Genomic DNA, 56,626 nt, shown 5'->3' on the forward strand with positions numbered 1-56,626 from the left:
CCCGCCCGGGTGCTGCTCGGCCGCCCCCGGCCCCACCATTCGAAGCTTCGCACCCGCTGGTTCGGCCCACCGGGTGGGGGGGGCGGGGGGGCGACCCCCCCCCCCCCCCGCCCGTGAAGATCTGGGCTAGCGGAGGAAGGGGTCCACCGCGACGGCCAGGAAGAGCAGCGAGACGTAGGTGATGGACCAGTGGAACAGCCGCATCTCCTTGAGCTTGGCGCCGCTCACGCCGGCCCTGGCCCGGTTCTGCAGCCCGTGGGCCTCCCAGAGCCAGAAGCCGCCCGCCAGCAGCGCCACCGACAGGTAGAACCAGCCGGTGTAGCCCAGCGGGGTGAGCAGCAGCGAGACGCCGACCATCACCCAGCTGTAGATGACGATCTGCCGGGCGACCACCTGGTTGGAGGCGATGACCGGGAGCATCGGGACGCCGACCCGGGCGTAGTCGTCCTTCACCTTCATGGAGAGCGGCCAGTAGTGCGGCGGCGTCCAGAAGAAGATGACGGCGAAGAGGATGACGGCGGCCCAGGAGAGGGAGTTCGTCACGGAGGACCAGCCGATGAGCACCGGCAGGCAGCCGGCGATGCCGCCCCAGATGATGTTCTGCGAGGTGCGGCGCTTCAGCAGCATCGTGTAGACGACGACGTAGAAGAGCAGCGCCCCGAGAGCGAGCGCGGCCGACAGCCAGTTGACGAGCAGTCCGAACCAGAGCGTCGAGATCACCGCGAGGGCGATACCGAAGGCGAGGCACTCGCGCGGGCTGACCATGCCGGTGACCAGCGGACGCTGCGACGTGCGGTCCATCAGCGCGTCGATGTCGCGGTCGATGTACATGTTCAGCGCGTTGGCGCCGCCCGCGGAGAGGTACCCGCCGATGGTGGTGGTGAGCACGAGCCACAGGTCGGGTACGCCCTGGGCGGCGAGGAACATCACCGGAACGGTGGTGATGAGCAGCAGCTCGATGATCCGTGGCTTGGTAAGCGCCACGAATGCCTTGACACGGGCCCCGTACGGGCGATGGCCCCTTGGGCTGGGAGTCAAGGCGACCCCTGCGGGTCGGGACTCGACGGCCGTCACGCACACCCCTGACAGAGAAATCCCAGCAAGCTCCGGGCCGAGCGGCCCTGGTGAAGACTTGCGCGAACTCGACCACTCTAGACGTTGGGGATACACCGCCCTTCGCGGGGGTGGGGTCGTGTTGGGGGTGACTCTGCGATGTACGGAGTCCGTCCGCCGGGAGGCGAAGTCCACAGGCCGCCCGCACCCTGGAAAGTGCTCGGGAAGTGTGCCCCGCGGCGGGGGTAGGCTCGGCAACGCCCGGTGCGGTAACAGTCACCGGTTTACAAACAGTGGAGAGGAGCCCTGACTCAGGGTGAGCAACAAGCCGACCACCACAGACCTCCAGTGGACCGATGTGGACCAGCGAGCCGTGGACACCGCCCGCGTCCTTGCCGCGGACGCCGTACAGAAAGTCGGAAACGGCCACCCGGGTACGGCCATGAGCCTGGCTCCCGCCGCGTACACCCTGTTCCAGAAAGTCATGCGGCACGACCCCGCGGACGCGGAGTGGACCGGCCGCGACCGGTTCGTCCTCTCGGCGGGCCACTCCAGCCTGACCCTGTACATCCAGCTCTACCTCGCCGGTTACGGCCTGGAGCTGGACGACCTGAAGGCGTTCCGGACCTGGGGCTCCAAGACCCCGGGGCACCCGGAGTACGGGCACACCACCGGTGTCGAGACGACGACCGGCCCGCTGGGCCAGGGTGTCGCCAACGCGGTGGGCATGGCCATGGCCGCCCGCTACGAGCGCGGCCTGTTCGACCCCGAGGCGGCCCCCGGCACCTCGCCCTTCGACCACACGGTCTGGGTCATCGCCGGTGACGGCTGCCTCCAGGAGGGCATCTCGGCCGAGGCGTCCTCGCTGGCCGGCCACCAGAAGCTGGGCAACCTGGTCCTGCTCTGGGACGACAACCACATCTCCATCGAGGGCGACACGGAGACCGCGGTCTCCGAGGACACCCTGAAGCGGTACGAGGCGTACGGCTGGCACGTCCAGCGCGTCGAGCAGGCGCCCAACGGCGACCTGGACCCGGCGGGTCTGTACGCGGCGCTGCAGGCGGCCAAGGCCGAGACCGAGCGTCCCTCGTTCATCGCGGCTCGCTCGATCATCGCCTGGCCTGCGCCGAACGCCCAGAACACCGAGGCGGCCCACGGCTCGGCGCTCGGCGACGACGAGATCGCGGCGACCAAGCGGGTCCTCGGCTTCGACCCGGAGCAGACCTTCGAGGTCGCAGGCGAGGTCATCGGCCACACCCGTGAGGCCCTGGACCGTGGCCGCGAGGCCCGTACCGAGTGGGACAAGGCGTTCGCCGCGTGGCGCACCGCCAACCCGGAGCGCGCCGCGGACTTCGACCGGATCGCCGCGGGCGAGCTGCCGGCGGGCTGGGAGGAGAAGCTCCCGGTCTTCGAGGCCGGCAAGTCCCTGGCCACCCGTGCCGCCTCCGGCAAGGTGCTCCAGGCGCTGGGCGATGTCGTGCCCGAGCTGTGGGGCGGCTCCGCCGACCTCGCCGGCTCGAACAACACCACGATCGACAAGACGTCGTCGTTCCTGCCGGTGGGCAACCCGCTGCCGGAGGCCGACCCGTACGGCCGCACGATCCACTTCGGGATCCGCGAGCACGCGATGGCCGCCGCGATGAACGGCATCGCGCTGCACGGCAACACCCGCATCTACGGCGGCACCTTCCTGGTGTTCTCCGACTACATGCGCAACGCGGTGCGGCTCTCCGCGCTGATGCACCTGCCGGTGACGTACGTGTGGACGCACGACTCGATCGGCCTCGGCGAGGACGGCCCGACCCACCAGCCGGTGGAGCACCTGGCCGCACTGCGCGCCATCCCGGGCCTGAACATCGTGCGCCCGGCCGACGCCAACGAGACGGCCATCGCCTGGCGCGAGATCCTGCGCCGCTACACCAAGGTGTTCGGCGAGGGCGCCCCGCACGGTCTGGCGCTGACCCGCCAGGGCGTGCCGACGTACGAGGCGAACGAGGACGCGGCCAAGGGCGGTTACGTCCTGTTCGAGGCCGACGGTGGCGAGCCGCAGGTGCTGCTCATCGCGACCGGCTCCGAGGTCCACGTCGCCGTCGAGGCGCGCGAGCAGCTCCAGGCGGCCGGTGTGCCGACCCGGGTCGTCTCGATGCCGTCCGTCGAGTGGTTCGAGGAGCAGGATCAGGGTTACAAGGAGAGCGTGCTCCCGCCGTCGGTCAAGGCGCGGGTCGCCGTCGAGGCGGGCATCGGCCTGACCTGGTACCGGTACGTCGGGGACGCCGGCCGGATCGTCTCGCTGGAGCACTTCGGTGCCTCGGCCGACGCGAAGGTCCTCTTCCGCGAGTTCGGCTTCACCGCCGAGAACGTGGCCGCCGCCGCGCGGGAATCCCTCGAAGCCGCAGCGCGCTGACGCCGTATATACGACACAGATATACGACTAGTAGGAGATGCAACCCATGACAGACGCACTCAAGCGCCTCTCCGACGAGGGCGTGGCGATCTGGCTCGACGACCTGTCGCGCAAGCGGATCACGTCCGGCAACCTGGCCGAGCTGATCGACCAGAGCCATGTCGTCGGCGTCACCACCAACCCGTCGATCTTCCAGAAGGCGATCTCCTCGGGCGACGGTTACGAGCAGCAGCTCACCGACCTCGCCGCCCGCAAGGTCACCGTCGAGGAAGCCCTCCGCATGATCACGACGGCGGACGTCCGCGACGCCGCCGACATCCTCCGTCCGGTCTTCGACGCGACCGGCGGCCAGGACGGCCGGGTCTCCATCGAGGTGGACCCGCGCCTGGCGCACAACACCCTGGCCACCGTCGCCGAGGCCAAGCAGCTCGCCTGGCTGGTCGACCGGCCGAACACGCTCATCAAGATCCCGGCGACCAAGGCCGGTCTCCCGGCGATCACCGAGACCATCGGCCGGGGCATCAGCGTCAACGTGACGCTGATCTTCTCGCTGGAGCGGTACCGCGCGGTCATGGACGCCTACCTGGCGGGCCTGGAGAAGGCGAAGGCCGCGGGCCTGGACCTCTCCAAGATCCACTCGGTGGCGTCCTTCTTCGTGTCCCGCGTGGACACCGAGATCGACAAGCGTCTGGACGCCATCGGCTCCGACGAGGCGAAGGCCGCCAAGGGCAAGTCCGCCCTGGCCAACGCGCGCCTGGCCTACGAGGCGTACGAGGAGGTCTTCTCCTCCGACCGCTGGGCCCCGCTGGACAAGGCGCAGGCCAACAAGCAGCGTCCGCTGTGGGCCTCGACCGGCGTCAAGGACCCGTCGCTGAAGGACACCCTGTACGTCGACGACCTGGTGGCGCCGAACACGGTGAACACCATGCCGGAGGCGACCCTGGAGGCCGTGGCCGACCACGGCGAGATCACCGGCAACACCGTCGCCGGCGGATACGACCAGGCCCGCGCCGACCTCGACGCGATCAAGAAGCTCGGCATCTCGTACGACGACGTCGTGCAGGTGCTGGAGGACGAGGGCGTCGAGAAGTTCGAGGCGTCCTGGAACGACCTGCTCAAGTCGACCGAGGCGGAGCTCTCGCGCCTCGCCCCCTCGGAGGGCTGACCACTTTGTCTGCTGTTCCCGGAGCCAACCCGCTCCGTGACGCACAGGACCGACGGCTCCCGCGTATCGCGGGGCCGTCGGGCCTGGTCATCTTTGGCGTCACGGGCGATTTGTCCCGTAAAAAGCTGATGCCTGCCGTCTACGACCTGGCCAACCGCGGCCTGCTGCCACCGGGCTTCTCGCTCATCGGCTTCGCGCGCCGCGACTGGGAGGACGAGGACTTCGCGCAGGTCGTCCATGACGCCGTCAAGGAGCACGCCCGTACGCCGTTCCGCGAGGAGGTCTGGCAGCAGCTCATCCAGGGGATGCGCTTCGTCCAGGGCAACTTCGACGACGACGAGGCGTTCGAGACGCTGAAGTCCACCATCCAGGAGCTCGACAAGGCACAGGGGACGGGCGGCAACTTCGCCTTCTACCTCTCCGTGCCGCCGAAGTTCTTCCCCAAGGTCGTCCAGCAGCTCAAGAAGCACGGCCTGGCCGACCAGAAGGAGGGCTCCTGGCGGCGTGCCGTCATCGAGAAGCCGTTCGGCCACGACCTGGCCAGCGCGCAGGAGCTCAACCAGCTCGTGCACGACGTCTTCCCGCCCAACGAGGTCTTCCGGATCGACCACTACCTGGGGAAGGAGACGGTCCAGAACATCCTGGCGCTGCGGTTCGCCAACACGATGTGGGAGCCGATCTGGAACCGGTCCTACGTCGACCACGTACAGATCACGATGGCCGAGGACATCGGCATCGGCGGCCGGGCCGGCTACTACGACGGCATCGGCGCCGCCCGTGACGTCATCCAGAACCACCTGCTCCAGCTCCTGGCGCTGACCGCGATGGAGGAGCCCGGCTCCTTCCACCCGAAGGCCCTGGTCGCCGAGAAGCTCAAGGTGCTCACCGCCGTCGAGCTGCCCGAGGACCTCGGTCTGCACACCGTGCGCGCGCAGTACGAGCACGCCTGGCAGGGCGGTCAGGAGGTCCTCGGCTACTGCGAGGAGGAGGGCATCGACCCCAAGTCGACGACCGACACCTTCGCGGCGATCAAGCTGACGATCAACAACCGCCGCTGGGCGGGGGTGCCGTTCTACCTCCGTACCGGAAAGCGGCTCGGCCGCCGGGTCACGGAGATCGCGGTCGTCTTCAAGCGCGCGCCCTACCTGCCGTTCGAGTCCGGCGCCACGGAGGAGCTCGGCGGCAACGCCCTGGTCATCCGGGTCCAGCCGGACGAGGGCGTCACCGTGCGCTTCGGGTCCAAGGTGCCCGGCACCTCGATGGAGGTCCGGGACGTCACGATGGACTTCGCGTACGGGGAGTCCTTCACGGAGTCCAGCCCGGAGGCGTATGAGCGGCTCCTGCTGGACGTCCTGCTCGGCGACGCCAACCTGTTCCCGCGCCACCAGGAGGTCGAGCTCTCCTGGACCATCCTCGACCCGATCGAGGAGTACTGGGACAAGCACGGCAAGCCCGCGAAGTACGCGGCCGGCACCTGGGGGCCGGCCGAGGCCGACGAGATGCTCGCACGTGACGGACGGAGCTGGAGGCGGCCATGAAGATCGATCTCACGGAAACCACATCCAGCAAGATCAACCAGGCGCTGGTCTCGGCCCGCCGGGCGATCGGCACCCCGGCCATCGGCATGGTGCTCACGCTGGTCATCGTCACCGACGAGGAGAACGCGTACGACGCGCTCAAGTCGGCCGGTGACGCCTCCCGCGAGCACCCCTCGCGGATCATCGCGGTGATCAAGCGGGTCAGCCGCTCGCCGCGCGCCCGCCGGGACGCCCGCCTCGACGCCGAGGTCCGGGTCGGCTCCGACGCCGGGACCGGCGAGACCGTCGTCCTGCGCCTCCACGGCGAACTGGCCAACCACGCCCAGTCGGTGGTCCTCCCGCTGCTGCTCCCCGACGCCCCGGTCGTGGTGTGGTGGCCCGAGGACGCGCCCGCCGACGCGGCGAAGGACCCGCTGGGCGCGCTCGCCCAGCGCCGGATCACCGACGGCTACTCCGCCGAGCGCCCGCTCGACGAGCTGGCGGTGCGGGCGGCGACCTACAGCCCCGGCGACACCGACCTGTCGTGGACCCGGATCACGCCGTGGCGCTCGATGCTGGCCGCGGCGCTGGACCAGCAGCCCGCGCAGGTCATCGGCGTCACCGTCGAGGGCGAGAGCGACAACCCGAGCTGCGAGCTGCTCGCGATGTGGCTCGCGGACCGGCTCGCCGTCCCGGTGGAGCGCACGTACTCCGGCGGCCCCGGGCTGACCGCCGTCCGGATGGAGACGAAGAACGGCGTCATCGTCCTCGACCGGGCCGACGGCTCCCTGGCCACGCTCTCCATGCAGGGCCAGCCGGACCGCGCGGTGGCGCTCAAGCGCCGCGACACCGCCGAGCTGCTGGCGGAGGAGCTGCGCCGGCTGGACCCGGACAACACCTACGAGTCCGCGGTGAAGTTCGGGGTGGAGAAGCTCCACACGGGCGGCGAGGCCAAGGCCGCTCCGGTCGAGGAAAAGGCGGCCGAGGCCAAGGACGGCGGGGCCGAGCAGAAGGCTCCCGCCGCGAAGAAGGCCCCGGCGAAGAAGGCGGCCGCCAAGTGACGCCTCCTCAGCTCGTCGTGCACCGCGACAAGGAGCTGATGGCCCAGGCCGCGGCGGCCCGGCTGATCACGAGGATCGTGGACGCCCAGGCCTCCCGGGGCCACGCCTCGGTGGTGCTGACCGGCGGGCGCAACGGCAACGGCCTGCTGGCCGCACTCGCCGCCGCGCCCGCCCGGGACGCCGTCGACTGGGCGCGCCTGGACCTGTGGTGGGGCGACGAGCGGTTCCTGCCCGAGGGCGACCCCGAGCGGAACATCACGCAGGCCCGCAAGGCGCTGCTCGACGCGGTACCGCTGGACCCGGCCCGGGTGCACGCGATGCCCGCCTCCGACGGTCCGTACGGCAAGGACGTGGACGAGGCGGCGGCGGCGTACGCGGCCGAACTCGCCGCGGCGGCGGGGCCGGAGGACCACGGTCCGGTGCCCTCCTTCGACGTGCTGATGCTGGGCGTCGGCCCGGACACGCATGTCGCCTCGCTCTTCCCGGAGCTGCCCGCGGTACGGGAGACCGAGCGCACCGTCGTCGGTGTGCACGGGGCCCCCAAGCCGCCGCCGGTCCGCGTCTCGCTCACGCTCCCCGCCATCCGCGCGGCGCGTGAGGTGTGGCTGCTGGCGGCGGGCGAGGACAAGGCGGAGGCGGCGGCCATCGCGCTGTCGGGCGCCGGGGAGATCCAGGCACCGGCGGCGGGAGCGTACGGGCGCAGCCGGACGCTCTGGCTGCTGGACGCGGCGGCGGCCTCGCAGTTGCCGCGCGCGCTGTATCCACCGGCGTCCGCCTGACGGTACGTATGACCAGGCCCGGCCCGCTCTTTCTTCGAGCGGGCCGGGCCTGTGGCATGAAAGGCTCGCGCCCATGGTGCATATCGGAACCGTGGTGATGGGCGCGAGCGACGTCCGACGGGCCGCCGCCTTCTGGAAGGCGGCGCTCACGTACACCGAGCGCGAGTCGGGGACGGACGACTGGGTGGTGCTGGTCCCGGTCGAAGGGCCCGGCGTCGGCGTGGCGCTGGGGCGCTCCGCCTCCCCCGTCCAGGAGGTCCCCCGGGTCCACCTCGACCTCTACTCGGACGAGCAGGAGGCCGAGGTGGAGCGGCTGATGGGGCTGGGCGCCGAGCGGGTCGCGTGGGAGCTCTACCCGCCGGACCCGGACTTCGTGGTCCTCGCCGACCCCGAGGGCAACCGCTTCTGCGTCATCGACACCACGCACGGCGGCTGAGGGCTCCGCAGGTCAGAGGATGACCTGCTCCGTGCCCTGCTCCAGCTTGGTGATCGCGGCCCGGCAGGCGGCGGTGAAGCGGTCGAAGACCGCGGTCGTGGAGCCGGCCCGGCCCGCCCGGGTGTTGTTCGTGAACATGGCGGCGCGCAGTTCCGTGGTGAGCTCCAACTGACCGCCCTGGGACAGCATGGTGCGGTTGACGGGGTTGGTGGGGTTGACGCCGGCCAGGTCGGGCGTCTCGTTCCCGTCCCGCCAGGCGATGCCCACCTTGTCGAACTCGGCCTTGAGCAGGGTCTTGAAGCGGGTGTTGAGCCCGCCGACCACCACGGCCTGCGGAACGGTGCCCGCCTGTGCCGACGTACAGCCGTGCAGGCTCAGGACGTTGAGGCTGCCGGCCGCCATGGAGATCGCCACGTGGTCGTCGCAGTTCTTGGCGGTGACGTGCAGGTCGCGGTTGCCGGAGGAGCGCAGCCCCTCGAACATCCAGTAGTCGTGCACCCCGTGGCCGTCCTGGAGCGGGGCGAGCGTGGCCGGGTGGTAGCCGGCGATGGAGAGGCAGAGCTCGGAGGTGCCGGTCTCGATGCCGCCGCCGTGCAGGGCCATGACGGTGGTCCGGTTGTACGGGTATCTCTGCGGCGTCGAGTGGTCGGCGTACTCGTGTCTCTTGTAGCGGCGGGCGAACTCGACGCCCTCCTGTCCGGCGAGCTTCTTGTAGAGGTCGGTGTTGGAGGTGTAGATGTCCAGGTCGTCCGTGGCGTGGGCCGGGGTCGCGGTGAGCGAGCCGAGCAGCGGGCCGCTGACGGCGGCGGTGGCCAGGGCGGTGAGGACCGTACGACGGTGGGTGAAGGTCATGATCACTATCGTCGCCCACGTGGGGGCGGGTGCCCAGCGCCGGGGTGGTGCTGTCTGTCACGGACCGGGGCGCACGTCCCTCTCAAGGAACGGCTCCAGCAGCCCGGGAACGGCCTCGGCGGCGAAGGCGAGGCCCTCGGCCGCATCGGTGTCGTACGCCGCGTACGCGCCCCCTCCGGCGGCCGTCGTGGCCGTGATCGTGAGCAGCCCCGCCCGCCGCTGGAAGTACGACTGCTTGACGGTCCAGCCGATCACCCCGGCCCGCTCCAGGGCGGCGGTGGAGCGGCGGAGCGTTCCGGAGCGGGTGACCAGGTAGCGGCCGGAGAGCGCGTGGCCGAGGTTCCGGTACGCGTCCAGCGCCAGCGCCACCGCGAGCGGCAGGAACACCGCCGCGCAGCCGAGCGCGATCCACAGGAGTACGGGGGTGAGGAGCGCCCCGAGGACGGTGAGCAGCAGGACCGGGGCGAGGGCGGCGGCGAGCGACCAGCGCAGCCGGCGGCCCCGGGCGGCGCGCGGGTGGGGGGTGAGCGGGGCACCGGTCGGGGTGGCCTCCTCGCGCAGTATCGCGGCGGCGACGGAGTCGGCCCGTGGGCGCGGCACCGCCGGGAGGACCGTGTTGTGGTCGGCGTTCTTCGACTCGTTGTCCTGGGCGAGCCCGGTGGTGATGGCGTCCAGCCGGGCGGCGCCGACCAGCCGTACGCCGAGGGGTTCGACCAGGTCCACTCCGCGCAGCCGGGCCTCCTCGACGGAGATGGACCGGGAGGTGAACAGTCCGCGCCGGACCCGGATGGTGCCGCCGGGCTCACGCTCCAGGCGGTAGTTCCACCACATCTCGATCCAGAGGCCGAGCGCCCCGACGACACCCGCGACCAGGGCGGCGAGGACCAGGGCGACGATCATCCAGAGCAGCGGGGTGTCCCGGAACCGGTCGCCGACCCACGCGATGACCTCGCCCTGCGCCCCGACCCAGTCGCTGACCTGCATGACGGCCCCGACGGCCGCACCGCCGAGCATGGGGGCGACGAAGGAGACCGGTGCGTACCGGATCCAGCGCGGGTCCAGGACCGCCAGCTCGCCGTCGCGGTGGGCCGCCCCGGGCTGCGGGAGGGTCGCGCGTTCCAGCAGGAGGCGGCGGAGCCGTTCGCCCTCGGCGCGGGTGACCGGGTCCAGCTCCAGGGTGGAGTCGCCGCCGTGCTCGCCGGTACCGATCCTGACGGTGACCAGGCCGAGGAGGCGCAGCAGCAGGTTGGCGGTGAGGTCGACGGTGCGGATGCGCTCCCGGGCCAGGGAGCGGCGCTTGACGAGGAGGAGGCCGGTGTGGAGGTCGACACGCTCCTCGCCGATCCGGTAGCGGGTGCGGTGCCAGCGGACCCGGTCGGCGCCCGCCGCGACGCCGATGATCAGGAGGCCGGCGCCGAGGACGGCGAGCACCCCGCCGGGGAGCCCGAGCCAGTTGGAGAGGCCGAGCGCGGCGGGCAGGGCCGCGCCCGCGACGACGCCCGCCACGACGAGGGCGGTGACCAGGACCGTACGGGGGTCGAGGCGGCGCCAGCCGTCGTAGGGAGGGCGCTGCGTGCTCATGTGGCGTCGCCGGGGGTGTCACGGGTGATGCGGGTGAGGCGCTCGGCCAGTTCGGCGGCGATCTCGTGGTCCAGGCCCTCGATCCGTACCGCGCCCTTGGAGGAGGCGGTGGTGACCGTGACGGTGGCGAGCCGGAAGAGCTGTTCCAGCGGGCCGCGCACGGTGTCCACGGTCTGGATGCGGGACATCGGCGCGATCCGCCACTCCTGCCGGAAAAACCCGGTGCGTACGTACACCGCGTCCTCGGTGACCTCCCAGCGGTGGGTGCGGAACCACCAGAGCGGGAGGAGGACGGCGGCCCCGCCGCCCGCCGCGGTGAGGACCGCGGCGGGCAGCAGGAGCCAGAAGCGGGCGGGCTCGATGAGCGCGCCGAGCACGACGAGCGGCACGACGGGGACGGCGGTCATCAGCAGCCACTGGACCCGCCACCAGGCCACGACCCGCTCGTTCAGCGTGTTGCGCGGCGGCCGCAGTCGTATCTCCGCCGTTCCCTCCCCCGCCGCCGGCATGGGCTCAGCGCCCCCGCAACGTGCGGTAGGCGGTGACCAGGGCGGCGGTGGAGCTGTCGAGCTCCCCGGTGGAGGCCTCCCCGGTCAGGACGGGCTCGATCTTCTTGGCGAGGACCTTGCCGAGCTCGACGCCCCACTGGTCGAAGGAGTCGATGTTCCAGATGGCGCCCTGGACGAAGACCTTGTGCTCGTAGAGCGCGATGAGCTGGCCGAGGACCGAGGGGGTCAGCTTGTCGGCGAGGATCGTCGTCGTCGGGTGGTTGCCCCGGAACGTCTTGTGCGGGACCAGCTCCTCCGGCACGCCCTCCGCACGGACCTCGTCGGGCGTCTTGCCGAAGGCGAGCGCCTGGGTCTGGGCGAAGAAGTTGGCCATCAGCAGGTCGTGCTGGGCGATCAGGCCGGGCAGCAGGTCGTGGACCGGGGCGGCGAAGCCGATGAAGTCCGCCGGGATCAGCTTCGTACCCTGGTGGATCAACTGGTAGTACGCGTGCTGCCCGTTGGTGCCGGGGGTGCCCCAGACGACCGGTCCGGTCTGCCAGTCGACGCGGTCGCCCTCGCGGTCGACGGACTTGCCGTTGGACTCCATGTCGAGCTGCTGGAGGTAGGCGGTGAACCTGGAGAGGTAGTGGCTGTACGGCAGCACCGCGTGCGACTGGGCGTCGAAGAAGTTGCCGTACCAGACGCCGAGGAGGCCGAGCAGGAGCGGGGCGTTCTCCTCGGCGGGGGCGGTGCGGAAGTGCTCGTCGACCAAGTGGAAGCCGTCCAGCATCTCGCGGAACCGGTCCGGGCCGATGGCGATCATCAGCGAGAGGCCGATCGCGGAGTCGTAGGAGTAGCGGCCGCCGACCCAGTCCCAGAACTCGAACATGTTGGCCGTGTCGATGCCGAACTCCTCGACCTTCTCCGCGTTGGTCGACAGCGCCACGAAGTGCTTGGCGACGGCGTCCTGACCGGCGCGCAGCTCGGTGAGGAGCCAGTCGCGGGCGGAGGTGGCGTTGGTGATCGTCTCGATGGTGGTGAACGTCTTCGAGGCGACGATGAACAGCGTCTCGGCGGGGTCCAGGTCGCGGACGGCCTCGTGGAGGTCGGCGCCGTCGACGTTGGAGACGAACCGGACGGTGAGGGAGCGGTCCGTGAAGGAGCGCAGCACCTCGTACGCCATGGCGGGGCCGAGGTCCGAGCCGCCGATGCCGATGTTGACGATGTTCTTGATGGGCTTGCCGGTGTGGCCGGTCCACTCGGCCGCCCGGACCTTGTCGGCGAAGGCGGCCATCTTGTCCAGGACGGCGTGCACGGCGGGCACGACGTTCTCGCCGTCGACCTCGATCACCGCTCCGCGCGGGGCGCGCAGCGCGGTGTGCAGGACGGCCCGGTCCTCGGTGGTGTTGATCTTCTCGCCGCGGAACATCGCGTCCCGCAGCTCCGCGACCCCGGTGGCGGCGGCGAGCTCGCGCAGCAGGCGCAGCGTCTCGTCGGTGACCAGGTGCTTGGAGTAGTCGAGGTGGAGGTCGCCGACCCGGAGGGTGTAGGCGGTGCCCCGGTCCGGCTGCCGCGCGAACAGTTCGCGCAACTGGGCCGCGCCGAACTCCTCACGGTGCTTGGCGAGAGCCGTCCACTCGGGGGTCTGGTTGAGCTTGGTTCGGCTTGCTGCGTTCATCCCGGATATCAGCCCACTTCTTCTTGTACGTCAGCATCCCCGCTGCCCCTCCAACCTAATTGATCGAGGAGGCGGGTGGCGCGGACGCGGGCCACGGCACGGTAAAGCGGTCCGGCCGGACACCCGAGGGGTGTCCGGCCGGTGAACGACTGGGTTGGTCCGTGAAGCGGTACGGGCCGGGGAGTGGCTAGATCTCGCCGCGGAGCTTGGCCAGCGCCTCGGCGAGGATCGCCTCGCCGTCCTCGTCGCTGCGCCGCTCGCGTACGTACGCGAGGTGCGTCTTGTACGGCTCGGTGCGGGGCGGGTCCGGGGGGCTGTCCTTGTCCTGGCCGGCCGGGAAGCCGCAGCGCGGGCAGTCCCAGGTGTCCGGCACCTGCGCGTCATGGGCGAAGCTCGGCTGCGTCTCGTGCCCGTTCGAGCACCAGAAGGAGATGCGGAGGCGCGGCGCGGACTCGCCCCGCTCGGCCTCCCCCATCGGCCCCGCTCCGACCCGGCTTCCCCGGATCGCGTTGCCACTTGCCACGGTCGTAACTCCCTGCCTGATGGTGCTCGACGAAGCCTCAGTCTACGTAAGGCCCAACGCGCGTCCAGTGAAAGGAGTTACACCCTCACCGGGAATCGCGGACGACGGGTCAGTCGCCCAGCTTGACCAGCAGACCGAGGACGACGACGCAGGCGAACCAGATCAGACCCACCACGACGGTGATGCGGTCGAGGTTACGCTCGGCGACGGAGGAGCCACCGACGGAGGACTGCATCCCGCCACCGAACATGTCGGAGAGGCCGCCGCCCTTGCCCTTGTGCATGAGCACCAGCAGCATCAGCAGCAGGCTGAAGACGATCAGAGCGATCTGGAACGCCATAACCACGGCTGGTCCCTACTTTCAGAATTCTCGACTACTGCCTGTACGTACAGCGGGGGCCGGAGGGTGACAACCCCCTCGGCCCCCGCAAGGGTACGACGGATCCGCGCTACCGCATACTCACTGGTCGCGGAAGCGGACGATCTTGACGAACTCGTCGGCGTCGAGCGCGGCGCCGCCGATCAGGGCGCCGTCGACGTCGGGCTGCGCCATGATGGCGGCCACGTTGCCGGACTTCACCGAGCCGCCGTACTGGATGCGGACGGCGTCGGCCAGCTCCGGCGAGTACAGCTCGGCCAGCCGACGGCGGATCGCACCGCAGACCTCCTGGGCGTCCTCGGGGGTGGCGACCTCGCCGGTCCCGATGGCCCAGACCGGCTCGTAGGCGATGACGATGGTCTCGGCCTGCTCGGCCGGGATGTCCTTCAGGGCGCCGTCGAGCTGCGCGAGGGTGTAGGAGACCTGGTCTCCGGCCTTGCGGATGTCCAGGCCCTCGCCGACGCAGAGGATCGGGGTCAGCCCGTGCTTGTAGGCGGCCTTCACCTTGGCGTTGCAGATCTCGTCGCTCTCGCCGTGGTACTGGCGGCGCTCGCTGTGGCCGACGGCCACGTAGGTGCAGCGCAGCTTGGCGAGCATGGCGCCGGAGATCTCACCGGTGTACGCACCGGAGTCGTGCGCCGAGATGTCCTGGGCGCCGTACTTGATCTTCAGCTTGTCGCCGTCCACCAGGGTCTGCACGGAGCGCAGGTCGGTGAAGGGCGGCAGGACGGCGACCTCGACGGCGTCGTAGTCCTTGTCGGCCAGGGCGAAGGAGAGCTTCTGGACGTGCGCGATGGCCTCGAGGTGGTTGAGGTTCATCTTCCAGTTGCCCGCCATCAGCGGGGTGCGGGTGGTCATTGAGGTTCAGTCCTCCAGTGCGGCGAGGCCGGGAAGCGTCTTGCCCTCGAGGTATTCGAGGCTGGCGCCGCCACCGGTCGAAATATGTCCGAAAGCATTCTCGTCGAATCCCAGGATGCGAACGGCCGCGGCGGAGTCGCCACCGCCGACGACGCTGAAGGCCGGGGAGTCGACGAGCGCCTGGGCGACCGCGCGGGTGCCGTCGGCGAAGTCGGGGTGCTCGAAGACGCCCATCGGGCCGTTCCAGAAGACGGTGGCCGCGTCGGCGAGCTTCGACGCGTAGAGCTTGTTGGTCTCCGGCCCGTTGTCCAGACCCATCTGACCGGCCGGGATGGCGTCGGCGGCGACGGTGGTGGCGCCGGCCGGGGCCTTGGTCTTCAGGTCGGGGAAGGCGGGGGCGACGACGACGTCGACCGGGAGGACGAACTCCACGCCCTTCTCCTCCGCGCGCCGCAGGTACTCCCGCACGGCGGGGATCTGGTCCTCCTGGAGCAGCGAGCTGCCGACCTCGTGGCCCTGGGCCTTGAGGAAGGTGTACGCCATGCCGCCGCCGATCAGGATGCGGTCGGCCCGCTCCAGCAGGTGGTCGATGACGCCGAGCTTGTCGGAGACCTTGGCCCCGCCGAGGACGACGGCGTACGGGCGCTTGACGTCGGTGGTGAGCTTCTTCAGCACGCCGACCTCGGTGGCGATGAGGTAGCCCGCGTAGTGCGGCAGCCGCGCCGGGAGGTCGTAGACCGAGGCGTGCTTGCGGTGTACGGCCCCGAAGCCGTCGCCCACGTACACGTCGGCGAGTTCGGCGAGCTGGTCGGCGAAGGCGCCGCGCTCGGCTTCGTCCTTGGAGGTCTCACCGGCGTTGAAGCGAAGGTTCTCGACGACGGCGACCTGGCCGTCGGTGAGCCCGGCGACGACTGAGCGGGCGGAGTCGCCGACGGTGTCGGTCGCGAAGGCGACGTCGGCACCGAGGAGTTCACCGAGGCGCGCGGCGGCGGGCGCCAGCGAGAACGCCGGGTCCGGGGCGCCCTTGGGGCGGCCGAGGTGCGAGGCGACGACGACGCGCGCGCCGGCTTCGGCGAGCTTGGAGACCGTCGGCAGGACGGCGCGGATCCGGCCGTCGTCGGTGATGGTGGTGCCGTCCAGCGGCACGTTGAGGTCGGCGCGGACGAATACCCGCCTGCCGGCGACCCCTTCGGTGAGAAGTTCGTCGATCGTCTTCATCTGTTCCGTTTACTCCTTGGGAGGACCGATGAGCATGCTAAGGGGCTCGGCCGGCGCGTCGTTGCGTCGGTCGAGCCCCTTGTTCACATCGATATGCCTGCCGACCCGAGGGTCAGAGCTGCTCGCCGACGAAGACCGTGAGGTCGACGAGGCGGTTGGAGTAGCCCCACTCGTTGTCGTACCAGCCGAGGATCTTCACCGTGTTCCCCTCCTGGACCATGGTCAGGGAGGAGTCGAAGGTGCAGGACGACGGGTCGCCGACGATGTCCGAGGAGACGATCGGGTCCTCGGTGTACGTCAGGAAGCCCTTGAGGTCGCCGTCGTCGGAGGCCTTCTTGAACGCGGCGTTGACCTCGTCCTTGGTGACCTCGCGGTCCAGGGTGACGACGAGGTCGGTGGCGGAGCCGGTCGGGACCGGGACGCGCATCGCGATGCCGTCGAGCTTGCCCTTGAGCTGCGGGAGGACCAGGGCGGTGGCCTTGGCGGCGCCGGTCGTCGTCGGGATGATGTTCTCGGCGGCGGCGCGGGCGCGGCGCAGGTCCGAGTGCGGGAAGTCCAGGATGCGCTGGTCGTTGGTGTACGCGTGGACCGTCGTCATCAGGCCCTTGACGATGCCGAAGTTCTCGTCGAGAACCTTGGCCATCGGCGCCACACAGTTGGTGGTGCAGGAGGCGTTGGAGATGACGTGGTGGTTGGCCGCGTCGTACTTGTCCTGGTTGACGCCCATCACGATGGTGATGTCCTCGTCCTTGGCCGGAGCCGAGATGAGGACCTTCTTGGCGCCACCGGCGATGTGCTTCTCCGCGTCGGCCTTCTTGGTGAAGATGCCGGTCGACTCGATGACGATGTCGACGCCCAGCTCACCCCAGGGGATGTCGGCCGGGTTGCGCTCGGAGAGCACCTTGATGGTGTGGCCGTCGACGGTGATGGTGTCGGCGGTGTGGCTGACCTCTGCCTTGAGACGACCCAGGATGGTGTCGTACTTCAGCAGGTGGGCCGTGGTCGCAGTGTCACCCAGGTCGTTGACAGCCACGATCTCGATGTCCGCACCCTGCTCCAGCAGCGCGCGGAAGTAGTTACGACCGATGCGGCCAAAGCCGTTGATGCCTACGCGGATCGTCACGAACCGATCTCCTCGTATAGGTACGCCGGTTTTCGACGCCGGCGAGTTGTATAGGGATGTCCCCGACCGCCTCCGACCCTACCCCTCCAAGGGCTCGGGGGTGACATCGAGAGGGGCTGTACGCGCCACCGGAATACGCCGGGAGGCCCGTACTCCCCAGTAGGGTCACGGGCCGCCGTTCACGCTTCGGGACCTTGGTCCCGGTGCGGCCAGGGAGGTTGGTCCTGGTGCGGCCTGGGGCGTTGGTACCGGGCCGCCGCTCGGGACGTCGGTCCCGGGCGCCGCTCGGCTCAGCCGACCAGGCCGTCCGCCAGCTCCTCGCTGAGCGTGGCCTCCGTCCCCGGGATGCCGAGGTCCTGGGCGCGCTTGTCGGCCATGGCCAGCAGGCGGCGGATCCGGCCGGCGACCGCGTCCTTCGTCAGCGGGGGTTCGGCGAGCGCTCCCAGCTCCTCCAGCGAGGCCTGCTTGTGCTCCATGCGGAGCCGTCCGGCCGCCGCGAGGTGCTCGGGGACCTCCTCGCCGAGGATCTCCAGCGCGCGCCCCACCCGGGCCCCGGCGGCGACCGCCGCGCGGGCCGAGCGGCGGAGGTTCGCGTCGTCGAAGTTGGCGAGCCGGTTGGCCGTGGCGCGGACCTCGCGCCGCATCCGGCGCTCCTCCCAGGCCAGCACCGACTCATGGGCGCCGAGCCGGGTGAGCAGGGCGCCGATGGCGTCACCGTCGCGGACGACGACCCGGTCCACGCCGCGGACCTCGCGGGCCTTGGCGGCGATGGAGAGCCGGCGGGCCGCGCCGACCAGGGCGAGGGCCGCCTCCGGGCCGGGGCAGGTGACCTCCAGCGAGGAGGAGCGGCCGGGCTCGGTGAGCGAGCCGTGGGCCAGGAACGCCCCGCGCCAGGCGGCCTCGGCGTCGCAGGTGGCCCCCGAGACCACCTGCGGCGGCAGACCGCGGATGGGGCGGCCACGGCCGTCCACCAGGCCGGTCTGGCGGGCCAACTGGTCGCCGCCCGCCACCACCCGAACGACGTAGCGCGAGCCGCGCCGCAGTCCGCCGGGTGCCATCACGATCAGCTCCGAGCTGTGCCCGAAGATCTCGAGGATGTCGCGCTTGAGCCGGCGCGCCGCCATCGCGGTGTCCAGCTCCGCCTCGATCACAATGCGGCCGCTCACCAGGTGCAGCCCGCCCGCGAACCGAAGAATCGCCGAGACCTCTGCTTTCCTGCAGCAGGTCCGGGTGACGGGAAGCCGAGAGATTTCGTCCTTCACCGCTGGCGTCATCGCCATGGGCCGATCCTTCCATGCATCCGAAAAATACGGTCGTACGCGGCGGCCAACAGCTCCTGATCATGGACCGGAACGCCGTCGGGCGATGCCACCGGCGCCAGCTCGACCGCCGCCCCGAGCCGCTGGGCGGCGTCGTCGAGCGATGCGCGGTCGGGCACGGCTGCCTCGTCGGCCAGCACCACGTCCAAGGCGAGTTTAGGGGCGTGTCGTCCCAAAACCTCCAAATGACGCTGCGGTGAGAACCCCTCGGTTTCACCGGGCTGTGGTGCGAGATTCAACGACAGGACCTTGCGGGCCTTCGTGGTGACCAGGGCGTCGAGCAGTTCCGGCACGAGCAGGTGCGGGATCACCGAGGAGAACCAGGAGCCGGGGCCGAGCACCACCCAGTCCGCGTCGAGGACCGCCTCGACGGCTTCCGGGACGGCCGGCGGGTCGGGCGGGACGACGTGCACGGACTGCACCTCGCCCGGGGTGAGCGCGACGGTGGCCTGGCCGCGCACGGTGACGATCGCGTCGGGCAGCTCCGGGTCGTGGCCCTTGACCAGCGCCTGGAGCTCCAGCGGCACGGCGGACATGGGCAGCACCCGGCCCTGTGCGCCGAGCAGCCTGCCGACCAGGTCGAGGGCCTGGACGTGGTCGCCGAGCTGCTCCCAGAGGGCCACGATCAGCAGATTGCCGACCGCGTGACCATGCAGGTCGCCCTTGGACTCGAAGCGGTGCTGGACGACCCGGGACCAGGTGCGGCCCCAGTCGTCGTCGCCGCAGAGCGCGGCGAGCGCCTTGCGCAGGTCCCCGGGCGGCAGGACGCCCAGCTCCTCGCGCAGCCGGCCGCTGGAGCCGCCGTCGTCGGCGACGGTGACCACGGCCGTGAGGTCGCCGGTGATCCGGCGCAGCGCCGTCAGGGACGCCGAGAGGCCCATGCCGCCGCCGAGGGCGACGACCTTGGGCTGTCCACCGCGTTTGCGGCCGGAGAGCGCCGAGGTGGCGCGGCTCAGCCGCCGCATCCGCAGATTGCGACCGGTCACTCGCGCCCCATGTCCCGGTGGACGAGGACGGTCTCGATACCTTCGGCGGCGAGGCGGGCGGAGAGCTTCTCCGACATGGCGACGGAGCGGTGCTTGCCGCCCGTGCAGCCCACGGCGATGGTCACGTACCGCTTGCCCTCGCGGCGGTAGCCGGCGGCGATGAGCTGGAGCAGCTCCGTGTACTGGTTGAGGAACTCCTTGGCCCCGGGCTGGTCGAAGACGTAACCGGAGACCTCCTCGTTGAGGCCGGTGAAGGGGCGCAGCTCCGGGACCCAGTGCGGGTTGGGCAGGAAGCGGCAGTCCACGACGAGGTCGGCGTCGACGGGCAGGCCGTACTTGTAGCCGAAGGACATCACCGTGGCGCGCAGCTCCGGCTCGGACTCGCCCGCGAACTGGGCGTCCATCTTGGCCCGCAGCTCGTGCACGTTGAGGCTGGAGGTGTCGATGACCAGGTCGGCGTCGCCGCGCAGCTCGCGCAGCAGGTCGCGCTCGGCGGCGATGCCGTCGACGATGCGGCCGTCGCCCTGGAGGGGGTGCGGGCGGCGGACGGACTCGAAGCGGCGGACCAGGGCGTCGTCGGAGGACTCCAGGAAGACGATCCGCCGGGTGACGTGCTTGGCCTCCAGGTCGGCGAGGGATTCGCGGAGGTTGTCGAAGAAGCGCCGGCCGCGCACGTCGACGACGACGGCGATGCGCGCCACGTTGCCCTGGGAGCGGGCGCCGAGTTCCACCATGGTGGGGATCAGCGCGGGCGGCAGGTTGTCGACGACGAACCAGCCGAGGTCCTCCAGACACTTGGCGGCGGTGCTGCGTCCGGCGCCGGACATGCCGGAGATGATCACCAGCTCGGGGATGGCCGGCGCCACTGCCTCGCCCGTCTCGTTCGTGGTGTTCGTACTCACGTCTGCTCCGTCTGCTCGGTCTGTGCGTGGGTGCTGCTGGTCGTCGGGGCGCGCGCCGACGCCGTGGTGGGCGTCCCGGCCGGTGTGCTCGGTCATGACGTGCCCCCGTCGTCCTCTTCCATGATCTCTCCTGTGGCCGTGTTCACGGCAGGGGCCGCGGGGGCCGCCGCGGCGAGGGCGACGGCCACCGATTCGGCCGTCCTGCGCCCTATCCCGGGGACCTCGCAGATCTCCTCGATTGTCGCCTGCCGGAGCTTCTTCACGGAGCCGAAATGCTTGATCAGGGCCTGCTTGCGGGTCTCGCCGAGCCCGGCCACGTCGTCCAGGGGGCTCGTACGGATGCGCTTGGCCCGCTTGGCGCGCTGGTAGGTGATGGCGAAGCGGTGGGCCTCGTCCCGGACGCGCTGGAGGAGGTAGAGGCCCTCGCTGGAGCGGGGCAGGACGACGGGGTCGTCGTCATCGGGGAGCCAGACCTCCTCCAGCCGCTTGGCCAGGCCGCAGACGGCGATGTCGTCGATGCCCAGCTCGTCCAGGGCGCGCTGGGCGGCGGCGACCTGGGGCTGTCCGCCGTCGACGACGACGAGCTGCGGCGGGTAGGCGAACCGCTTGGGGCGGCCGTCGTCCTCGCGGGGCTCGATCTCGTCGGCCGGGGAGGCGGGGGTGAAGGCGGGGGCCGGGACGGGGCCGGTGGGAGCGGGGCCGGTGGGGGCGGGGCCGGTGGGGGCGGCGGCCTCCTGCGCGGGGTGCGGGGCCTCGCCGGAGACCGAGGGCGCCTGGTCCCACTCCCCCGTGCGCTCCTTCTCCTGGAGGTAGCGCTTGAAGCGGCGGCCGATCACCTCGTGCATGGAGCGGACGTCGTCCTGGCCCTCGAAGCCCTTGATCTGGAAGCGGCGGTACTCGCTCTTGCGGGCGAGGCCGTCCTCGAAGACCACCATGGAGGCCACCACGTCGTCCCCCTGGAGGTGGGAGATGTCGTAGCACTCGATGCGCAGCGGGGCCGTGTCCAGACCGAGCGCCTCGGCGATCTCCTCCAGGGCCCGGGAGCGGGTGGTGAGGTCGGAGGCGCGCTTGGTCTTGTGCAGGCCGAGCGCCTGCTGGGCGTTGCGCTGGACCGTCGCCATGAGGTCCTTCTTGTCACCGCGCTGCGGGATGCGCAGGCTGACCTGGGAGCCCCGGCGCTCGGCGAGCCACTGGGAGACAGCCTCGGTGTCCTCGGGCAGGGCCGGGACCAGGACCTCCTTGGGGACGGCGTCGCCGCGCTCCTCCCCGTACAACTGCTGGAGCGCGTGTTCGACGAGGCCGGAGGTGTCGACCGCCTCGACCTTGTCGGTGACCCAGCCGCGCTGGCCGCGGACCCGGCCGCCGCGCACGTGGAAGATCTGGAGGGCGGCCTCCAGCTCGTCCTCGGCGACGGCGATCAGGTCGGCGTCGGTGGCGTCCGCGAGGACGACGGCGCTCTTCTCCATGGCCCGCTTGAGGGCCCCGGCGTCGTCCCGGAGGCGGGCGGCGCGCTCGTACTCCATCTCCTCGGCCGCCTGCGCCATGTCCTTCTCCAGGCGGCGGATGTAGGTGCCCGTGCGCCCGGCCATGAAGTCGCAGAAGTCCTCGGCCAGCTCGCGGTGCTCCTCGGGGGTGACCCGGCCGACGCAGGGGGCCGAGCACTTGTCGATGTACCCGAGGAGGCAGGGGCGGCCGGTGCGGGCGGCGTTCTTGAAGACGCCGGCGGAGCAGGTGCGGACGGGGAAGACGCGGAGCATCAGGTCGACGGTCTCGCGGATCGCCCAGGCGTGCCCGTACGGACCGAAGTAGCGCACGCCCTTCTTCTTGGCGCCGCGCATCACCTGGACGCGGGGGAACTCCTCGTTCAGCGTGACGGCGAGGTAGGGATAGCTCTTGTCGTCCCGGTACTTGACGTTGAACCGGGGGTCGAACTCCTTGATCCAGGTGTACTCCAGCTGGAGCGCCTCGACCTCGGTGGAGACGACCGTCCACTCCACGGAGGCGGCGGTCGTGACCATCGAGCGCGTACGCGGGTGGAGATGGGCCAGGTCCTGGAAGTAGTTGGCCACGCGCTGGCGGAGGTTCTTGGCCTTCCCGACGTAGATCACCCGGCGGTGCTCGTCGCGGAACTTGTAGACCCCCGGGGAGTCGGGGATCTGCCCCGGGCTGGGGCGGTAGCTGGAGGGGTCTGCCATGGTTCACACCCTACTTGCGGGGTGTGACAGGACGTCGTCGTGCAGGTGACCGGTGCGCTCCGGGCCGCCGGGGGTCCCGGCGGCCCGGAGCGCAGCTTCATGAACGGCCGTTCCGGGGCGTGCGTGCCCCGGAACGCTCCGCTCAGGCGTCCGGCGCGGGGTTGTGCCGGGTGCGGATCCGGTGGCGTACGGCGGTGGCGCCGCCGAGGGCCAGGGCGAGCAGGGCGCCGGCTCCGGCCATCGTGGAGACGGTGGTCAGGGCGGTGTCCGGGGTGCCGGGGCCGGTGCCGGTGGAGACGCCCGTGCCCGCCGCGTCGGCGAGCACGGGGCCGGGTGCGGGGGCCGGGCCTTCGGGGGCGGGGGCCTGGGCTCCGGTGTCCGCCGCCGCCCCGGGGCCGTAGCCTCCCGCCTTGCCGGACTTCGCGTAGCCGGAGCCGGGCAGCTTGTCGGCGTACGCCTCCTTCACCCGGGCCCGGTACGCGTTCAGGCTGGTGCCCTTCGCGCCCACGGCCGCCGTCGCGTCCTCGTCCAGCGGGAGCACGCGGGAGGCGTCGTGGACGTACCAGGCGTCGATCTGCGGTTCGCGGAAGACCGTGCCGCCGGGGAGCGCGCGGGCCCCCCGCGCGGTGTAGCGGGCCTCGTCGTCGCCGGTGGCGATGTTCACCACCTGCCACGCTCCGCTCGCACCGGCCCCGGGGACGGTCCACAGGGAGGCCTTCTGGCCGTCGGAGGAGACCGCGGTGGCGGCGAGGTAGTCCAGGGTGCTCGGCGCGGCCCCCCGCTTCCCGGCGACGAAGGCGGCCGAGAGCGTGCGTACGGGGACGGTCTTCGCCTCGATGCGCGGGGCGGCCGCCGTACGCGCCACCGCTCCCTCCCGGGCGAAGAACCGGGACAGGGTGTCCAGGGTGGCCGGTGCGGAGGCGGCCTCGTGGGCGGCTTCCAGGGTGGCGGCGGTCAGCTTGGGCGGGGTGGGCGCCTCGTCGGCGGTGGCCAGGGGTGCGACGGTGAGCAGGGCGGTGGCGGCGAGTGCGGTGGTGACGGCGAGGCGCCGGGTGGTCGCGGTCATGTCCTCACGCCCCGATCCGGTAGAGCGAGTGGGTCCAGGAGAACTGGTTGTTGTTCACGTACCAGGAGTGCGACGCCCAGTTGTAACGGTCGCTGGAGGGCCACGGGTCGCCCCAGTAGACCCAGCTGTTGGCGTCGTCGTAGCCGTAGATGACGTGCATGTGGCCACCGCCGGACGACCACTGGATGCGGGTCTCGATGGGCCGCTGGGCGGCGATCTCGGCCTGGACGGTCGGGTAGCGCAGCCAGCCGGTGACGTAGCTGCCGGGCCGGACGCCGGTCCAGGACAGGCCGGTCTGGACGTTGCCGAGGGTGGCCTGCGAGTTGGGGCACTCGGTGTTCTGGGAGCGGTTGAAGGAGGCGTTGCAGAACTGGTTCTGGGAGTAGCTGCGGCCGAACCAGGCGGCGATGGTGTTGCCGCCGGCCGCCCAGCACCAGTTGGTCTTCTGTTGGGCCTGCATGGTGATGTCGAGGCGCTGCGCGGCGGCGATGGAGACCCCGCCGTCCTGGGCAGCGGGCTCTGCCGCCGTGGCGGTGGCGGTTGCCGCGGGGACGGCGAGGAGGGCGGCGGCCGCGAGGGCGGTGAAGGACAGCCTTCGGGGACGGATTCTTCGGTTGCGCATGGCGTTCCTCCCAGGGCGGGGGGGGTGGGGATCGGAGGAGCGCGTCCGGACGCTGATGAGGAGCATCGACCGTTGTCCGGAGCAGGTCAACACGCTTCAATGCGGAGTGACATCACGGTGTGAACGGCGCGACGCCCGTGTGAACGGCGCACCCTCCTCACCTGCTCCCCCGCACCCCCCGGGGGCGCTGTCGCCTCTCCCCCACGTGAACGTTCACCGGAGGCCCCTATGCGGCACACCGAGAGAGAACTGGACCGGGTGCTGCACACCGGCCCCTTCCATCTGGCCCTGCGCACCGCCCTCTCCGTACGCGGGCTGCCGCTGCACCGGGTGCAGCACCATCTGGCGCACCGGGGCGTCAAGCTCGGGGTGACCAGCCTGAGTTACTGGCAGCAGGGCGTACGGCGGCCCCGCCGCCCGGAGTCGCTGCGGGCCGTGCGCGCGCTGGAGGAGGTGCTCGCGCTGCCGGACGACTCGCTGCTGCGGTTGCTGCGGGATGGGACGGAAGGGGCCGGTGGCACTGACGGGGAGCGTCCGGCGGCGCGCTCGTACCGCTCGCTGCTGGAGTCATCGGGTGCGGTGGAGCGGCTGCTGGCGGCGATGGAGTCACCGGTGGACGGCGGGCTGCACACGGTGGACCACCAGGAGCGGGTACGGATCGGGGCCCGGCGCGAGCTGGCGGGCCGGACCTCGCTCCATGTCGTACGGGCGCACCGGGACGGGATCGACCGCTATCTGGCGATCCACCGGGGCGATCCGGGGTGCGACCCGGCGCGGATCGCGGTGCGGGCGGGAGAGAACTGCCGGACCGGGCGGGTGCGCTGGGACGCGGAGGCGGGGGTGCTGGTGGCGGAGCTGCTCTTCGACACCCGGCTGCGGTCGGGCGAGACGTACGTCTTCGGCTACGGCTTCGAGGACGGTACGGGCGGGCCGAGCGACGAGTACGTGCGCGGCTTCACCTTCGGCGGCGGGCAGTACGTGCTCCAGATCGGCTTCGACGAGGGGGCACTGCCGGTGCGGTGCCGCCGGTTCGAGCAGTCCTCGGCCGGTGCGGCTCGGGCCGCCCGCAGGGACCTGACGCTGACCGGACGGCACCGGACGGTGCATGTGGTGGAGGAGGGGGTGCGGCCCGGGCTGGTCGGCATCGACTGGGACTGGGCCTGACCGCCCGGTCCGCGTTACGGAGGTGGGGTCAGGAGCCGGGGCGTGCGTGGGGTCAGGCGCCGGGGCCCGCGACGAGCTTTCCGCCCTCGGCGGTGACCGGGACGGCGGGCAGCGGCACGGTGGCCGGGCCCTGGACGACCTCGCCGGTGGTCGTGTCGAAGCGGCTGCCGTGGCAGGCGCAGTGGCCCTCGGTGCCTTCGAGCTTGCTCAGGACGCAGCCGCCGTGGGTGCACTGGGCACTGAACGCCTTGTACTCGCCCTTCGCGGGGCAGCTCACGACGAGGCGCTGCTCGCGGTAGAGCTTGGCGCCGCCGACGGGTACCTCGGAGGCCTCGCCGAGCGCGACGGGGGCGGTGGGGGTGGGCGACTTGGCGTGGCCGAGCTTGGACTCGGTGGAGCAGGCGGCCGCTCCCAGCCCGGCGGCACCGGCGAGCGCGGCGCCTTTCAGCACGGTACGGCGGGCAGCGGGCAGGCCGGGCATGCGGACTCCACGGATCGTTGTGCGGGGTGGGGCGGGTGTCGCCGGGAAGCGGCGGAGGGCCGCTGCCGCCGGTGACGGAACCGACGATACCGGCGGGGAACGGACGGCCTGCGGCCGGGCCCGGTCCCTCGCCGTCCCGCACACGACTGTGGCCCCCTCCTGAGCGGGAGGGGGCCACAGTCGTCGGCTCACGCCTTGCGGGCGCGCGTCGCCTTCTTGGCGGTGGCCTTGGTGGCGGTGGCCTTCTTGACCGCCGTCGCCTTCTTGGCCGCCGTGGCCTTGGTGGCGGTGGTCTTCTTCGCACCGGCCGCCGTGGCCTTCTTCGCCGTGGTGGTCTTCCGGGCGGCGGTCTTACGCGCCGTCCCCCGCCCCGACGGCACCGCGGCCTCGCTGATCCGGTCCGCGTCCAGGATGCCCTGGAGGAACTTCCCGGTGTGGCTGGCGGGCACCGAGGCGACCTCCTCCGGCGTTCCCTCGGCGACGACCAGACCGCCGCCGTTGCCGCCTTCCGGGCCCATGTCGATGACCCAGTCGGCGGTCTTGATGACGTCCAGGTTGTGCTCGATGACGATCACCGTGTTGCCCTTGTCGACCAGGCCGGAGAGGACGGTGATCAGCTTGCTGATGTCCTCGAAGTGGAGTCCGGTGGTCGGCTCGTCCAGGACGTAGACCGTGCGGCCGGTGGAGCGCTTCTGGAGCTCGCTCGCCAGCTTGACGCGCTGCGCCTCACCGCCCGAGAGGGTCGGCGCGGACTGCCCGAGCCGGACGTATCCGAGGCCGACGTCGTTCAGCGTACGGAGGTGGCGGGCGATCGCCGGGACGGCCTCGAAGAACTCCAGGCCCTCCTCGATCGGCATGTCCAGCACCTCGGCGATGGACTTGCCCTTGTAGTGGACCTCCAGGGTCTCCCGGTTGTAGCGCGCACCGTGGCAGACCTCGCACGGGACGTACACGTCGGGCAGGAAGTTCATCTCGATCTTGATCGTGCCGTCGCCGGAGCAGTTCTCGCAGCGGCCACCCTTGACGTTGAAGGAGAAGCGGCCCGGCAGATAGCCGCGCACCTTCGCCTCCATCGTCTCGGCGAACAACCGGCGGACGTGGTCGAAGACTCCGGTGTACGTCGCCGGGTTGGACCGGGGCGTCCGGCCGATCGGCGACTGGTCGACGTGGACCACCTTGTCGACCAGGTCGTCGCCGTCGACCCGGGTGTGGCGGCCGGGGACGGACTTGGCGCCGTTCAGCTCGCGGGCCAGGTGGGTGTAGAGGATGTCGTTGACCAGGGTCGACTTCCCGGAACCGGAGACTCCGGTGACCGCCGTGAGCACGCCGAGCGGGAAGGAGACGTCGATGTCGTGCAGGTTGTTCTCGCGGGCACCGTGCACCGTGAGGCTGCGCGCCGGGTCGACCGGGCGGCGGATGTCCGGCGTCGGGATGGCCCGCTTGCCGGACAGGTACTGGCCGGTGATCGACTCCTTGTTGGTCAGCAGCTCCTTGAGCGAGCCGGAGTGGACGACCTTGCCGCCGTGCTCACCGGCGCCGGGGCCGATGTCGACGACCCAGTCGGCGACCTTGATGGTGTCCTCGTCGTGCTCGACGACGATGAGCGTGTTGCCCATGTCGCGGAGCCGGACCAGGGTCTCGATCAGGCGGTGGTTGTCGCGCTGGTGCAGCCCGATGGACGGCTCGTCCAGGACGTACAGCACGCCGACCAGGCCGGAGCCGATCTGGGTGGCGAGCCGGATGCGCTGGGCCTCGCCGCCGGAGAGGGTGCCGGCCGCGCGGTTCAGCGAGAGGTAGTCCAGGCCGACGTCGACCAGGAACTTCAGCCGCTCGTTGACCTCCTTGAGGACCCGCTCGGCGATCTTCTTGTCCCGGGCGTTCAGCTTGAGGCGGCCGAGGAACTCGGCGCACTCGCTGATCGACATCCCGGAGACCTCGGCGATGGACTTCTCCATCACCGTCACCGCGAGGACGATCGGCTTGAGCCGGGTGCCCTCACAGGTGGGGCAGGGCACCTCGCGCATGTAGCCCTCGAAGCGCTCCCGGCTGGAGTCGCTCTCGGCCTCGGTGTGGCGCCGCTTGACGAACTGGACCGCGCCTTCGAAGGCGGGGGTTGTGTAGGCGCGCTCGCGCCCGTACCGGTTGCGGTAGCGGACCTCGGTCTGGATCTTGTGGCCGTACAGCAGGGCCTTCTTGGCGCGCTGCGGCAGTCCGGCCCAGGGGATGTCCGTGCGGAAGCCGAGCGCCTTGGCGAGCGCGCCGATCAGCCGGCCGAAGTACTCCTTGGTGTGGCCGTGGGACCAGGGGTGGATGGCGCCCTCGTCGAGCGACTTCTCCTCGTCCGGAACGATCAGCTCCGGGTCGACCTCCATACGCGTACCGATGCCCGTGCAGTCGGGGCAGGCGCCGAAGGGCGAGTTGAACGAGAAGGAGCGCGGCTCCAACTCCTCGAAGGAGAGGTCGTCGTAGGCGCAGTAGAGGTGCTCGGAATACATCCGCTCGCGCTCGGGGTCGTCCTCGGGGAGGTCGACGAAGTCCAGGACGACCATGCCGCCGGAGAGGCCGAGCGCGGTCTCCACCGAGTCGGTGAGCCGGCGCTTGGCGCTGTCCTTGACGGTGAGGCGGTCGATGACCACCTCGATGGTGTGCTTCTCCTGCTTCTTGAGCGTGGGCGGCTCGGAGAGCTGGATGGTGGTGCCGTCGACCCGGGCACGGCTGTACCCCTTGGTCTGGAGGTCGGCGAAGAGGTCGACGAACTCGCCCTTGCGCTCGCGCACGAGCGGTGAGAGCACCTGGAAGCGGCTGCCCTCGGGCAGGCCGAGGACCTTGTCCACGATGGCCTGCGGCGACTGACGGGCGATGGGACGCCCGCACTCGGGGCAGTGCGGCTTGCCGATCCGGGCGAAGAGCAGGCGGAGGTAGTCGTAGACCTCCGTGATGGTGCCGACCGTGGAGCGCGGGTTGCGCGAGGTCGACTTCTGGTCGATGGAGACAGCGGGAGAGAGGCCCTCGATGAAATCGACGTCCGGCTTGTCCATCTGGCCGAGGAACTGCCGGGCGTACGAGGAGAGGGACTCCACATAGCGCCGCTGGCCCTCGGCGAAGATCGTGTCGAACGCGAGGGACGACTTGCCCGACCCGGAGAGCCCGGTGAAGACGATGAGGGAGTCACGGGGGAGATCGAGCGAGACGTTCTTCAGGTTGTGCTCGCGCGCGCCACGGACGATGAGACGGTCGGCCACGCCGGTCCGCACCTTTCTAGAGAGAAACGGGGGAACTCAGCCCCCGGTCCAGGTTATGGGGGGCGCCACAGCGATGTGGGAAGCTTTGTCTCCTCCGAGCGTATAGCACGCACATTCGATTAACGGCCGCGCTAGGACACCTTCACCCGAATGAGTGGCGGGGCTAGGCTCGGCCGCATGATGGATCATGCGCACGACCTGGAAGCTGTACGCGAAGCGACCGACCGGCTGCTCAGCGAAGCGGGCAAGTGGGACAACGTCACACTCACCGAGCCGTCACGGCTGCCCGGATGGAGCCGGGGCCATGTCCTGACCCACTTGTCACGTAACGCCGACGCGATCGGAAATGTTCTCCGGGGTCTGCCGATGTACGCGAGCAGCGAAATGCGGGACGCCGACATCGAGGCCGGCGCCTCGCGCCCGCTGGACGAGCAACTGGGCGACTTCCGGGAGAGCGCGGACCGTCTGCGGGCGGCGGCCGACGAACCGGCCGACTGGTCCCGTACGGTCACCCTGCGCAACGGCGTGACGGATTCCGCGTCCCGGGTCCCCTTCCGCCGGCTGATCGAGGTGGAGCTCCACCACGTCGACCTGGACGTCGGCTACGAGCTGGAGGACCTGCCGGCGGAATTCACCGAGCGGGAGATCGCCTTCCTCACCGACCGCTTCGCCGGCCACCCGGCCGTCCCCGCCACCACGGTGACCGCCGAGGACGGCCGCACCTGGACCACGGGCGGCGGGTCGGACGGTCCGGCCGTGTCGGTACGGGGTACGGCGGCCGACCTCCTCGGCTGGCTGGCCGGCCGCCGCGACGGCTCGGCACTGACCGTGACCGGGGGCGCGCTGCCGGAGCTGCCGCCGTTGTAGCGGCTGTCCGGACTCCGCCTCCACCCCGGCGGGGACGGATTAGGGTGAGCCGTATGACGTACAGCGGAGCGGTGAGGGTCGGCGGACCGGCGAGCGTGCACGAACTGACGGATCTGATGATCTCCAAGGTCGCCGTCGGCGCGATGAACAACAACGCCTATCTGCTGCGCTGCCGGGCCACCGGCGAGCAGCTCCTGATCGACGCGGCCGCCGAGCCCGCCACCCTGCTGGCGCTGATCGGCGACGACTCCGTCGCCTCCGTCGTCACCACCCACCGGCACGGCGACCACTGGCAGGCGCTGGCCGAGGTGGTGGCGGCGACCGGCGCCCGTGCGTACGCGGGCCGGTACGACGCCGAGGGCATCCCGGTCGCCACGGATGTGCCCGTGGAGGACGGCGACACGATCACGGTGGGCCGGGTCGAGCTGACCGCCCGCCACCTGGTCGGCCACACGCCCGGCTCCATCGCGCTGGTCTACGACGACCCGCACGGGGCCCCGCACCTGTTCACCGGGGACTGCCTCTTCCCCGGCGGGGTCGGCAACACGCACAAGGACCCCGAGGCGTTCGCGAGCCTGCTGCACGACGTCGAGACGAAGCTGTTCGACCGGCTGCCGGACGAGACCTGGGTCTACCCGGGCCACGGCAACGACACGACCCTCGGCGACGAGCGCCCGCACCTGCCGGAGTGGCGGGCGCGCGGCTGGTAGCGGGACGTTCGGCCCAGGGGTGTGTCAGACCCGGGAGCTAGGGTCCCGGCATGACCTTCACCGCGCCGGAGGCGACCCGCGTCGATCTGGACCTCGACGGGCGCCGGCTGTCCTTCCTCGACTTCGGCGGGCCCGGCCGGCCCCTGCTCTCCCTGCACGGGCACTTCTCGGAGGGGCGGACCTTCGCCCGGGCGGCCAGGGCTCTGGCTCCCGAGTGGCGCGTCATCGCGCCCGACCAGCGGGGGCACGGGGAGTCGGACCGCCCGGGCGATTATCACCGCCGGGGCTATCTCGCGGACGCCCTCGCCGTCCTCGACCATCTCGGCCTCGGCCCGGTCGTCCTCCTCGGCCATTCGCTGGGCGGCGTCAACGCCTATCAGCTCGCCGCGCACCATCCGGACCGGGTCCTCGCCCTGGTGATCGAGGACATAGGCGCCGTCGTGGAGGACGACCTGTCCTTCTGCCTCTCCTGGCCCCACCGGGCGCCGGACCGCGAATCCCTGGTCGCCGGGCTGGGCGCGTCCGCGCGCTATCTGGGCGACGCGATCCGCGCGTACGACGACGGCTGGGGGCTGGCCTTCCGCCCGGAGGACATGGTCGCCTCGCAGCGCCTGCTCACAGGCGATCACTGGGACGACTGGCTGGCCACCGACTGCCCGGCCCTCCTCGTGCACGGTGTCCGCAGCGACACCCTCTCCGCCGGGCACGCGCAGGCCATGGCGGACCGGCGCCCGCACACCCGCCTGGTCCATCTGCCCACCGGTCATACGGTCCACGAGACCGATCCCGAAGGGTTCGCCACCGCTGTCCGTGCGTTTCTCGCGGAGCTCTGACGACAGGTCTCCGACGACAAGTGTGTGACACAAGGTCTGTGGCGACAGGCCTCCGGCGGCGTACACGCACAGCGGCCGGGGTGGTCGGGCTTGCGCCCTTCCGCCCCGGCCGCTGCCGGTGACATCCCTGTGCCGCCCTGGGCGGCCCGGGGTCAGCTGCTGACGCTCTCCGTCTGGTCGTCGGACGCGTCGACGCTCTTCGCCTTGGCCGCCTCGGCCTCGGCCGCCTCCTGCTTCTTGTTGGCGATCAGGCTGGTGATCGTGGTGACCACCAGGACGCCGCAGATGACGGTGAGGGAGAACGGGATGGAGATCTCGGGCACGTGCACCCCGGACTCGTGCAGGGCGTGCAGCACCAGCTTGACGCCGATGAAGCCGAGGATCACCGACAGGCCGTAGCTGAGGTGGACCAGCTTCTTCAGCAGACCGCCGATGAGGAAGTACAGCTGACGCAGGCCCATCAGCGCGAACGCGTTGGCCGTGAAGACGATGTACGGGTCCTGGGTCAGGCCGAAGATCGCCGGGATCGAGTCCAGTGCGAACAGCACGTCGGTCATACCGATGGCGAGCATGACCACCATCAGCGGGGTCATGATGCGCTTGCCGTTCTTCCGGATGAAAAGCTTCGTGCCGTGGTACTGGTCGGCGACGCCGAAGCGCTGCTCGATCTTCTTGAGGAGACGGTTCTCCTCGAACTCCTCTTCCTCCTCGCCGGCCCGGGCTTCCTGGATGAGCTTCCAGGCGGTGTAGATCAGGAACGCGCCGAAGATGTAGAACACCCACGAGAAGTTCGCGATCACGGCGGCACCGGCGGCGATGAAGATCGCGCGGAGCACCAGGGCGACGAGCACACCGATGAGCAGCACGCGCTGCTGGAGGTGCGAGGGCACCGAGAACTTCGCCATGATCAGGACGAAGACGAAGAGGTTGTCGACGCTCAGCGACTTCTCGGTGATGAATCCGGCGAAGAACTCTCCGGATGCCTGGCTGTTGCCGAACACCAGCAGGCCGACTCCGAAGAGGATGGCCAGGGCGATCCAGACGACCGTCCAGATACCGGCTTCCTTGGTCGACACGTCATGGGGCTTGCGCCCGATGAAGAAATCGACGGCGATCAGGGCTGACAGACCAATGATGGTGACAGCCCAAAGGGTCCATGAAACGTCCACTGCGCCTCCGGCAGTTCGCTACGGCTACTGATCAGCGTCGTCGCTGCCGGAGGTCTCTTCCACCCTGGCACACGGGATGCGTGCCGGGCCGACGCCCCGGGACCGGTCACGGTCCGTACTGACGGGAACGTCGCGTAAGGAGTACTCCCCTCCGTGCACCGAACAGTACATGCATGACCAAGGGTAGGTAAAGAAAAAGGTAAAGTCATGGCAAAATAGGCAGGTCGGATGCGGTGTCGTGGTCAGCGGCCGGCAGCTCTGCGGGCGGCTGTGACCGCCGCCAGGACCTGCTCCAGGACCCGGCTGCCCGGTGGCGTCACCGGCGGCTCATATGTCCAGGCGTGACCGACCCAGGGGTCGGCGAGGTGGCTGTCGGCGACCGGGGTGATCCGCAGCAGCGAACGCCACAGGGGGTCGAGCACCGGTCCGTACGCACTCGCGTCTTCGCGGTCCGCCACCATCAGCAGATGCACGCCGACCGCGGGGCCCTCGTCGGCGAGGTAGCGGAGCTGGGTGACGGCCCGGTCGTCGAAGCCGTGCGGGAAGTCGTTGACCACCAGGAGCTGCTCGCCGGTGTCCAGGTCGGGCGGGAGCGAATCGGCCGCGCCGGCCCGCACCGCCATCTGCACCAGGTCCACGCGGCGGGTGAGGTGGGCGAGGACCGAGGCCACCCCCTGGGGCCCGGCGGCCGGCGGCCCGGCGAGGACGCCCGCGTCGACCAGCGGCGCCAGCGGGCCCGCCGCGGCGCCCGCCGGGTCGATGACGTGCACCGAGAACTCGCCGGGCGGATAGACCGCGAGCAGCCGGGCGGCGTGCAGGACGGCGGTCTCCATCGCCAGGCGGCGCAGCCGGTCGCTGTCGGTGAGGGCGGCGGCCTCGGAGGCCGTACGCCCGCTGTCCACCCATATCCCCCGCTCCAGCGGCAACCGGACGAGCAGCGGAATGCGCAGGCCGGTGCGCTCGGGCAGGTGGAGGTCACCGAGGCGCAGAGCCATCGGCAGCTCCATCGGGACGCGGTGGGCGTGCCAGACGGGGTTGTCCCAGCCGGCGTACGCGGCGGGGAGCGCGGGCTCGACGACGGCGGCTTCGGCGGCCAGTTGGGCGAGGTCGCGGTCGAGGACCTCACGGGCCCGGGCGGTCAGCTCGTCGCGCTTGGCACGGGCCTCCTCGCGGGCACGGTCGCCCGCGCCGCCGATCCGGTTGCGCGGGTCGGAAAGAGACCGGTCCAGCTCCTGGTCCATCCGGGACTCGGCGAAGTCCACGGCGCTGCGGTAGGCCGCGGCGGCCCTCGCCAGGTCCTCGAACATGCCCCAGATCTGGTTGTAGAGCCGTTCGTCCATCGACCAGCCGGTGGCGTCCCCGGCGACCGGCTGCGCGGCCTGCCCGGGCTGGGCGGGGGGCGCGGTGGGCGGCGGCGTCGGCGGGGCGGCGTGCTGCCGGCGCGGGTGGGCGTAGTTGATGGGGCCGCCGGGGGTGGGGGCGGAGTCGGCCGCCGGTTGTACGGGAGTGGCCGGCGGTTGTACGGGGTCGGCCGCCGGTTGTACGGGAGTGGCCGGCGGTTGTACGGGGTCGGCCGCCGGTTGTACGGGAGTGGCTGCCGGCTGTACGGGAGTGGCTGCCGGGGGCTGTGGAAGTGCGGCGGGCGTGGGGCCGGGGTCCGTCGGCCCGGAGGCGTGGCGTACGCGGTCGCCTTCGGGGGTGCGGGGTGGCGGCGGGGCCACCGAGCGGGCCAGGGAGCGGGCGACCGCCTCCTGGATGGACGCGGCCAGCTCGGCCGCGCCGACCAGGCCCTGGTCGGCGAGCATCTCGGCCAGGCCGGCCGCGTACCCCTGGCCGACGGCCCGGACCTTCCAGGCGCCCTGGCGGCGGTAGAGCTCCAGGGCGCTGACCGCCGACTCGGCGTCCAGGCCGGTGAGCGTGAAGGTGGCGATCTCGGTGCCGTCGAGCCCGGTGACGGCGACGAAGGGCGCGGCGGTGGTGCCGAAGCGGGTCGGGCCGCCCACGCCCGACGGGAGGGCGAGCAGCACGGTGACCCGGTGCACCGTCTCGGGCAGGGCCTCCAGGTCGACGGCGAGGCGGTGGCCGGCCGCGGCCTGCTGGGAGACTTCGAGGCCGGGGAGCTGGGGCGAGCCGGGGTGGGCGATCCACTCGGCGCCGCGTACCACGCCCCTCTCGTCGCCGAGGGTGGCGCCGGCCACGACGGGTGAGCCCGCCGACACCCGGATCTCCAGACGGGTCTGGGGCAAGGTGTGGTTCTGTCCCCGGACCAGTTCGGCCGTCATTGCGCTGTCCCCCTCGACGATGTGTTCTGCGCGCGGTCCCGCGCGGTGCGGCTCCCGGAGGCGGGTGCCCGCGGGAGCCGCACGTGCCGGTGCCAGCCTGATCCGGTCCGGTCCGCCTACAGGTGGGGCAGGATGGAGGGCATCAGGTCCTGGAAGGTGCGGCCGTTGGCCGGGTTCCCGAGGGCCGTCATCTGCCATCCGCTGCCCGCACGGTGCACCTTCGCCATGATCTGGGCGGTGTACTGGCCGCCGCCGTCCAGCGTGTACCGGGCGAGCTCCTGGCCGTTGGTCTCGTCGACGATGCGGCAGAAGGCGTGTCGGACTTCCTGGAACGTCTGTCCGGTGAAGGAGTTCACCGTGAAGACGATCTGGTCGATGTGGACGGGGACGCGCTGGAGGTCGACGAGGATCGCCTCGTCGTCGCCGCCGGAGCCGGCGCCGCCGACCAGGTTGTCGCCGGTGTGCTTGACCGAGCCGTCGTCGCTGACGAGGTGGCGGAAGAACACGACGTCGACGGGCTGCTTGTCGGCGAAGAGCACCGCCGAGGCGTCGAGGTCGATCTCCCGGGTGCGCGAGCCGAACAGACCGCGGCGCGGAGCCGCCTGCCAGCCGAGCCCCATCCGTACCGCCGTCAGGGTCCCCCCGTCGCTCTTCTGCAGGTTGATGGCCTGACCCTTGGTCATGTTGACCGTCACGCGCTGTCCCCTCTCGGCATGGCCCCGCAACCGTGGTGTGCGGTATCCCCGCACCCTACGCATTCCCCCCGGGACGGCAGCAGGTTCGGTCCGTTTTTGTGTCGGTCTTGCAACACACCGGGCGTACGGCGACCGCCGTACGCCCGGTGTGCCGGCCCTCAGGCGAGGCCCGCCTCCTTCATCTGACGCAGCTCCTTCTTCAACTCGCCCACCTCGTCGCGCAGCCGGGCGGCCACCTCGAACTGGAGGTCGGCGGCGGCGGCCCGCATCCGGTCGGTCATCTCCTCGATGATTCCGGCCAGTTCGGTCGCGGGACGGTCGCCGACCACCGCACCGGCCGACGTGCCCTTGCCCTTCGCGCCGCCCTTGGCCGCCTTCACCCCGAGCGTCGGCACCGGCGTCTTGGCCTCCTTGCCCTGCCGGTAGCCGGTGCCGAGGAGCTGCTCGGTGTCGATCTCCTCGCGGGCGATGGTCGCGACGATGTCGTTGATCTTCTTGCGCAGCGGCTGCGGGTCGAGCCCGCGCTCGGTGTTGTAGGCGATCTGCTTCTCACGGCGGCGGTTGGTCTCGTCGATGGCCTGCGCCATCGCCGGGGTGACCTTGTCCGCGTACATATGGACCTGGCCGGACACGTTACGGGCGGCACGGCCGATGGTCTGGATGAGCGAGGTGCCCGAGCGCAGGAAGCCCTGCTTGTCGGCGTCGAGGATGGCCACGAGGGACACCTCGGGGAGGTCGAGGCCCTCCCGCAGCAGGTTGATGCCGACCAGGACGTCGTACTCGCCGGAGCGCAGCTCGCGCAGCAGCTCGATGCGGCGCAGGGTGTCGACGTCGCTGTGCAGATACCTGACCTGGATGCCGAGCTCCAGGAAGTAGTCGGTGAGGTCCTCCGACATCTTCTTGGTGAGGGTGGTGACCAGGACCCGCTCGTCGCGCTCGGTGCGCTTGCGGATCTCGTGCACCAGGTCGTCGATCTGGCCCTCGGTGGGCTTGACGACGATCTCGGGGTCGACCAGGCCGGTGGGACGGATGATCTGCTCGACGAAGCCGTCGCCGCGCGAAAGCTCGTACTTCCCCGGGGTGGCGGAGAGGTAGACCGTCTGGTCGATCCGCTTCAGGAACTCCTCCCACTTCAGCGGGCGGTTGTCCATGGCGGACGGCAGCCGGAAGCCGTGGTCGACGAGGGTCCGCTTGCGGGAGGCGTCGCCCTCGTACATCGCGCCGATCTGCGGCACGGTGACGTGCGACTCGTCGAGGACGAGCAGGAAGTCCTCGGGGAAGTAGTCGAGGAGGGTGTTGGGGGCGGTGCCGGGGGCCCGCTCGTCGAAGTGCATCGAGTAGTTCTCGACGCCGGAGCAACTGCCGATCTGGTGGAGCATCTCGATGTCGTACGTGGTGCGCATGCGCAGCCGCTGGGCCTCCAGCATCTTGCCCTGCTTCTCCAGCTCGGCCAGGCGGGCTTCGAGCTCCTCCTCGATGCCCCGGACGGCCTTCTGGAGCCGCTCGGGTCCGGCCACGTAATGGCTGGCGGGAAAGACGTGCAGGGCCCGGTCCTCGCTGATGACCTCGCCGGTCAGCGGGTGCAGGGTGGAGAGGGCCTCGATCTCGTCGCCGAACATCTCGATGCGGACGGCGAGCTCCTCGTAGACCGGGAAGATCTCGATGGTGTCGCCGCGGACGCGGAAGGTGCCGCGGGTGAACGCGAGGTCGTTGCGCGCGTACTGCATCTCCACGAACCGGCGCAGGAGCTGGTCCCGGTCGATCTCCTCGCCGACCTTGAGCTGGACCATGCGGTCCACGTACTCCTGCGGCGTACCGAGGCCGTAGATGCAGGAGACGGAGGCGACCACGACCACGTCGCGCCGGGTGAGCAGGGAGTTCGTCGCCGAGTGGCGCAGCCGCTCGACCTCCTCGTTGATCGAGGAGTCCTTCTCGATGTAGGTGTCCGACTGCGGGACGTACGCCTCGGGCTGGTAGTAGTCGTAGTACGAGACGAAATACTCCACCGCGTTGTTCGGCAGGAGTTCGCGGAACTCGTTGGCGAGCTGGGCGGCGAGCGTCTTGTTCGGCGCCATCACCAGGGTGGGGCGCTGCAGCTTCTCGATCATCCAGGCGGTGGTCGCCGACTTGCCGGTGCCGGTCGCGCCGAGCAGGACGACATCCTTCTCACCTGCGCGGATACGCCGCTCCAGCTCGGCGATGGCCGCCGGCTGGTCGCCGCTGGGCTGGTAGGGACTGACGACCTCGAAGGGCGCCACCGAACGTTCGATCTGGGAAACAGGCCGCATGGAACCACCGTACGGCCCCCCACTGACAACGGCCTCGGATGCGCTCAGTCCGAGGACACGTGGCCGGAGGTGGGGCCGGGGGCGGTCGGATGCAGGTGCACGCCGAGCGCGGCCATGCCGGTGTAGTGCATCCCGGTCACCGCGACGGCCATCATGAGGCCCGCGCCCAGGCCGGAGAGGAGGACCCGGGCGGAGAGGGCGGCCCGGAGCGCGGCGGTGGCGGCGGTCGCGGCTATCAGGGCGGAAAGGACGACGAGGGGTGTCTCGTACGTGAAGTGCCCCCGGAAGCGGATGCCCGCCATGCCCAGGTAGTGCGTGGAGGCGATGCCGAGGCCGGTGAGGGTGCCGCCGGTGATCAGCGCCATGCGGGTCGCGCCCCGGTACCCGACAATGAAGAGCCCGACGCCGGCCATCACGACGGCCACGGCCAGGGCGGCGAGGGTGTAGGGCTTGTCGTGCGAGAGCGGTGCCTCCACGACGGTGAAGCCCGTCATCGCCACGTAGTGCATGGTCCAGATCCCGCAGCCGATGGACAGCGCACCGAGCGCCAGCCGGCCGGTCTTGAAGGAGCGTGCCGTGCGCAGGGACCTGATGCCGCAGCGGAGTCCGAGAGCGGCCCCCACCCCGGCCGCGAGGAAAGCCAGGACCGGGATCACCGGACCATGGATGAATCCCTCAACCGTTCCCCGCACGCCGTCACGCCTTTCGAGAAAGCCCGGGTTCGAGGGGGATCCCCCAGGGCCCTGCAGGCATATGTAAGGAACACATTTTATCGGCACGGGACCGTGCTCCTGGTCCCCCGGGGTGTTCACCACCCACTCCGGGGGCGCGGATTTCCGTTCATTCCGTGGCCATCGCCGCCCCGCCCGGCGTTGGTGGGCCGCTGCCAGTCTCGTCGTGTCCGCACCCTCCGATACGGGGAGTCCACGTGTTCGTACGCACCGCAACCGCCTCCACCGCCGCCGCGGCCCTCCTCGGGGGCGGCGCCCTGCTGCTGCCCGTCGCCCAGCCGCAGGAGACGGCCGCCCGGCCGCAGGTGACGGCCGCCCGGACCCCGGACCGGCAGGTACGCCCCCTCGTCATCGCCCACCGGGGCGCGTCGGGGTACGCGCCGGAGAACACGCTCGCCGCCGCGGACGCCGCGAAGGCGCTCGGCATCGAGTGGGTGGAGAACGATGTCCACCGCACCAGGGACGGTGTGCTCGTCGTGCTGCACGACACCGACCTGAAGCGCACGACGAACGTCGAGGAGGTCTTCCCCGGCCGTGCCCCGTGGGCGGTCAAGGACTTCACCGCCGCCGAGGTGGCGAAGCTGGACGCGGGCAGTTGGTTCGGTAAGCAGTTCGCGGGGGCCCGGGTGCCGACGCTGGCCCAGTTCGTGGACCGCCTGGAGCGCAACCGGCAGAAGCTGCTCCTGGAGATCAAGAGCCCCGCGACCTACCCGGGCATCGAGCGGGACATCCTGCGCGTGCTGGGCAGGGAAGGGTGGCTGGACCGCTCGCACGTGCGCGGCCGCCTGGTCATCCAGAGCTTCGGCGCCGACAGCGTCAAGAAGGTGCACGCCTTGCGCCCCGACATCACCACCGGCTTCCTGGGCACCCCGGCGGTGGCCGACCTCCCCTCGTACGCGGCGTTCACCGATCAGATCAACCCCTCGCACACGACGATCGGCGCCGACTACGTGGCGGCCGTGCAGCGGCTGAAGGGGCCGCACGGCAAGCGGCTGCGGGTGAACACCTGGACGGTCAACGACGCGGCGAACGCGGCGAAGGTCCGGGGCTACGGCGTCGACGGCATCATCACCAACTATCCGGACGTGGTGCGCGACGCCACGCGCTGACGGGGCGGCGCCCGGGTCGGTGGGGGGGCGGGCCTGTCCGGTTTCCGCCGACGGGAGCGGCGTTGTCAGTGGCCGGTCGTACCGTGGACGGCATGAACAGCTACGGGGCCGGCGCGGCCGGTGCGGAGCCGGCCGTCGAGTGGTCCGTCGTCGGGAGCGCCATCGGGCCGCTGCTGCTCGCCGCGACCCCCGCCGGCCTGGTGAGCGTCGCCTTCCACGCCCGCCCGGACGTACGGGACGCGGCGCTCGCCCACCTGCGGACCCGGCTCGGCTCGGAGCCGGTGGAGGCACCCGGCTCGGAGCGGCTCGCCGAGCCGATACGCCGGCTCGCGGCCTACTTCGCGGGTGAGCGGCAGGACTTCGGCCTGGCGCTGGACTGGTCGCTGACGGCCGGTTTCCACCGTGAGGTGCTCCGCGAGCTGGAGTCCGGGGTGCCGTACGGGACGGTCGTCGGGTACGGGGAGCTGGCCGCGCGGGTCAACCGGCCCGAGGGGGCTCAGGCGGTGGGGGCCGCCATGGGGTCCAACCCGCTGCCGGTGGTGGTGCCCTGCCACCGGGTGGTGGAGAGCGACGGCGGCCTCGGGGGGTTCGGGGGCGGGCTGGAGACGAAGCGGCTGCTGCTGGCGTTGGAGGGGGTGCTTCCGCAGCCGTTGTTCTAGGGGGTGGGTGTTCGGCTGTCGCGGGGGCTCGTACAGCTGTTGAGGTGGAGGGGGGTGGCCGTGCGGCGATCGCAGGGGGTGGACGCGCGGCGGTGGTCAGGGGTGGACGTGCGGCGGTCGCAGCGGGTGGCGGGTCGTGCGCTTCGCGGGCGCGTCGGCGGTCGGTTCACTCGTACGGGTGCATCGCGCCGTTCATCTGATGGCACACTGCGCCGGTGACACCATCCCTCCCCCGCTCCGCCGTCCCCCCGGTCACGGCCGCCGGCCTGCCCGCCCTCCAGCGCCGCACTTCGACCGTGCTCGTCGTCAGCCAGATACTCGGCGGCCTCGGTGTTGCCATCGGCATCGCCCTGGCGCCGATGCTGGCCACCGAGGTGACCGGCTCCGAGGCCCTGTCCGGGCTGGCCCCGACCGCGTCCGTCGCCGGTACGGCACTGCTGTCGCTCCCGCTGGCCGCCCTGATGACCTCGCGCGGCCGGCGCCCCGGCCTGGTGCTCGCCTATCTGATCGGCGCGCTCGGCGGCGCCCTGGTGGTCCTCGGCACGATCGCGCGCAGCTTCCCGCTGCTGCTGCTCGGGATGGCCGCGTTCGGCGCCGGCTCCTCCGCCAACCTCCAGGCCCGGTTCGCGGCGGCCGACCTGGTCGGGCCGGAGCGGCGGGGCCGGGCGATCTCCACCGTCGTCTGGGCCACCACGATCGGCTCGGTGGTGGGCCCCAACATCGCGGCCCCGGCGGGCCGGCTGTTCCGCGGGGGCCCGGTGCCCGAGACCGCGGGCCCCTACCTCTGGTCCGCGGTCGCCTTCCTGGCCGCCGGGGTGATCGTGGCCGTGCTGCTGCGCCCGGACCCGCTGCTCACGGCGCGCGCCTTGGCGCCGCAGAGTTCGCAGGGGGAGCGGAAGCGGTCCCTGCGCGCCGGGGCCGCGGCCGTACAAGACTCTCCGATGGCCAAGCTGGCCCTGGGGACCGTCACCGTGTCGCACACCGCGATGGTCTCGATCATGGTCATGACCCCGGTCCATCTGGGCGGGCACGGCGCCGGTCTCCAGCTCATCGGGCTGGTCATCAGCGGACACATCGCGGGCATGTACGCGTTCTCGCCGGTGATGGGGTGGCTGGCCGACCGCTTCGGCCGGCTCTCCGTGATCGGCCTCGCGGTCGGTCTGCTGAGCTGCGCCGCGCTGCTCGCGGGCACCGCCGGGCCCCGGCACGGCCAGACCGCCCTGGGGCTCTTCGTGCTCGGCCTCGGCTGGTCGGCGGGGATGATCGCCGGTTCGGCCCTGCTCACCGACTCCGTGCCGCAGGAGGCCCGGGCGGCCGTGCAGGGGCTGTCGGACCTGACCATGAACGCGGCGGCGGGGATCGGCGGAGCGACGGCCGGGGTGATCGTCGCCCAGTGGGGGTACGGCCCACTGAACGCGATCGGTGCCGCACTGCTGCTGCCGGTGGCCGCACTGGCGCTGCGGCGGAGCATGAAGCCGTCCGCCGCCGGGGCATGAAGCCTGCCGCCGCCGGAGCCTGAGGCCCGCACCGCAGGCACCACAGGCCTCAGAGGCTGATGTGGTACGCCTTGCGCAGCGTCTCGTGGACCGTCCACGTCGTCCGGTCGCCCTCGCGCAGGACGCAGGCGTCCCCCCGCCCGATCTCCAGCGTCGCGCCGCCCTCGACCACCACGGTCGCCCGCCCGCTGACGACCACGAACAGCTCGTTCGCCTCGGTGTCGGTCACCACGCCCGGCGTGATCTGCCAGATCCCGCGCACCTGCTTGCCGTCGGCGGACTCCCACAGCACCTTGCCCGTCACCACGGGCTCACCCGAGAGAATCTGTGCCGGATCCAGCGGCTCCGGTTCGAGCTCGGCGTCCGGGATGTGCACGGCGAAGGAGGCGGGGGCCTGGTCATTTGTCGTCATGGCCGGTCACCTTAGCGACCACTTCCGGCCGACCCGCCACCAGGACCGGCCGGAACCGGTCCCCCCGTGGTTTGCGGCCCTCCTGCCCGCGACAGGGATGGGGGCATGCCACAGAACACCGACACCTCCTACGAGCCGGTCCTCTCCGCCGAGGTACGCGCGGCTCTGGCCGGCGGGCTGCCCGTCGTGGCCCTGGAGTCGACGATCATCGCGCACGGGCTGCCGCGCCCCCGCAACCTCCGGGTGGCCGTCGAACTGGAGGGGATCGTCCGGTCCGCCGGTGCGGTCCCGGCCACCATCGCCGTCCTGGACGGGCAGGCCCATGTGGGCCTGGAGAAGGACCAGTTGGAGCGGGTGGCCGGGGACCCGGCGGTCCGGAAGCTGGGCCACCGCGATCTCGCCCCCGCCCTCGCGCTCAGGGCGAGCGGGGCGACGACGGTCTCCGCGACCGCGTTCCTGGCGGCACGGGCGGGCCTGCGCTTCTTCGCCACCGGCGGGCTCGGCGGCGTACACCGGGAGTGGGCCGACAGCCAGGACGAGTCGGCCGATCTGCGGCTGCTCGCCCGCACCGGGATCACGGTGGTCTGCGCGGGCGTGAAGTCGATCCTCGATGTCCCGGCGACGCTCCAGCGCCTGGAGACCCTGGGCGTCGGCATCCTCGGTTACGGCACCGACCGCTTCCCCGGCTTCTATCTGAGCAGCTCCGGCCAGTCCGTCGACTGGACCGTGCACAGCCCGGAGGAAGTGGTGGAGGTGGTCCGGGCGAAGGAGGCGCTGGGCGGCCCGGACGCGGCGCTGATCGTCGCCAACCCCGTACCGGAAGCGGACCAGTTGGACCCCACGCTGCATGACCGGGTACTCGCGGAGGCGCTCGACGCGTGCCGGACGCGTGGGATCACCGGGCAGGGCGTCACCCCGTTCCTGCTGGAGGAGCTGATGCGGCGCACCGGGGGCGCGTCGCTGGAGGCGAACCTGGCAGCGGTGCGCGGGAACGTGCGGCTCGCGGCACGCATCGCAGCAACCGCAGCCGCAGCGGCGGCCGTACGGTGACCGACGCCGGCCCGGCGGCGGGGCGCGGGCTCCTCGTGGTCGGTGAGGTGGTCACCGATGTCGTGGCGCTCCACGGCTCGCCGCTCGTCCACGGCACGGACACCACCGCCCACATTCTGAGCGTGCCGGGCGGCGCGGGAGCCAACGTGGCGTGCTGGGCGGTGCGTTCGGGGTGCCGGGACGTGGCGCTGGTGGCGCGGGCGGGCGCGGAGTCCGCCGGCTGGCACCGGGAGGCGCTGGAGCGGGCCGGGGTGCGGGCGCTGCTGGCGGTGGACCCGGAGGTGGCGACCGCGACCGTCATCGCACTGGTGGACGCCGCCGCCGAGCGGACGTTCCTCACCGACAGCGGGGCCGTACTGCGCCTGGCCACCGAGGACTTCGCGCCCGCGATGCTGGACGGCGTGGGGCGGCTGCACCTCTCCGGCTATCTCCTGTTCGCCGCGGCGAGCCGCGCCACGGCGCTGCTCGCCCTGCGTACGGCCGTGGAGCGAGGCGTTCCGGTGAGCGTGGATCCGGCGTCGGCGGGGTTCCTCGCGGAGCTGGGGCCGAAGCGGTTCCTGGGGCTCGCGGAGGGGGCCGAGCTGCTGCTGCCGAATGCGGACGAGGCCCGGTTGCTGACCGGCCTCCCCGAACCGGAGCAGGCGGCGGCCGAGTTGAGCCGTACGTTCCCCCGGGTCGCCGTCACCCTGGGCGACCGGGGTGCGGTGGTGGCCGCCGGGGGCGTGGTGACGGGGCGGGTCCGCGCGCGGCCGGTCCGGGAGCCGGTCGACTCGACGGGGGCGGGTGACGCGTTCACCGGCGGGTTCCTCGCGGCCCTGCTGGCCGGGGCGGACGACGAGGCCGCCGCGGCGCAGGGCTGCCAGGCCGGGGCCGAGGCGGTGACCACGGTGGGCGGACGCCCACCCACGTAGAAGGAGCGCCTAGAGGCCCCCCAGCCCCGACCACGCCGGATGGTGCGGGTCGTCCGCGCGCACGACCACGTCCGCGACCTCGGAGGGCGCCACCTCCTCCTCGTACCGGGCGAAGGCAGGCAGCGTCCACCGCTCCCCCTCCGCCGTGCGCCGCCGCAACGCCCCCGGCGAGAGCCGCACATGGACGCTCAGCGCGAACGGGAACCAGTGCCCGAGCAACAGCGGCCCGTGCACGATCACCACCCCGCCCTCCGGCAGCGGGTGGTAGGGAGTGCGCGTGGCCCGGTCCGTCACCGGGTCCCACAGATCGGGCAGCACCCGTCCGGAGCCGCCCGCCTCCAGCGGCCCGAACACCTCGCGCCAGAGCGCTCCCGTGTCGAACCAGGTACTGGCGTAAGAGTCCGGGTCCTCCTTCCCGTACTCGAACCGCAGGCTCGCCGGGCGCAGGAACCCCTCGGTGGGAACCACGAGCACCGACCGGCCGAGCAGCCTCAGCTCATCGGCGACGCGTTCCGCCAGGTCACCGGTGCGGGCGGCCGGGGCGCCGTCGATACCGAGGGTGAGCCAGGGGGCGCCGTCGGCGGCGGTCAGGCCGTCGCCGTGCCGGGCCAGCTCACCGGCCAGCCGTTCCCAGGTGATCGCTTCGAGTCGCACGCCTCCATCATCCACGGCGGAACATGCCGCCCCGGAAGCCTCACCCGCCCCGCAGCTCCGCGGCGAGCGCTCCCTCCCCCGCCACCTCGATCCGGCCGTCCTTCACCGCCTCCGCGAGGGTGACATCGCCGCGCCCCAGCTCCAGGCACAGCTCGGCGTCGAGGGTGATGCGGGCGTCGGACAGGGGCGCCGGGCCGAACCCGTACGGCTCGACCGCCGCACCCACTCCCGTACGGACATGGAACTCCCCCTCGTCCAGCCGCACTTCGAGGACGCCCTCCTGCGTCAGCCCGGTCAGCGCGCGCAGCAGCGGCAGGGCGAACCAGTGGGCGCGTACGGCGTCGGTGGGGCGGCGTTCGGTGAGGGCCGGGGCTCCCCACTCGGCGAGGGCGGTGAGGACGGGGAGGAGTCCGTGACCCCGCTCGGTCAGCTCGTAGACCGACGCGGCGGCGGGCGGCGGGAGTTTGCGGCGTACGGCGAGGCCGCCCTGCTCCATGTCCTTGAGGCGGGAGGCCAGGACGTCGGTGGAGACGCCGGGCAGATCGGCGTGGAGGTCGGTGTAGCGGCGGGGACCGGCGAGCAGTTCGCGGACGATCAGCAGCGTCCACCGGTCGCCGACGGAGTCGAGGGCGCGGGCGGAGGCGCAGAACTGGTCGTAGCTCCGGCGTCTGACGGGGCGTGCGGCGGCGGGCTGCTGACGTGGCATGCGACGCAGTCTAGACATGTTGTTGGACTTTCCAAGCTCCCACTTGGTAAAACCAAGTATCGCAGTTCGGCTCGGGGAGGCACCGCATGGAGTTCCGGCAGTCCAGCAAGCTCAACGAGGTCTGTTACGAGATCCGGGGCCCGGTCATCGAGCACGCCAACGCCTTGGAGGAGGCGGGCCACAGCGTGCTGAGGCTCAACACGGGCAACCCGGCGCTCTTCGGCTTCGAGGCGCCGGAGGAGATCGTCCAGGACATGATCCGGATGCTGCCGCAGGCCCACGGCTACACCGACTCGCGCGGCATCCTCTCCGCGCGGCGGGCGGTGGCCCAGCGCTACCAGGCCATGGGGCTGACCGAGGTCGGCGTGGACGACATCTTCCTCGGCAACGGGGTCTCCGAGCTGATCTCCATGGCCGTCCAGGCGCTGCTGGAGGACGGCGACGAGGTGCTGATCCCGGCCCCCGACTTCCCGCTCTGGACCGCCGTCACCACCCTCGCGGGCGGCAAGGCCGTGCACTACATCTGCGACGAGGGATCCGACTGGAACCCGGATCTCGCCGACCTGGCCTCGAAGATCACCGACCGGACCAAGGCCGTCGTGATCATCAACCCGAACAACCCCACCGGCGCGGTCTATCCGCGCGAGATCCTCGAAGGCATCCTCGATCTCGCGCGCCGGCACGGGCTGATGGTGTTCGCCGACGAGATCTACGACCAGATCCTGTACGACGGGGCCGAGCACCACAGCGCGGCCGTCCTCGCCCCGGACCTGGTCTGCCTCACCTTCAGCGGGCTCTCGAAGACGTACCGGGTAGCCGGGTTCCGCTCCGGCTGGATGGTGGTCTCCGGTCCGCACCAGCACGCCCGCAACTATCTGGAGGGCCTCACCATGCTGGCCTCCATGCGGCTCTGCCCCAACGCGCCCGCGCAGTACGCCATCCAGGCCGCGCTCGGCGGCCGGCAGTCCATCCGGGAGCTGGTGGCGCCGGGCGGCAGGCTGCACGAGCAGCGCGACCGGGCCTGGGAGCGGCTGAACGAGATCCCCGGCGTGTCGTGCGTGAAGCCGAAGGGCGCGCTGTACGCGTTCCCGCGCATCGACCCGAAGGTCCACCCCATCGTCGACGACGAGAAGTTCGTCCTGGACCTGCTGCTGCGGGAGAAGATCCAGGTGGTGCAGGGTACGGGCTTCAGCTGGCCGCGCCCGGACCACTTCCGCATCCTGACCCTCCCGTACGCCGACGACCTCGACGCGGCGATCAGCCGCATCGGCCGCTTCCTGAACGGGTACCGGCAGTGAGTGGCCCGCAGGAGTCCGAGGGCCCGCCCCGGAGAACGGGAGCGGGCCCGGAGGCGTAGCCGGCCTCCGGGCCCTGGGTGTGCCGCCCATCTGGCACGCCGGCACGTTTAAGGGTCCGGGTCAGTCATGATGTCGTCGCGTCCTGCCTTTGGACCACCGCAGATCGAAGCTCTGCGGGCCGGACTTGAACCGGCATCTCGACGCGCGCGGGCCCGGGCCCGTTCGATCCGGCGATCGGCGGCGAATGCTGAGTCTGGAGCAAGAGTCTGAGATTGACGGCGGTCTGCCTCTGCCTGCTTGGGCTACTCCGGCCCGTGCCGGAGGGAGGATTCGAACCTCCACTGGAACCGCGCCTTCACGACAAGCTTCAGTTTCAGCTTGCGCTCCTCGCGCACCCCGGTGGCCTTGATCGGCTGCCGGGGAATCCATGGTCGGTCACCCGAAGAGGTGACCGAGGCCGGTCACCCGGAGAGATGACCGAGGCCGGTCACCCGAAGAGGTAACCGAATACCGCATCACCCACCCGCTGGTCGGTGACCTCGGCGCCGTTGGCCTCCTCGCGGGCGAACTTCACCGCCTGCTGGAGCTTCTCGACCCGGTCCAGCAGCTCGTTGACGCGCCGCGCGGGCAGCGCCCCGGAGAACTTGACGGTCGTCCAGTACCCGATCGGGATGTCCTCGTAGTACACCTCGACCTGCGCCGGGTGCTTCTCGGTGGCCTCCGCCTTCACGTGGTTGCGGGGCACCTTCTTCGTACGGAGCGTCCTGACCGGCTCGGTCTTCCAGGAGTCCGTGGACGGGTCCTGCACCCAGGACTCGGCGGCGTCCAGCACCGGGAGCTTGCGGATGAAGGTGGTGAGGTCGGTGAGCTGCTTCTCCAGGAAGAGCAGGTAGGAGACCGGAACCTCGGCCACCAGCACCCGGCCGTCGACCTTCACATCGGCCCGGGCCGAGCAGTTCGCCCAGTCCTTCGTGGCGGTGACATCGAAGAGCCGGGTGAGCGTGCTCGCGGTGTCCCGCAGCACGTCCTCGGCCTTGACCTGGACCAGCGTCGACTCGGGCGGAAGCTGCTCGCCCTCCTCGTCCTTGGGCTGGTAGGTCCGGGAGATCCCGGCCAGCAGACCGGCCTTCTGCAGGCCGTGGTGGGCCGCCGTCAGGTCCTGGTGCGCCTTGGACTTGACGCCCTTCTCCACTGCGATGATCTGATTGAGTTTCGCCACGTCGAGGACGCTAGCAGCGCCAACTGGGCTGTGGCCAAGGGATTTACCGTACGTAGGTGTCGTCCGTCCCGTCGAGGGCCGCCGTGACCGTGTCGCCGGTCAGCAGGGCTTCGAGGGCGGCGACCGGGTCGGGGTCGGGGGTGGCGCGGGGCCACCAGTCGTCGGCGCCGGGGTCGGACTCGTAGCCGTACCAGCGGGCGTCGTGGCCGAAGCGGAGCTGGAGCGTGCCGGCCGGGTGGGTGAGGTGGTTGCGCCAGGGTGTGAAGCGCGGGAACTCGGCGGCGGCCAGCAGCGGCCTGGCCCGGTCGAAGGGGCCGGCCGGCGGGTCCCAGGGCTCCTCCAGGACCGTGAGGCCTTCGGCGCCGCCCTGCCGCCAGGCGGCCACCGCGCGGGCCAGGTCGGTGGTGTTGCGGCCGGTGGCGTGGGCGAGCTCCCGGTAGAGCGCGCGGGTGGTGGCGGTGAGCCCGGCGGTCGGGCGGGAGGCGGCGATCCGGACGGCGTCCTGCCAGGCGGTGAGCCCGGCCCGCGGATCGCGGCCCGTCGTCAGCAGGGTGTGGGCACGGTCGGCGGCGTCGGTGGCGAGGTGGTCCAGGCCCAGCGGGTCGCGTGCACCCGGCAGGTCCGGGTAGGACGGCGGCTGGCCCGGATACGGCGGTACGGGGAGGGGCGCCGGGAGCGGCGGCAGGTACCGGTCCATGAGCGCTTCCGCCGCCGGGACCGAGGGGACGGCCGGGGCGGCGGGGCGCTCGCGGGCGGTGTGCTCGGCGTTGCGGCGGCCCAGTTCGTCCAGCAGGTCGCGCTCGCCCCGCCCCCGCATCAGCAGCAGGACGAACGGGTCGCTGTCGAGCAGCCGCGCGGTCTGGTAGCAGAGGGCGGCGACATGCTTGCACGGCCGGCCGTGGTCGGGGCACGTACAGCTCGGGTCCAGGTCGTCGCCGCCGGGCAGCAGCCGGACGTCGGCCTCCCGCGCGGTGTCGGCCAGGGAGTGCGGCATCTCCTTCGCCAGCAGCGCGGAGAGGTGGCCGGGGTGGGCGGCGACCGCGTCGAGCAGAGTGTCCCAGCCGGTGTCGGTGAAGGTGCGCAGCCGCAGCTCGGCGCGGTAGGGGCGGGCGCGGCTGCCGTGCACATAGGCGACGACGCGGCCGGGGGTGACGGTGATCGTGGCGACCTTGCCCTCGTCCGCGTACGCGCGGCCGCGGGCGAGCCGGGCCCCGTCCATCGACAGGGACTCCAGCGCGGCCACCCAGGCGCGGCCCCACCAACTGTCGGCGAAGGGCTCGCCCTCCGGCGAGGTGCGGGCGGGCACGGCCTCGAAGGTGCGGCGCAGGTCGTCGGGGCCGGGGCGGGCACGGGGGGCCGACCTTCGGGCGGCCGGGCCGGTGGTCGGGCGCGGGCTCATGCGCGCCTCCGCGGTGACGGGCTCATGCGGGCCTCCGCAGCGAGACGAGGTCGGCGAGGTCCCGGTCGCTCAGCTCGGTGAGGGCGGTCTCACCGGCGCCGAGCACCGCGTCGGCGAGGGCGCGCTTGGACTCCAGCAGCTCGGCGATCCGGTCCTCCACCGTGCCCTCGGCGATGAGCCGGTGGACCTGCACGGGCTGGGTCTGCCCGATGCGGTACGCCCGGTCGGTGGCCTGCTCCTCCACGGCCGGGTTCCACCAGCGGTCGTAGTGGATGACATGGGCGGCGCGGGTGAGGTTGAGCCCGGTCCCGGCCGCCTTGAGGGAGAGCAGGAAGACGGGGACCTCGGCGGACTGGAAGCGGTCCACCATCCGCTCCCGCTCGGGCACCGGCGTACCGCCGTGCAGGAGTTGGGAGGGGATCGCGCGGGAGGCGAGGTGGGCGGAGAGGAGCTTGGCCATCGTCACGTACTGCGTGAAGATCAGGACCGAGCCGTCCTCGGAGAGGATCGTGTCGAGCAGCTCGTCCAGCAGGGCGAGCTTGCCGGAGCGGCCGGTGAGCCGGGTGGGCTCCTCCTTCAGATACTGCGCCGGGTGGTTGCAGATCTGCTTGAGCGAGGCCAGCAGCTTCATGACGAGACCGCGGCGGGCGATGCCCTCGGCCGCCTCGATCTGCGCCATCGTCTCGCGCACCGCCGCCTCGTACAGCGTGGCTTGCTCCCGGGTGAGGGAGACGGGGTGGTCGGTCTCCGTCTTGGGCGGCAGCTCGGGGGCGATGCCGGGGTCGGACTTCTTGCGGCGGAGCAGGAAGGGGCGGACCAACCGGGAGAGCCGCTCGACGGCCTCCTCGTTGCCCAGGCCGGCGGCCGTACCGGTGTTCTCCACGATCCGGGCGTGCCGGGCCCGGAACGCCTTGAGCGGGCCGAGCAGTCCGGGGGTCGTCCAGTCGAGCAGGGCCCACAGCTCGGAGAGGTTGTTCTCCACCGGGGTGCCGGTCAGGGCGACCCTGGCCGGGGCCGGGATGGTGCGCAGGGCCTTGGCGGTGGAGGAGTGCGGGTTCTTGACGTGCTGGGCCTCGTCGGCGACGACCAGACCCCAGGTGTGCGCGGCGAGCTGGGCGGCGCTGGAGCGCATCGTGCCGTACGTGGTGAGGACGAAGCCGCCGTCCTGCTCACCCAGGGACCGGTCGGTGCCGTGGAAGCGGCGGACCGGGACGCCGGGGGCGAAGCGGCTGATCTCGCGGTGCCAGTTGCCGAGGAGGGAGGCGGGGCAGATCACCAGGGTGGGCGCTTTCCGCGCGCGGTGCAGGTGGAGGGCGATGAGGGTGATCGTCTTGCCGAGGCCCATGTCGTCGGCGAGGCAGCCGCCGAGCCCGAGCGAGGTCATCCGGTCCAGCCAGGCCAGCCCGCGCAGTTGGTAGTCGCGCAGGGTGGCGTCGAGACCGGGCGGCGGTGCGATCGTCGCGTCGTCGGCGAGGATCCGCGTACGGAGCACGGCGAGGGCTCCGACCGGGACGGCCTCGACCTGCTCCCCGTCCACCTCGGCGCTCCCGGTCAGGGCGACCGCCAGCGCGTCCACCGGGTCCAGCAACCCCAGCTCCCGCTTGCGCGCCTTCCGTACGAGAGCGGGGTCGACGACCACCCACTGGTCGCGCAGCCGCACCACCGGGCGGTGGGCCTCGGCGAGGGTGTCCATCTCGGCCTCGGTCAGCCGCTCGTCGCCCAGCGACACCTGCCAGTTGAAGGCGAAGAGCTGCTCGGCGTCGAAGAACGAGGTGCCGTCGGTGGCCGATCCGGGCGCGGGCCGCACGACGGCGGCCGCGGTCAGCGAACGGGCCAGCTCACGCGGCCAGTGCACGTGGACCCCGGCGGCGGCCAGCCGGGCTCCCGCGTCGCTCAGCAGCTCGTACAGCTCGTTCTCCGTGATGGCGAGGACGTCAGGGACGGGCTGGTCCAGCAGCCGCTCCAGCGGTCCCCAGACCCGGGCGGCCCGGCGCAGCGCCAGCACGGCGTCGACCCGGGAGCGCGGCCCGAACGGCTCGCCCGCCAGCCCGTTCCACAGGGCGGCGGCGTCGACCACGTACGTCGGGTCGGCCAGGCTGTGCACCTGCACGACGGCCGCGGCGGCATGGCGGACCGCAGGATCGTCCGGGTGCGCGGGGGCGTCCGGAGCGTCCGGGTGGTCCGGGGCGTCCGGGTGGTCCGGGGCGTCCGGGGTGCCTTCGTCGGCGTTGTCCCGGGAGGCCGTGACGGCGTAGGTGTCGGCCGTGTCGAACAGCTCGTAGGCGGAGAGGTCGAGCCGGAGCGAGACCCGCACCCCCGCGTCCAGGCCGGAGGCCACCTCCACGGCCCAGGCGGCGGCGTACGGCAGGTGCTGGGGCTCCCGGGCGGCGAAGGGCGCGCCCATCGCGAAGGCGGCGGCGGGGGTGCGCGGGAGCGTGTCGGCGACCGCGTCCAGGAAGGAGCCGATCAGCGCCTCCGGGTCGGGGAGCCGGGGCGGATCGAGCTCCGGGAGCGGCACCGCGTACCCCTCGGAGGGCATCGCGGCGGCGGTGGCCCGCAGGTGTGCGACGTCCTCGGCGTCCCGGGGGCCGGCCCGCCAGGCGTCGTGGCCGCCCGCCGTGAGACCGGGCAGCAGCCGGCCGCGTGCGACCAGGTGGAGGGCGTGCAGCGCGGCCGCACCCCAGCAGCGGGTGGCGGGGTGGGCGGACGCCTGGTGCCGGGCGCGGACGAGCACGGGGAGCGCGTCGGCCACGGAGAGCAGCGCGGCGGGCACCTCGGCGCTGCGGACACCGCTGGCGGTGGTCCCGTCCCCCCGAAGGACGGTGAGCTGGTCCGGGCTGTACGGCACGGCGTCGGGCGCGGCCCGGTCGTCGGCGTGGGACCCCTCCGCGTAGGCACGGTCCGCGTAGGCACGGTCCGCGTAGGCACGGTCCGCGTACGCGAAGGAGGAGGCCCCGTCCCGCGCGGGCGCCCCGGGCTCCGCGTGCGGGTCCCAGAAGGCGATCCGGCCCTCGCGCGGGACCGGGCCCGGCAGGAAGACCGCCGCGCAGCGCAGCAGCCGGCCGACGTCCGCGGTGCGCGGCTCGCCGACGCCCGGGTCCCGGGCGCCCTGTGCCCTCGGCTCCGCCATTCCGGCCACCCCCTCCCGCCTGGTCCGCTGATCCTGCCGGCACGGTTGATGCTGACTCTGCGAGTCTAGGCGCGGGGTCTGACAACCCTTCCCTCGGTCACGTCACCGCAGCTCAGAGCGGTAGACGGGGTGCGCGGGACCGGCCCGGCACCGGTCACGCGCGGTGACGGGCGAACGGCCCGCCGCAGGGTCCGCTCCTCGCCCGGTCGGCCGCGCACGAAATGCCGGGGCGCTGGGGAGCGGGCAGGGTGGCCAGCGCCAGCACGTCTCCCCGGCGTACCGATGCGGGCCGGGAGGCGTACCGATGAGAACCGGACGAGACCCGGTGAGAGCCGGACGAGCACCGGACGAGCAGACGAGGACCCGCCCATGTCCGTGACCGCGCCCGACCTCCGCCGCCGACGCCGTCTCGGCGCCGTCGCCGCCGCCGCGCTCCTCGCCCTCACCGTCTCGGGCTGCTCGGGCCTCGGCCGCACCGCCGTCGGCCCGGTGACCTACCACACCGACCGCGAGGTGGAGGTACAGGTGAACAACCCCTCGGTACGCGGCTGCCACCGGCTGGCCCCCACCGGGGCTCGCGAGCTCGAGAACGGCACGCTGGTGGACATCATCCTCTACCCGACCCGCGACTGCACCGGCCGAGGGACGGCCTATGTGGCCACCCGGTTCAGCGACGTGGCACCCGAGAGCGGCCCGCCGTGGCGCAGCTACACCTTCGTGCACTGAGCGGTTTCACCGGGCGGGGACCACAGGCGGAGCCCGTACGTCAGGACGTGGGGCGGGCCAGCAGCCAGGTGCCGTCGTCGGTGAGCGTGCGGTCCACCGTCAGCCCCGCAGCCTCCAGGTGCCCGGCGAGCTGCTCCTCGGACAGCTCCCGCGACCGGAACGTCTGCGTCCACCGGGCGTCACCGAAGTCGTACTCCGCGCGCACCGAGCGCACCCCGTCCCCCACCGGCTCCGCCGAGACGATACGGATGCGGCAGCCGGACCGGTCGACCCGCTCCCACGGCAGCCCGGAACGGCGCGCGACGCCCTCGCGCTGGATGAGGACGATCCCGTCGTCCCTCACGTGTCTGCGGCAGACGCGCAGCATGCCGTCCCGCACCCGGTGCTCGCCCGCGTGGACCAGGAACGAGCCGAGCAGCACCACGTCGAAGCGCTCGGCGCCGAGGTCCAGCGTCTCGATGGGGCTGCGCACCGTCCGGGCGCCGACGATCTGCTCCAGCATCTCCGGCGACTCGTCCACCGCCGTCACCGTGAAGCCGCGCTCGACGAGCGGGTGCGTCACCCGGCCCGCTCCGCAGCCCAGTTCGAGCATGCTCGCGCCGGCGGGAGCGACCGACGCGATCACGTCCGGCTCCTCGCCGACGGCCAGGCGCCGGTAGAGCTCGACGGCGCACCCGTCCGGAGTGATGGCCCCCGGGCCCGTCCCCGCATATCCCTCACGTACCGGTGATTCACCCATGAAGGACCAACGGTCCGCACCAGGGCATCGGTTCCCGCCACGCGCCTCACGGGTCCATGCTGGAGGGTGAGGTGATGGCCATGCGTACCGGCAGTGAACCCGCGACCGCCCGCAGTCCGCTGCGGATGCGGCTCTGGCTGAGTCTCTGGGGGACGTTCTGGGCGCTCTTCGGCCTGGTGGCGTTCTTGCTGGTCGGGCGGCCGGGGTGGGCGGCGGCCTGCGCGGTGCTCCTCGCCCTGACACTCCTGGACCTCGGTGTGGTCATCCACCGCATGCGCCAGGGGGCGCACTACCAGCCGGGCCGGGATGTGCCCCCGTACGAACCGGACCGGGGCGGGCGCCCCCGGTGGCGCGGGCCGGACCCTGGGGACGGTACGAAACCGCCGTGACGGCCATGCGACCTTCGCGTCGGACCTGAGCCCCCGCGCTCACTCCCCCGCGTCGAACGCTCACTCCCCCGCGTCGAATTTGGCCGCCTTCAGGTACTCCGGCCTGGGATCCAGCGCCGCCGCGAGTCGGAAGTGGCGCATCGCCGCTTCCGGGCGGCCTGCCCGCTCGAAAGTGCGGGCCAGCGCGTGGTGGGCGAACGCGTTGTCCGGTTCGCGCTCCAGCACCAGCTCGAACTCCAGCTCGGCCGGGCGCAGTTGGGCGGAGGCGAAGAAGGCGCGGGCCCGCAGCAGCCGGGCGGCGGTGTTCTCCGGGTGGGCGGCGATCACCGAGTCGAGGAGTTTGACCGCGCCCCGGGGGTCCCGGGCGTCGAGCAGTTGCTCGGCCGCGCGGAAGTCGATGACATGGGTTTCCGGGTTGCTCTCGGGCACGGTCGCATCCTTCCCTTCGCTTCCGGGTTTTCAACATCCACCCCGGAGCGGGTATTCCGGTACGGAGGCCAGGGACGGGGCTCAGGCCGTTACGCGGGTCAGGCCGTTAGGGGCTGACCCCGTCACGGGGATCAGGCCGTTACGGGGGTCAGCCATCACGGGGGGCAGGCGCGGGGCTCAGGCCGTGGCGGCGGCCCTGCGGAGGAGTTCCTCCCAGACCCCGCGGACCTGCGGCTCCAGCGCCTCCAGCGGCCCGTCGTTGTCGACGGTGAGATCGGCGACGGCGAGGCGTTCCTCGCGGGTCGCCTGGGCGGCCATCCGGGCGCGGGCGTCGGACTCGGTCGTTCCGCGCCGGTTCACCAGCCGGTCGAGCTGGGTCTCGGGGGACGCGTCCACGACGACGACCAGGTCGTAGAAGGGGGCGAGACCGTTCTCGGCCAGCAGCGGTACGTCGTGGATGACGACGGCCTCCGCACCGGCCTCCCGCTCCAGCTCGGCGGCGCGGGCGCCGACCAGCGGGTGGACGATCGCGTTCAGCGCGGCGCGGCGGTCCGGGTCGGCGAAGACGATCGCACCGAGCGCCGGGCGGTCCAGGGTGCCGTCGGCGGTCAGGATGTCCGGCCCGAACTCCTCGACCACGGCCGCCAGACCGGGGGTTCCGGGCTCCACGACCTCGCGCGCGATCCGGTCGGAGTCGATCAGCACGGCACCGTACTCGACGAGTCGCCGCGACACTTCGCTCTTGCCGGCGCCGATCCCGCCGGTCAGGCCCACTTTCAGCATGGGCCGCAGCCTACGGGGCGGGGCAAGTCCCGCGGCGGCCACCCTCCCGCTCGGCTGCCCGGCGGCTCAGCCGTCGCCCTCCCGCTCGGCCAGGAAGCGCTCGAACTCGCGGCCGATCTCGTCGGCGGACGGCAGGTCGACCGGTTCGGCGACGAGGTTGCCGCGGGTTTCGGAGCCGGCGACCGCGTCGTACTGGTGCTCAAGGCCCTCGACGAGGGAGACGAGCTCCTCGTCACCCTGGCCGATCTGCCGGTCGATCTCGGTCTGGGTGCGGTGCGCCTCGGTGCGCAGGGAGTGCGCGAGCGCGGGCAGGACCAGGCCGGTCGCGGCGGTGATCGCCTCCAGCGCGGTCAGGGCCGCGTCCGGGTAGGCGGACCGGGCGACGTAGTGCGGGACGTGGGTGGCGACCCCGAGGACATCGTGGCCGGCTTCCATCAGCCGGTACTCGATGAGGGCCTCGGCCGAACCGGGGACCTGGGCCTCGTCGAAGGGGCTGCGGTGACCCGGCATCAGGTCGGTCCGGTTGCCGTGCGGGGTGATGCCGACGGGGCGGGTGTGCGGGACGCCCATGGGGATGCCGTGGAAGTTGACCGTGAGGCGGACGCCGAGGCGTTCGACGATCTGCTGCACGGCGGCGGCGAACCGCTCCCACTCCACGTCCGGCTCCGGGCCCGACAGCAGCAGGAAGGGCGCTCCGGTGGCGTCCTGGACGACCCGGACCTCCAGGGTCGGGGCCTCGAAGGACGTCCAGCGGTCGCGCCGGAAGGTCAGCAGCGGTCGCCGGGCGCGGTAGTCCACGAGCCGGTCGTGGTCGAAGCGGGCCACGACCTGGTGGGGCAGCGTTTCGAGC

General features: G+C 71.8%; 50 protein-coding genes and 1 pseudogene (1 of these 51 cut by a window edge). 18 read left to right on the forward strand and 33 right to left on the reverse strand.

Features of this window, described 5'->3' with window-relative positions:
- Positions 1-126 precede the first annotated feature (126 nt).
- The gene (locus tag ACFWRT_RS25825) at positions 127-1,080 is read right to left on the reverse strand and encodes a heme o synthase (RefSeq protein WP_380955695.1); all 954 of its coding nucleotides are present in this window, start codon (positions 1,078-1,080) and stop codon (positions 127-129) included.
- A gap of 289 nt (positions 1,081-1,369) precedes the next feature.
- Here ACFWRT_RS25825 and tkt point away from each other — a divergent pair, with 289 nt between their 5' ends.
- The 6 genes from tkt to ACFWRT_RS25855 all read left to right on the forward strand — a co-directional run bounded on the left by tkt (position 1,370) and on the right by ACFWRT_RS25855 (position 8,415).
- Positions 1,370-3,457, forward strand: a complete 2,088-nt coding sequence (tkt, locus tag ACFWRT_RS25830) for a transketolase (protein WP_380955697.1) — start codon at positions 1,370-1,372, stop codon at positions 3,455-3,457.
- A gap of 46 nt (positions 3,458-3,503) precedes the next feature.
- Positions 3,504-4,622 (forward strand): transaldolase, encoded by a 1,119-nt coding sequence (gene tal / locus ACFWRT_RS25835; protein WP_161265352.1) that lies wholly within the window; start codon positions 3,504-3,506, stop codon positions 4,620-4,622.
- Positions 4,623-4,627: 5 nt separating this feature from the next.
- A complete protein-coding gene (zwf, locus tag ACFWRT_RS25840; RefSeq protein WP_128847723.1) occupies positions 4,628-6,160 on the forward strand; it encodes a glucose-6-phosphate dehydrogenase in 1,533 nt (510 codons plus the stop codon).
- Positions 6,157-7,200, forward strand: a complete 1,044-nt coding sequence (gene opcA, locus ACFWRT_RS25845; RefSeq protein WP_380955699.1) for a glucose-6-phosphate dehydrogenase assembly protein OpcA — start codon at positions 6,157-6,159, stop codon at positions 7,198-7,200. The genes zwf and opcA overlap by 4 nt, the downstream gene beginning before the upstream one ends.
- The gene (pgl, locus tag ACFWRT_RS25850) at positions 7,197-7,979 is read left to right on the forward strand and encodes a 6-phosphogluconolactonase (RefSeq protein WP_380955700.1); all 783 of its coding nucleotides are present in this window, start codon (positions 7,197-7,199) and stop codon (positions 7,977-7,979) included. The genes opcA and pgl overlap by 4 nt, the downstream gene beginning before the upstream one ends.
- Before the next feature lie 73 nt (positions 7,980-8,052).
- A complete protein-coding gene (locus tag ACFWRT_RS25855) occupies positions 8,053-8,415 on the forward strand; it encodes a VOC family protein (protein WP_380955702.1) in 363 nt (120 codons plus the stop codon).
- Positions 8,416-8,427: 12 nt separating this feature from the next.
- Here ACFWRT_RS25855 and ACFWRT_RS25860 read toward each other — a convergent pair whose 3' ends face one another.
- The 15 genes from ACFWRT_RS25860 to ACFWRT_RS25930 form a co-directional block, all read right to left on the reverse strand.
- A complete protein-coding gene (locus tag ACFWRT_RS25860) occupies positions 8,428-9,267 on the reverse strand; it encodes a poly-gamma-glutamate hydrolase family protein (RefSeq protein WP_380955704.1) in 840 nt (279 codons plus the stop codon).
- Positions 9,268-9,324: 57 nt separating this feature from the next.
- Entirely contained in the window at positions 9,325-10,848 is a 1,524-nt protein-coding gene (locus tag ACFWRT_RS25865; RefSeq protein WP_380955705.1) for a PH domain-containing protein, read from the reverse strand.
- Positions 10,845-11,357 (reverse strand): PH domain-containing protein, encoded by a 513-nt coding sequence (locus ACFWRT_RS25870; protein ID WP_380955706.1) that lies wholly within the window; start codon positions 11,355-11,357, stop codon positions 10,845-10,847. The genes ACFWRT_RS25865 and ACFWRT_RS25870 overlap by 4 nt, the downstream gene beginning before the upstream one ends.
- Before the next feature lie 4 nt (positions 11,358-11,361).
- On the reverse strand, positions 11,362-13,014 hold the full coding sequence (gene pgi, locus ACFWRT_RS25875; RefSeq protein ID WP_380955708.1) for a glucose-6-phosphate isomerase: 1,653 nt from the start codon (positions 13,012-13,014) through the stop codon (positions 11,362-11,364).
- Positions 13,015-13,201: 187 nt separating this feature from the next.
- Positions 13,202-13,537: an RNA polymerase-binding protein RbpA gene (locus ACFWRT_RS25880; protein ID WP_073217477.1), complete on the reverse strand. Its 336-nt coding sequence runs from the start codon at positions 13,535-13,537 to the stop codon at positions 13,202-13,204.
- 109 nt (positions 13,538-13,646) lie between these two features.
- A complete protein-coding gene (secG, locus tag ACFWRT_RS25885; RefSeq protein WP_026237546.1) occupies positions 13,647-13,883 on the reverse strand; it encodes a preprotein translocase subunit SecG in 237 nt (78 codons plus the stop codon).
- A 114-nt stretch (positions 13,884-13,997) separates the two neighbouring features.
- Positions 13,998-14,774 (reverse strand): triose-phosphate isomerase, encoded by a 777-nt coding sequence (tpiA, locus tag ACFWRT_RS25890; protein WP_380955710.1) that lies wholly within the window; start codon positions 14,772-14,774, stop codon positions 13,998-14,000.
- Between the two features lie 6 nt (positions 14,775-14,780).
- Complete coding sequence (locus ACFWRT_RS25895) at positions 14,781-15,992, reverse strand: phosphoglycerate kinase (RefSeq protein WP_380955712.1); 1,212 nt, start codon at positions 15,990-15,992, stop codon at positions 14,781-14,783.
- 112 nt (positions 15,993-16,104) lie between these two features.
- On the reverse strand, positions 16,105-17,115 hold the full coding sequence (gap, locus tag ACFWRT_RS25900) for a type I glyceraldehyde-3-phosphate dehydrogenase (protein WP_015607849.1): 1,011 nt from the start codon (positions 17,113-17,115) through the stop codon (positions 16,105-16,107).
- 290 nt (positions 17,116-17,405) lie between these two features.
- On the reverse strand, positions 17,406-18,395 hold the full coding sequence (whiA, locus tag ACFWRT_RS25905; RefSeq protein WP_026241502.1) for a DNA-binding protein WhiA: 990 nt from the start codon (positions 18,393-18,395) through the stop codon (positions 17,406-17,408).
- Complete coding sequence (locus ACFWRT_RS25910; RefSeq protein WP_380955713.1) at positions 18,386-19,420, reverse strand: gluconeogenesis factor YvcK family protein; 1,035 nt, start codon at positions 19,418-19,420, stop codon at positions 18,386-18,388. Before ACFWRT_RS25910 ends, whiA begins: the two co-directional genes overlap by 10 nt.
- Complete coding sequence (rapZ, locus tag ACFWRT_RS25915) at positions 19,417-20,418, reverse strand: RNase adapter RapZ (RefSeq protein WP_380955715.1); 1,002 nt, start codon at positions 20,416-20,418, stop codon at positions 19,417-19,419. Before rapZ ends, ACFWRT_RS25910 begins: the two co-directional genes overlap by 4 nt.
- Positions 20,415-22,517: an excinuclease ABC subunit UvrC gene (gene uvrC / locus ACFWRT_RS25920; RefSeq protein WP_380955717.1), complete on the reverse strand. Its 2,103-nt coding sequence runs from the start codon at positions 22,515-22,517 to the stop codon at positions 20,415-20,417. The genes rapZ and uvrC overlap by 4 nt, the downstream gene beginning before the upstream one ends.
- Positions 22,518-22,659: 142 nt before the next feature.
- Positions 22,660-23,583, reverse strand: a complete 924-nt coding sequence (locus tag ACFWRT_RS25925; RefSeq protein ID WP_380953756.1) for a hypothetical protein — start codon at positions 23,581-23,583, stop codon at positions 22,660-22,662.
- Between the two features lie 4 nt (positions 23,584-23,587).
- On the reverse strand, positions 23,588-24,205 hold the full coding sequence (locus ACFWRT_RS25930; protein WP_380953755.1) for a papain-like cysteine protease family protein: 618 nt from the start codon (positions 24,203-24,205) through the stop codon (positions 23,588-23,590).
- 228 nt (positions 24,206-24,433) lie between these two features.
- Between ACFWRT_RS25930 and ACFWRT_RS25935 the strand changes: the two genes are divergently transcribed.
- Positions 24,434-25,369 carry a hypothetical protein gene (locus tag ACFWRT_RS25935; RefSeq protein WP_380953754.1) on the forward strand — a complete coding sequence of 312 codons (936 nt, stop codon included), beginning with the start codon at positions 24,434-24,436 and terminating at the stop codon, positions 25,367-25,369.
- Positions 25,370-25,421: 52 nt separating this feature from the next.
- On the opposite strand, the gene ACFWRT_RS25940 is transcribed toward ACFWRT_RS25935, so the two are convergent.
- Positions 25,422-25,850: a Rieske (2Fe-2S) protein gene (locus ACFWRT_RS25940; RefSeq protein ID WP_018512135.1), complete on the reverse strand. Its 429-nt coding sequence runs from the start codon at positions 25,848-25,850 to the stop codon at positions 25,422-25,424.
- A 188-nt stretch (positions 25,851-26,038) separates the two neighbouring features.
- The gene (gene uvrA / locus ACFWRT_RS25945; RefSeq protein ID WP_380953753.1) at positions 26,039-29,092 is read right to left on the reverse strand and encodes an excinuclease ABC subunit UvrA; all 3,054 of its coding nucleotides are present in this window, start codon (positions 29,090-29,092) and stop codon (positions 26,039-26,041) included.
- Between the two features lie 177 nt (positions 29,093-29,269).
- On the opposite strand from uvrA, the gene ACFWRT_RS25950 reads away from it, so the two are divergent.
- Genes ACFWRT_RS25950 through ACFWRT_RS25960 form a run of 3 tightly spaced genes read left to right on the forward strand, consistent with a single transcriptional unit; the run spans position 29,270 to position 31,502 of the window.
- Entirely contained in the window at positions 29,270-29,959 is a 690-nt protein-coding gene (locus ACFWRT_RS25950) for a maleylpyruvate isomerase family mycothiol-dependent enzyme (protein WP_380953752.1), read from the forward strand.
- A 53-nt stretch (positions 29,960-30,012) separates the two neighbouring features.
- The gene (locus tag ACFWRT_RS25955; RefSeq protein ID WP_380953751.1) at positions 30,013-30,669 is read left to right on the forward strand and encodes an MBL fold metallo-hydrolase; all 657 of its coding nucleotides are present in this window, start codon (positions 30,013-30,015) and stop codon (positions 30,667-30,669) included.
- A 50-nt stretch (positions 30,670-30,719) separates the two neighbouring features.
- The gene (locus ACFWRT_RS25960) at positions 30,720-31,502 is read left to right on the forward strand and encodes an alpha/beta fold hydrolase (RefSeq protein ID WP_380953750.1); all 783 of its coding nucleotides are present in this window, start codon (positions 30,720-30,722) and stop codon (positions 31,500-31,502) included.
- Between the two features lie 152 nt (positions 31,503-31,654).
- Here ACFWRT_RS25960 and ACFWRT_RS25965 read toward each other — a convergent pair whose 3' ends face one another.
- From ACFWRT_RS25965 to ACFWRT_RS25985, 5 genes and pseudogenes are all read right to left on the reverse strand, one after another.
- Positions 31,655-32,671, reverse strand: coding sequence for a TerC family protein (locus ACFWRT_RS25965; protein WP_380953749.1), 1,017 nt, complete (start codon positions 32,669-32,671; stop codon positions 31,655-31,657).
- Between the two features lie 242 nt (positions 32,672-32,913).
- A complete protein-coding gene (locus tag ACFWRT_RS25970; RefSeq protein ID WP_380953748.1) occupies positions 32,914-34,953 on the reverse strand; it encodes a TerD family protein in 2,040 nt (679 codons plus the stop codon).
- 116 nt (positions 34,954-35,069) lie between these two features.
- A complete protein-coding gene (locus tag ACFWRT_RS25975) occupies positions 35,070-35,648 on the reverse strand; it encodes a TerD family protein (protein ID WP_327217649.1) in 579 nt (192 codons plus the stop codon).
- Positions 35,649-35,806: 158 nt separating this feature from the next.
- Positions 35,807-37,936, reverse strand: coding sequence for an excinuclease ABC subunit UvrB (gene uvrB, locus ACFWRT_RS25980; RefSeq protein WP_380953747.1), 2,130 nt, complete (start codon positions 37,934-37,936; stop codon positions 35,807-35,809).
- 47 nt (positions 37,937-37,983) lie between these two features.
- Positions 37,984-38,628, reverse strand: a pseudogene (locus tag ACFWRT_RS25985) (MHYT domain-containing protein); the annotation flags it as partial.
- A gap of 236 nt (positions 38,629-38,864) precedes the next feature.
- Here ACFWRT_RS25985 and ACFWRT_RS25990 point away from each other — a divergent pair.
- The 3 genes from ACFWRT_RS25990 to ACFWRT_RS26000 all read left to right on the forward strand — a co-directional run bounded on the left by ACFWRT_RS25990 (position 38,865) and on the right by ACFWRT_RS26000 (position 41,931).
- Positions 38,865-39,776: a glycerophosphodiester phosphodiesterase family protein gene (locus tag ACFWRT_RS25990; RefSeq protein WP_380953746.1), complete on the forward strand. Its 912-nt coding sequence runs from the start codon at positions 38,865-38,867 to the stop codon at positions 39,774-39,776.
- A gap of 92 nt (positions 39,777-39,868) precedes the next feature.
- Positions 39,869-40,435 (forward strand): methylated-DNA--[protein]-cysteine S-methyltransferase, encoded by a 567-nt coding sequence (locus ACFWRT_RS25995; RefSeq protein WP_380953745.1) that lies wholly within the window; start codon positions 39,869-39,871, stop codon positions 40,433-40,435.
- Between the two features lie 215 nt (positions 40,436-40,650).
- Positions 40,651-41,931: an MFS transporter gene (locus ACFWRT_RS26000; protein WP_380953744.1), complete on the forward strand. Its 1,281-nt coding sequence runs from the start codon at positions 40,651-40,653 to the stop codon at positions 41,929-41,931.
- A 49-nt stretch (positions 41,932-41,980) separates the two neighbouring features.
- Here ACFWRT_RS26000 and ACFWRT_RS26005 read toward each other — a convergent pair whose 3' ends face one another.
- Positions 41,981-42,343: a cupin domain-containing protein gene (locus ACFWRT_RS26005; protein WP_380953743.1), complete on the reverse strand. Its 363-nt coding sequence runs from the start codon at positions 42,341-42,343 to the stop codon at positions 41,981-41,983.
- A 105-nt stretch (positions 42,344-42,448) separates the two neighbouring features.
- On the opposite strand from ACFWRT_RS26005, the gene ACFWRT_RS26010 reads away from it, so the two are divergent.
- Both ACFWRT_RS26010 and ACFWRT_RS26015 read left to right on the forward strand, forming a co-directional pair.
- Entirely contained in the window at positions 42,449-43,393 is a 945-nt protein-coding gene (locus ACFWRT_RS26010) for a pseudouridine-5'-phosphate glycosidase (RefSeq protein ID WP_380953742.1), read from the forward strand.
- Entirely contained in the window at positions 43,390-44,304 is a 915-nt protein-coding gene (locus ACFWRT_RS26015) for a carbohydrate kinase family protein (protein WP_380953741.1), read from the forward strand. The genes ACFWRT_RS26010 and ACFWRT_RS26015 overlap by 4 nt, the downstream gene beginning before the upstream one ends.
- Positions 44,305-44,313: 9 nt before the next feature.
- On the opposite strand, the gene ACFWRT_RS26020 is transcribed toward ACFWRT_RS26015, so the two are convergent.
- Both ACFWRT_RS26020 and ACFWRT_RS26025 read right to left on the reverse strand, forming a co-directional pair.
- Positions 44,314-44,958, reverse strand: coding sequence for a nucleoside/nucleotide kinase family protein (locus ACFWRT_RS26020; RefSeq protein ID WP_380953740.1), 645 nt, complete (start codon positions 44,956-44,958; stop codon positions 44,314-44,316).
- A 40-nt stretch (positions 44,959-44,998) separates the two neighbouring features.
- Entirely contained in the window at positions 44,999-45,664 is a 666-nt protein-coding gene (locus ACFWRT_RS26025) for a winged helix-turn-helix transcriptional regulator (protein WP_380953739.1), read from the reverse strand.
- Positions 45,665-45,750: 86 nt separating this feature from the next.
- Between ACFWRT_RS26025 and ACFWRT_RS26030 the strand changes: the two genes are divergently transcribed.
- Positions 45,751-46,962 carry a pyridoxal phosphate-dependent aminotransferase gene (locus ACFWRT_RS26030; protein ID WP_380953738.1) on the forward strand — a complete coding sequence of 404 codons (1,212 nt, stop codon included), beginning with the start codon at positions 45,751-45,753 and terminating at the stop codon, positions 46,960-46,962.
- A 487-nt stretch (positions 46,963-47,449) separates the two neighbouring features.
- Here ACFWRT_RS26030 and ACFWRT_RS26035 read toward each other — a convergent pair whose 3' ends face one another.
- From ACFWRT_RS26035 to ACFWRT_RS26045, 3 genes are read right to left on the reverse strand one after another with little or no spacing between them, the layout of a single operon-like run.
- Positions 47,450-48,181, reverse strand: a complete 732-nt coding sequence (locus tag ACFWRT_RS26035) for a DUF7873 family protein (RefSeq protein WP_380953737.1) — start codon at positions 48,179-48,181, stop codon at positions 47,450-47,452.
- Between the two features lie 43 nt (positions 48,182-48,224).
- Positions 48,225-49,580, reverse strand: coding sequence for an SWIM zinc finger family protein (locus tag ACFWRT_RS26040; RefSeq protein ID WP_380953736.1), 1,356 nt, complete (start codon positions 49,578-49,580; stop codon positions 48,225-48,227).
- 22 nt (positions 49,581-49,602) lie between these two features.
- The gene (locus ACFWRT_RS26045; RefSeq protein WP_380953735.1) at positions 49,603-52,710 is read right to left on the reverse strand and encodes a DEAD/DEAH box helicase; all 3,108 of its coding nucleotides are present in this window, start codon (positions 52,708-52,710) and stop codon (positions 49,603-49,605) included.
- Positions 52,711-53,079: 369 nt separating this feature from the next.
- Here ACFWRT_RS26045 and ACFWRT_RS26050 point away from each other — a divergent pair, with 369 nt between their 5' ends.
- Positions 53,080-53,436 carry a hypothetical protein gene (locus tag ACFWRT_RS26050; protein WP_380953734.1) on the forward strand — a complete coding sequence of 119 codons (357 nt, stop codon included), beginning with the start codon at positions 53,080-53,082 and terminating at the stop codon, positions 53,434-53,436.
- A gap of 40 nt (positions 53,437-53,476) precedes the next feature.
- Here the strand turns inward: ACFWRT_RS26050 and ACFWRT_RS26055 are convergent, their stop codons facing one another.
- Positions 53,477-54,175, reverse strand: a complete 699-nt coding sequence (locus ACFWRT_RS26055; RefSeq protein WP_380953733.1) for a class I SAM-dependent methyltransferase — start codon at positions 54,173-54,175, stop codon at positions 53,477-53,479.
- Between the two features lie 56 nt (positions 54,176-54,231).
- Here ACFWRT_RS26055 and ACFWRT_RS26060 point away from each other — a divergent pair, with 56 nt between their 5' ends.
- Entirely contained in the window at positions 54,232-54,564 is a 333-nt protein-coding gene (locus ACFWRT_RS26060; protein WP_380953732.1) for a DUF6343 family protein, read from the forward strand.
- Positions 54,565-54,624: 60 nt separating this feature from the next.
- On the opposite strand, the gene ACFWRT_RS26065 is transcribed toward ACFWRT_RS26060, so the two are convergent.
- The 3 genes from ACFWRT_RS26065 to ACFWRT_RS26075 form a co-directional block, all read right to left on the reverse strand.
- The gene (locus ACFWRT_RS26065; protein WP_380953731.1) at positions 54,625-54,993 is read right to left on the reverse strand and encodes a tetratricopeptide repeat protein; all 369 of its coding nucleotides are present in this window, start codon (positions 54,991-54,993) and stop codon (positions 54,625-54,627) included.
- A 177-nt stretch (positions 54,994-55,170) separates the two neighbouring features.
- Positions 55,171-55,776: a dephospho-CoA kinase gene (gene coaE, locus ACFWRT_RS26070; RefSeq protein ID WP_380953730.1), complete on the reverse strand. Its 606-nt coding sequence runs from the start codon at positions 55,774-55,776 to the stop codon at positions 55,171-55,173.
- A gap of 66 nt (positions 55,777-55,842) precedes the next feature.
- A protein-coding gene (locus ACFWRT_RS26075; protein ID WP_380953729.1) for a PAC2 family protein crosses the window boundary here: on the reverse strand, positions 55,843-56,626 show its 3' portion. Its footprint extends 155 nt past the window's final position; only the last 784 of its 939 coding nucleotides appear in the window; its start codon lies off the right edge, out of view — the gene reads right to left on this strand; its stop codon occupies positions 55,843-55,845.

The organism is Streptomyces cyaneofuscatus (genome assembly GCF_042718795.1).
GTDB classification, from domain to species: Bacteria; Actinomycetota; Actinomycetes; order Streptomycetales; family Streptomycetaceae; genus Streptomyces; species Streptomyces cyaneofuscatus_A.

What these genes read in the sequence shown, in the direction of transcription:
- whiA (WP_026241502.1), bottom strand. Translation starts at nt 18,395, where the DNA reads ATGGCGATGACGCCAGCGGTGAAGGACGAAATCTCTCGGCTTCCCGTC.
- pgi (WP_380955708.1), bottom strand. Translation starts at nt 13,014, where the DNA reads ATGAACGCAGCAAGCCGAACCAAGCTCAACCAGACCCCCGAGTGGACG.
- ACFWRT_RS25870 (WP_380955706.1), bottom strand. Translation starts at nt 11,357, where the DNA reads ATGCCGGCGGCGGGGGAGGGAACGGCGGAGATACGACTGCGGCCGCCG.
- opcA (WP_380955699.1), top strand. Translation starts at nt 6,157, where the DNA reads ATGAAGATCGATCTCACGGAAACCACATCCAGCAAGATCAACCAGGCG.
- ACFWRT_RS25970 (WP_380953748.1), bottom strand. Translation starts at nt 34,953, where the DNA reads ATGACGGCCGAACTGGTCCGGGGACAGAACCACACCTTGCCCCAGACC.
- ACFWRT_RS25865 (WP_380955705.1), bottom strand. Translation starts at nt 10,848, where the DNA reads ATGAGCACGCAGCGCCCTCCCTACGACGGCTGGCGCCGCCTCGACCCC.
- ACFWRT_RS26055 (WP_380953733.1), bottom strand. Translation starts at nt 54,175, where the DNA reads ATGGGTGAATCACCGGTACGTGAGGGATATGCGGGGACGGGCCCGGGG.
- ACFWRT_RS26045 (WP_380953735.1), bottom strand. Translation starts at nt 52,710, where the DNA reads ATGGCGGAGCCGAGGGCACAGGGCGCCCGGGACCCGGGCGTCGGCGAG.
- uvrC (WP_380955717.1), bottom strand. Translation starts at nt 22,517, where the DNA reads ATGGCAGACCCCTCCAGCTACCGCCCCAGCCCGGGGCAGATCCCCGAC.
- ACFWRT_RS26005 (WP_380953743.1), bottom strand. Translation starts at nt 42,343, where the DNA reads ATGACGACAAATGACCAGGCCCCCGCCTCCTTCGCCGTGCACATCCCG.
- ACFWRT_RS26060 (WP_380953732.1), top strand. Translation starts at nt 54,232, where the DNA reads ATGCTGGAGGGTGAGGTGATGGCCATGCGTACCGGCAGTGAACCCGCG.
- ACFWRT_RS25860 (WP_380955704.1), bottom strand. Translation starts at nt 9,267, where the DNA reads ATGACCTTCACCCACCGTCGTACGGTCCTCACCGCCCTGGCCACCGCC.
- ACFWRT_RS25925 (WP_380953756.1), bottom strand. Translation starts at nt 23,583, where the DNA reads ATGACCGCGACCACCCGGCGCCTCGCCGTCACCACCGCACTCGCCGCC.
- ACFWRT_RS25930 (WP_380953755.1), bottom strand. Translation starts at nt 24,205, where the DNA reads ATGCGCAACCGAAGAATCCGTCCCCGAAGGCTGTCCTTCACCGCCCTC.
- ACFWRT_RS26050 (WP_380953734.1), top strand. Translation starts at nt 53,080, where the DNA reads ATGTCCGTGACCGCGCCCGACCTCCGCCGCCGACGCCGTCTCGGCGCC.
- ACFWRT_RS25935 (WP_380953754.1), top strand. Translation starts at nt 24,434, where the DNA reads ATGCGGCACACCGAGAGAGAACTGGACCGGGTGCTGCACACCGGCCCC.
- ACFWRT_RS25995 (WP_380953745.1), top strand. Translation starts at nt 39,869, where the DNA reads ATGAACAGCTACGGGGCCGGCGCGGCCGGTGCGGAGCCGGCCGTCGAG.
- ACFWRT_RS26025 (WP_380953739.1), bottom strand. Translation starts at nt 45,664, where the DNA reads ATGCCACGTCAGCAGCCCGCCGCCGCACGCCCCGTCAGACGCCGGAGC.
- ACFWRT_RS25895 (WP_380955712.1), bottom strand. Translation starts at nt 15,992, where the DNA reads ATGAAGACGATCGACGAACTTCTCACCGAAGGGGTCGCCGGCAGGCGG.
- ACFWRT_RS25940 (WP_018512135.1), bottom strand. Translation starts at nt 25,850, where the DNA reads ATGCCCGGCCTGCCCGCTGCCCGCCGTACCGTGCTGAAAGGCGCCGCG.
- ACFWRT_RS25950 (WP_380953752.1), top strand. Translation starts at nt 29,270, where the DNA reads ATGATGGATCATGCGCACGACCTGGAAGCTGTACGCGAAGCGACCGAC.
- rapZ (WP_380955715.1), bottom strand. Translation starts at nt 20,418, where the DNA reads ATGACCGAGCACACCGGCCGGGACGCCCACCACGGCGTCGGCGCGCGC.
- tpiA (WP_380955710.1), bottom strand. Translation starts at nt 14,774, where the DNA reads ATGACCACCCGCACCCCGCTGATGGCGGGCAACTGGAAGATGAACCTC.
- coaE (WP_380953730.1), bottom strand. Translation starts at nt 55,776, where the DNA reads ATGCTGAAAGTGGGCCTGACCGGCGGGATCGGCGCCGGCAAGAGCGAA.
- ACFWRT_RS26030 (WP_380953738.1), top strand. Translation starts at nt 45,751, where the DNA reads ATGGAGTTCCGGCAGTCCAGCAAGCTCAACGAGGTCTGTTACGAGATC.
- ACFWRT_RS26040 (WP_380953736.1), bottom strand. Translation starts at nt 49,580, where the DNA reads ATGAGCCCGCGCCCGACCACCGGCCCGGCCGCCCGAAGGTCGGCCCCC.
- ACFWRT_RS25955 (WP_380953751.1), top strand. Translation starts at nt 30,013, where the DNA reads ATGACGTACAGCGGAGCGGTGAGGGTCGGCGGACCGGCGAGCGTGCAC.
- ACFWRT_RS25960 (WP_380953750.1), top strand. Translation starts at nt 30,720, where the DNA reads ATGACCTTCACCGCGCCGGAGGCGACCCGCGTCGATCTGGACCTCGAC.
- ACFWRT_RS25855 (WP_380955702.1), top strand. Translation starts at nt 8,053, where the DNA reads ATGGTGCATATCGGAACCGTGGTGATGGGCGCGAGCGACGTCCGACGG.
- uvrB (WP_380953747.1), bottom strand. Translation starts at nt 37,936, where the DNA reads ATGCGGCCTGTTTCCCAGATCGAACGTTCGGTGGCGCCCTTCGAGGTC.
- tal (WP_161265352.1), top strand. Translation starts at nt 3,504, where the DNA reads ATGACAGACGCACTCAAGCGCCTCTCCGACGAGGGCGTGGCGATCTGG.
- ACFWRT_RS26010 (WP_380953742.1), top strand. Translation starts at nt 42,449, where the DNA reads ATGCCACAGAACACCGACACCTCCTACGAGCCGGTCCTCTCCGCCGAG.